We start from the raw sequence: 56,915 nt of genomic DNA on the forward strand, positions 1-56,915 counted from the left end.
CTGAAAAATGCTGCCGGCATCGAGGTGGGCGAGCTGCGCGCGGTGCTGGAGTTGCCGTTTTCCTAGGCCGTTTCAGTGGGAGACTCAAGCCCGATATTTGCTGGTGATCGGGTAGCGCCAGTCCTTGCCGAAACTGCGGTGGGTCACGCGAATGCCCACCGGCGCCTGACGGCGCTTGTACTCGTTGATGCGGATCAGGCGCACCACCTTGTCCACGTCGGCGCGCGCATAGCCCGCCGCCTCGATGCTGTCGGGGCTCTGGTCGTTTTCCATGTAGCGCTCGATGATGGCGTCGAGCACGGCGTATTCGGGCAGGCTGTCCTGGTCTTTCTGGTCGGGCCGCAGCTCGGCGCTGGGCGGACGGGTGATGATGCGCTCGGGGATCGGGTTGGCACCGGTGCCATAGGGGTCGTGCGCGTTGCGCCAGCGCGCCAGACGGAACACCAGGGTCTTGGCCACGTCCTTGATCACGGCAAAACCGCCCGCCATGTCGCCGTACAGCGTGCAGTAGCCGGTGGCCATTTCGCTCTTGTTGCCGGTGGTCAGCACGATGCTGCCGAACTTGTTGGACAAGGCCATCAGCAGCGTGCCGCGGATGCGCGCCTGCAGGTTTTCTTCCGTCGTGTCTTCGGGCAGGCCGGCGAACTCGGTGGCCAGGCTGGCCTTGAATGCGTCGAACTGCGGCGCAATGGCGATCTCGTCGTAGCGCACACCCAGGCGCTCGGCCATGTCGCGCGCGTCGATCCAGGAGATATCGGCCGTGTAGGGCGAGGGCATCATCACCGTGCGCACCCGGTCCTTGCCGAGCGCATCCACCGCAATGGCCAGCACCAGGGCCGAGTCGATCCCGCCCGACAAGCCCAGGATCGCGCCGGGAAATCCGTTTTTGCCGATGTAGTCGCGCACACCGAGCACCAGCGCGTGCCACAGGTCGGCCTCCTGGCTGTGGGCGCGGTCGGTGGTGGCGTCGATCCGCCAGCCCGACCCCTGCCGAGTGAAGGCCACGTCAAACAGCGCTTCCTCAAAACTCACCGCCCGGCCCGCCAGCGCACCGTCGTCGCCGAGCACGAAGCTGCGCCCCTCGAACACGATCTCGTCCTGGCCGCCCACCAGGTGGGCATAGACCAGCGGCAGGCCGGTGGCACGCACGCGCTCGCGCATGGTGGCTTCGCGCTCGCCGCCCTTGCCGGTGTGAAAGGGCGACGCATTGATGACCGCCAGCACGTCGGCCCCAGCGGCCTGGGCATCGGCCGCCGGCTCGTCGAACCAGGCGTCCTCGCAGATCAGCAAACCGACCCGCACCACGTCACCCGCCATGCGCACGTCGAACACGCAGGCCTCGTGGCCCGGCACAAAGTAGCGCCGTTCGTCGAACACCTGGTAGTTGGGCAGCTCGCGCTTGGCGTAGGTCTGTTGCACCCGGCCTTCCAGCAACACACTCGCGGCGTTGTGCAGGCGGGCCACCGACACGCTGCGTTCCCGCCGGTCCACGTTGCTCGCGCCCGCCGCCCTGGCCGGATGACCCACCACGATGTGCAGGCCATTGAGGCCGGCGGTCTCGGCGGCCACGGTTTTCAGGGCATCATCACAGGCGTCGATGAAGGCCGGGCGCAGGAACAGGTCTTCGGCGGCGTAACCGCACAAGGCGAGTTCGGGTGTGAGCAACACCCGTGCGCCGCGGCCATGCGCCTGGCGCGCCGCATCGATGATCTTGCGGGCGTTGCCGGCCATGTCGCCCACCACGAAATTGAGCTGAGCCACGCAAATGGGAAGTGTCATGGAATCTGGAAAAGTTGCTGCGGGGGCCACCGCCACGGGGTCAAAGATACCCCGTCCGTCCACCCGGGAAATGCCCCCTTCAGGCATGGCATGAAGGGGCAGAAAGTGTCTGCGCACCAGCGCGCCAACGATTATGTCACCCGGGTCCTGGCCTCGCCCACGGCCGTCCCGGCCGCTGCCTGGAGCCACTTGCTGGCGCTGGAAACCGATCCCAGCCCCTTCATGCGCCACGAGTACCTGGCGGCGCTGCACGACAGCGGCTGTGCACGGGAGAAGGCCGGCTGGCAGGCGCAGTTCATCACCCTCTGGCGTGGCGACGAACTGCACGCGGCCTGCCCGATGTACCTGAAGAACCATTCGTACGGCGAGTACGTGTTCGACTGGGCCTGGGCCAACGCCTATGCCCAGCACGGGCTCGACTACTACCCCAAGGCGCTGGTGGCGGTGCCCTTCACCCCGGTGCCGGGCGCGCGGCTGCTGGCCCGCGACCCCGAGGCCCGCGCCGCGCTGGTGCGCGCCCTGCTCCAGCACGCACGCGAGGAAGACCTGTCCTCGCTGCACCTGCTGTTCGCCCAACCGCAGGACATCGCGGCCTGCGAGCAGAACGGCATGCTGCTGCGCCACACCGTGCAGTTCCACTGGACGAACGGGGCCTCCGCACTTTTCACACCGTTCACCGACTTCGAACATTTCCTCGCAAGCCTGCAGCAGGAAAAACGCAAAAAGATTCGCCAGGAACGCCGCAAGGTGGCCGATGCCGGGGTGACTTTCCGATGGGCCAGGGGACAGGACATCACGCCCGCGGACTGGGATTTTTTCTACCGCTGCTACGAGCGCACCTACCTCGAACACGGCAACGCGCCCTATCTGAATCGCGACTTTTTCCAGCGCATGGCCCACACCATGGCCGACCACTGGCTGCTGTTCGTGGCCGAACGCGCTGGCCACCCCATCGCCTGCAGTCTGATCGCCCTCGATGCCGACGCGCGGGTCGCGTATGGGCGCTACTGGGGTGCGCAGGAACGGGTGGACTGCCTGCACTTCGAGGCCTGCTACTACCAGCCACTGGCCTGGTGCATTGAGCACGGCTTCCTGCGCTTTGAAGGCGGCGCGCAAGGCGAGCACAAGATGGCGCGAGCCCTGCTGCCGGTCAAAACCACCAGCGCCCACTGGCTGGCCCACCCCTCCTTTGCCGACGCGGTCGAGCGTTTCCTGGAGCGCGAGGGCGCGGGCATCGGGCAGTACCTGGACCACCTGGCCCAACGCAGCCCGCTGCGTGCGCCGCCACACGGTTCATCGGCGCACATACCCCACAATAGCGACTGAACGCCGCCACGCCAGGACACGCCACCCCACAAGCCCGCCGGGGTCCGCGCGATGGCCGTGTCTGGTTACATACTGACTACACTCAGCCGACATGGACGACACCGACGCTTTTTTCACCCAGACCATCGTGGGCGCTCCGTTCACGGTCTCGTTGGGCAAGCGCCGTGTGGTGCCCAGCGGCCCTGCCCAGGGGCTGGACGTCGACCCGAGCAGCGGGGAGAGCCGCCTGACACAGCTCTGGCGCGACTGGGTGGTGCTCAGCCATGCCAGCGATCCGGTGGGGCGCCCCCGCCTTCGCCCGGGGCCCGTGCGGGGTTTCCTCGAACGGCACGCGCTGTGGATCGCCCTGCTGGGGCTGCTGAGCCTGCTGGTTTCGGTGGTTTTCTGGGGAGTCACCCGGTGGAACTGAAGACCCCTCAGGACACGCTCACGCTCGACCCGGTGGCCATGAACGTGGTCAACCGCGTGGCGGCGGGCAGCCGGCTCAGCGGCGAGCTGCAGTTTGAAGGTGGCCTGCTCGTGCAGGGCGAAATCTCCGGCCGCATCCGCGTCAACGGCCGCCTCATCGTCTGGACAGGTGGCGTGGTTCGTGGCAGGGTTCGCGTGATGGGCGACTTCTATCTGTTTGGGCAACTGGGCGCGACGGACGCCGACCCGAGCGACACCAGCCTCGAATGCCAGGGCATGGCCTACGTGTCCAAAACGGGTGTCTCCACCGGCACGCTCATGGCCCGACGCCTGCAGCTGTACGAGGGCGCCGATCTGCAGGGGCCATTCAAGACGCTCAAACCCGGCAGCAAGCTGCCGGTGCTGCAGGACGTGCACATCGACCAGCCCTGACACCCTCGATCCGACCCACTGCCATGAAAGCCGATCGTTATCTGCACCCCGACCGCCATCTGGAACAGGATTTAGGAACCGACGACATGAACGACTACGACAACCCGCCCCCACCACCGCAGGACTTCCAGGACAACAACGGCATGCAGCCGGTCGAAGGCAATACGCTGGAAATCGATGTGGGACGGGCCATGCCGCCGAGCCAGCCGGGACATCTGCCGCTGCTGCAGCCCCAGGTGCATGCGGCCGTGCCGGTTGACGTCCTCGAAGGAGGTCAGGCCCGAAGCATGGTGGCCGAAGGCATGCATTTCGTGGGCAACGCCGAACTGCGTGGCCCCTGCAGCATCGCTGGTCAGGTGGATGGCAATCTGACGCAGGCCCCCGGCGTCGCAGTGGCCGTGGTGGTGACCGAAACCGGTCGCGTCAAGGGCGACATCACCGCCCAGAAGATCTCCGTCATGGGCCACACCGACGGGATTCTGGATTCCGGCCAGGGCGAAGTCTCGTTGCACGACACCGCCAGCGTGCACGGCCTGGTGCGTTATGGACGCATCCAGGTCAATGGCGCCGACCTCAACGCCACGCTGGAGCGTGTGCCCGTCCAGAAGCCGGGCACCTGACGGTCCTCCATGCTGTGGCACGGATCGGCACGACCACCCCACCGTATGGCGAAAGCGCCGGTGCCCGACACCGAGGCTGTGCGCCAGGCCGCGCTGCGGGCCAGTTGGCGACGCGACCGCTGGGTCGCCCGGCGCCGGCTGCTGGGGCGCTGGCTGCTGTGGTGCCTGAGGCGCTATGTGCTGCCCATCGTGCTGATCATCGGCCTGGGCCTCCTGTTGTGGCTCGGTGTCTGGCCCAGCCTGCGCAAGCCCTTCGAAACAGCCCGTCCGGCAGTGGCATCCAGCGCTCCGTTGCCGCCAACACCGCCAAACCCGCCAATGGGGTCCGCTCCTGGGCCTCAGGGCCCTGTCCTGCCGCCACCCGCGAACGACCCACCCCCCAGTACCACCCTCGCCTCGGGCATCGACCCGGTCGATGCAGCGCACAACGCGGGCCTGCGGCTCGACACCCATTGGCCCACCGCGACGACCGCGCAGGCCGCGGTACAGACCGCACCACCGGCACCGCCCCCTTCCACCCCTCATCTGAAACCCGAAAACTGGTTGCACAGCAAGGAGCCCTGACCCCATGAGCCACAACCCCGCATCGACCCGCCTCGTCCCCGCCGAGCGCCTCTCGGCCATCACCAGCCTGATCGCCGAAGGTGCTGTCTTCGACGGCAACTTCCACACCACGCGCGACCAGGGCATCAAGGTCGACGGCCAGCTCAAGGGCAACATCACCTTCGAAACCGGCGGCACGCTGCACGTGGGCGCCACCGGCGTGATCGAGAACACCCGGCTGGAAGCGGACTATGTGTTCATTGAAGGCAAAGTGATCGGCACCGTGATCGCGCGCAAGGCGCTGGAAATCACCGGTTCGGCCACGCTGATCGGCGACGCCAGCTACGACGAGCTGATCGACATGCACCCACGCGCCCGGGTGCGCGGCAAGATCGAGTACCGCGGAGACATCGACGCGGCCCCGAACTGAAGCCTCGCGGCGCCCAGCGCACCGCCCGAAAACAAAAGGCCTGTACGGTTCGCCGTACAGGCCTTTTGGCCTTTTGTTTTCTTGGCCGCACGCACACGGCGCGCCGCCGAGGGCCCAGCGTTTGATCAGCCCTGCTTCTTTTTGTAGGCGGCGACGCCGTCCATGATCTCCTTGTGCGCGGAAGCCTTGTCTTCCCAGCCCTGCACCTTGACCCACTTGCCGGGTTCGAGGTCCTTGTAGTGCTCGAAGAAGTGTTCAATGGCTTTCAGGCGCATCGGGTTGAGGTCTTCCGGCTTTTGCCAGCGGCTGTAGAGCGACAGGATCTTGTCGGTCGGTACGGCCAGCACCTTGCCGTCTTCACCGGCTTCGTCCGTCATCTTCAGGATGCCGATGGCGCGGCAAGGCACCACCACACCGGGAATCAGGGGCACGGGGGTGATCACCAGCACATCCACCGGGTCGCCGTCGCCCGACAGGGTCTTGGGCACGTAACCGTAGTTGGTCGGGTAGTGCATGGCGGTGCTCATGAAGCGGTCCACGAAGATCGCCCCGGTTTCCTTGTCCACTTCGTACTTGATCGGATCGGCGTTCATCGGAATTTCGATGATCACGTTGAACGCTTCGGGAATGTTCTTGCCAGGGGTGACGTTGTCGAGAGACATGGGGATTTTCTGAGAGTTGAGGAATCGGAGGCGGTCACAAGCGCATAGGCATGGCGCAGGGAACCCGAACAGGTGGCGCAAACCGGTGCGCCCGCAGGCGGGATTTACCCTGATTTTACTGATGCCAGCCTTACTTTCTGATCCAGATCATTTCCCAAGCGGCTCAAATCCCGCTAAATTCCGGGCGTTGGCCAATCGCCCTGCCCAGCATGCTCTCAGGCATGCCGTTCAAGGACGCGAGGAAGCAACGCAGCGGGGGTACCCCGGAGGCGTTGCCCCCTCCAAGTCAAAAACGAGCAGGAGTTACTTTATGGTTGGACAATCTGCGCTGGTGTTTGCGCTGGTGTGTGGACTCGTGGCCGTGGCTTACGGCTTCTGGTCCCGCAGCTGGATTCTTTCTCAGGACGCGGGCAACGCCCGCATGCAGGAAATTGCCGGGGCCATCCAGACCGGCGCCGCGGCCTATCTGGCCCGGCAGTACAAGACCATCGCCCTCGTCGGCGTGGTGTTGACCATTCTCATCGCTGTTTTTCTCGACGGGCAGACCGCCATCGGCTTCGTGCTGGGCGCGGTGCTGTCGGGCGCCTGTGGCTTCATCGGCATGAACGTGTCGGTGCGCGCCAATGTGCGCACCGCGCAGGCCGCCACCAAAGGCATCGGCCCGGCGCTGGACGTGGCCTTCCGCGGCGGCGCCATCACCGGCATGCTGGTGGTGGGGCTGGGCCTGCTGGGTGTGGCCGGATTCTTCTGGTTCCTGGTGGGCAACGGCAACCTGACGCCCGACAAAGACCTGGCCAAGCTGCTGAACCCGTTGATCGGCTTCGCCTTCGGCTCCTCGCTGATCTCCATCTTCGCGCGGCTGGGCGGTGGCATCTTCACCAAGGGCGCTGACGTCGGCGCCGATCTGGTGGGCAAGGTCGAAGCCGGCATCCCCGAAGACGACCCGCGCAACCCGGCCGTGATCGCCGACAACGTGGGAGACAACGTGGGCGACTGCGCCGGTATGGCCGCCGACCTGTTCGAGACCTACGCGGTCACGCTCATCGCCACCATGGTGCTCGGCGCCCTAATGATCACCGCCGCACCGATGCAGGCCGTGATGTACCCGCTGGTGCTGGGCGGCGTGTCCATCATCGCCTCCATCATCGGCTGCTTCTTCGTCAAGGCCAGCCCGGGCATGAAGAACGTGATGCCCGCGCTCTACAAGGGCCTGGCGATCGCCGGTGTGTTGTCGCTGATCGCGTTCTACTTCGTGACCGCCTGGATCATGCCGGACAACGCCATCACCACCAGCGGCAGCCAGCTGCGTTTGTGGGGCGCCTGCGCCGTGGGCCTGGCGCTCACCGCCGCGCTGGTCTGGATCACCGAGTTCTACACCGGCACCCAGTATTCACCGGTCAAGCACATCGCACAGGCCTCCACCACCGGGCACGGCACCAACATCATTGCCGGCCTGGGCGTGTCCATGCGCTCCACCGCCTGGCCCGTGCTGTTCGTGTGCGTCGGCATCCTGGCGTCCTACACGCTCGCCGGCCTCTACGGCATCGCCATCGCGGCCACCGCCATGCTCAGCATGGCCGGCATCGTGGTCGCTCTGGACGCCTACGGCCCCATCACCGACAACGCCGGCGGCATTGCCGAAATGGCCGAGCTGCCCAGCAGCGTGCGCGACGTGACCGATCCGCTGGACGCGGTGGGCAACACCACCAAGGCCGTGACCAAGGGCTACGCCATCGGCTCGGCCGGTCTGGCCGCGCTGGTGCTGTTTGCCGACTACACCCACAAGCTGGAGTCCTACGGCCACCAGATCAGCTTCGACCTCTCCGACCCGATGGTGATCGTGGGCCTGTTCATCGGCGGCATGATCCCCTACCTGTTCGGCGCCATGGCCATGGAGGCCGTGGGCCGCGCGGCCGGTGCGGTGGTGGTGGAAGTGCGCCGCCAGTTCAGCGAGATCAAGGGCATCATGGAAGGCACGGCCAAGCCCGAGTACGGCCGCGCGGTGGACATGCTGACCACCGCGGCCATCAAGGAGATGGTGATTCCCTCGCTGCTCCCGGTGGTCGTTCCCATCCTGGTCGGTCTGTTCCTGGGGCCCAAGGCGCTCGGCGGCCTGCTCATGGGCACCATCGTGACCGGCCTGTTCGTGGCGATCTCCATGTGCACCGGCGGCGGTGCCTGGGACAACGCCAAGAAGTACATCGAGGACGGCCACCACGGCGGCAAGGGCAGCGAGGCCCACAAGGCGGCCGTCACCGGTGACACCGTGGGCGACCCCTACAAGGACACCGCTGGCCCGGCTGTGAACCCGCTGATCAAGATCATCAACATCGTGGCCCTGCTGATCGTGCCGCTGCTGCCCATGGCCGCCTGAGACCGGCCTTCTCGAAGCAAAACGGCCCGCCACAGCGGGCCGTTTTTCATGGGGCGCCGGTTCCGTCCGCCAACGCTCAGAGACCGGCGAGCTGCGTGCGGGTCAGCACCCGCACGATTTCACTGGCGCGAGGCGCCAGGCTGGCCAACTGGTCGGCTGCACCGCGCTCGATGATGTCGAGCACCAGTTCGTTGATGCCACCCACCGCGGCCATGGCCATGGTGGGGGTGAGTGCCGGATAACCGGAGGCGGGCCCGCGGTCATCGGCACCGTTCACCGTGCGCATCAGGAAATCGGCCATCTGCTGCATCACGGTGCGGCGCACGGCCATGCCAGCGGGGCCAACGTGGTGAATCTCAACGAACAGGCTGCGCAACAGGCTGGGGCCGGCCGCGAGATGCGAGAAATAGGCCCCCAGCGCGTGCTCCAGTTGGGCCTGCCACGGTCGATCGGGCTGCACCGCCTCGCTCAGCGTGCGCAGGGCCGAGGCACTGGCCGCCCGGTACAAGGCCAGGAAACACGCCTCCTTGCTGTCGAAGTGCTCGTAGAAACTGCGTTTGGACACGCCGGCTTCGCGTACGATGTCGGCGATGGTCGCGGCCGACAGACCTTTGTCTGCCGCCACGGCAGCCATGGCGCGCATCATGCGCTGACGGTGCTCGTGCTGTTCGGCCTCGGGGGCGCTGGCTTCCTGGACATTCATGAACGGGCATCTTAGTTCGCTCACCGGGTAGAAAACTGACAGGTGGGTACCCGTTTCCCCGCTTGACAGGGCCCACCGTGGCGATCAGCATGACCGCCACGGTACTCATCAGTACCAACACGGACACCCCACCGCACAAGCCATGACCGAGTTGATGGTCCGCCGCCTCTTGATCGACCTGGAGCAACCCGTGCAACGCCACTGGTGCAACGGCGACGCCTTCCTGAGCGCCTGGTTCAATGCCCTGTCGATGAGCTTTCCGGTCGGCGAGCAGTTCTTCATCGACTCGGTGCGCAACGGCTTCAAGGCGTTGCCCGCTGAACAGCAGGACCAGTGCAGAGACGAGGTGCAGGGGTTCATCGGGCAGGAAGCCACGCATCGCCGCATCCACGCGCTGTTCAATGCGCAGATTGAGAAGCACGGTCTGGTCAACGAATGGGAACCGCGGGCCCGTGAACGGCTGCGGCTGCTCGAAGGAACGGACCTGCGCCACGGTCTGGCCATCACCGCGGCGAACGAGCATTTCACCGCCCTGTTCGCCGAATGGATGCTGTCTCACGCGCGCTTGCTCGACGGCTGCGAGCCCCGGCTCCAGGCCCTCTGGCTGTGGCACAGCGCCGAAGAAGCCGAGCACAAATGCACCGCGTTCGATCTGTACCAGGCCCTCGGCGGCGGCCATGCCTGGCGCGTGAAGTGGATGCGCCGGGTGACCTGGATCTTTCTCTCCGACACCTTGCGCCAGACGGTCAACAACCTGCGGCACGACGGCACGCTCTGGCGCTGGAGCACCTGGCGCAGCGCCGCGCACCACCTGCTCGGTCGCGAGGGACTTCTGCGCCTGAGCTACCGCCCCTGGCGCGCGTACTTCCGGCCGGACTTCCACCCGGCACAACAATCGAGCGATCTGTCGGCCCGCTGGCTGCGCGAGAACGCCCGCCTGTTCACCCCGGTGAGCGCGCCGTGATCCGGCCACGCCGGGCACCTGCGCTGGCCCAGGGAGATCGGAAACCCATTTTTAGACCCCTGTGGCACCGGGTCCGTCCGTGCGGACAGATGGGTCCTCGCCCATAATCAAGGGCATGTCCGAACGCGTCATTCCCCTGGTCGATCAGCGCAGCGCCACGCGGCTGGCGGCCGTCCCCTTGGCACCCATCGCCGCCACCGGCCTGCTGGGCGATGCGCTGGGCCGTCCGCTGCGCGACCTGCGCATCAGCGTGACCGACCGCTGCAACTTCCGCTGCAGCTACTGCATGCCCAAGGACGTGTTCGACAAGGACTACCCCTATCTGCCGCACAGCGCGCTGCTGAGTTTCGAGGAAATCACGCGCGTCGCGCGCCAGTTCGTGGCCCACGGCGTGCAGAAGATCCGGCTCACGGGCGGCGAACCGCTGCTGCGCAAGAACATCGAAGTCCTGATCGAACAGCTCGCCGCGTTGCGCACGGTGGAGGGCCGGCCGCTGGACATCACGCTGACCACCAACGGCTCCCTGCTGGAGCGCAAGGCCGCTTCGCTCAAGGCCGCCGGCCTGCAGCGGGTCACGGTCAGCCTCGATGGCCTGGACGACGCCATCTTCCGCGCCATGAACGACGTCGACTTTCCCGTGGCCGACGTGCTGCGTGGCATCGACGCCGCGCAGGCCGCGGGTCTGGGCCCGATCAAGGTCAACATGGTGGTCAAGCGCGGCACCAATCACCACCAGATCCTGCCCATGGCGCGCCATTTCAAGGGCACAGGCATCGTGCTGCGGTTCATCGAATACATGGACGTGGGGGCCACCAACGGCTGGCGCATGGACGAGGTGCTGCCCAGCGCCGATGTGGTGCGGCTGATCCAGAGCGAACTGCCCCTGGTGCAGCTCGATCCCTCGGCGCCCGGTGAAACCGCCGAGCGCTGGGGCTATGCCGACGCCAACGGCCAGCACGACGTGCAGGCGGGGGAGATTGGCGTCATCAGCAGCGTCACCCAGGCGTTCTGCCACGACTGCAACCGTGCCCGCCTGTCCACCGAGGGCAAGCTCTACCTGTGCCTGTTCGCCAGCCAGGGCCACGACCTGCGCCCGCTGGTGCGCGGCAACGCCAGCGACGAAGAGCTCGCCAGCGCCATCGCCGCCATCTGGCAGGGCCGCAGCGACCGCTATTCCGAGCTGCGCGCCAGCCTGCCGCCGGACGCGTCCACGGGAACCCGACGCGTGGAGATGAGCTACATCGGTGGGTAGATGGCTCGCCCCCGGGCCGCCTTCGGCGTCACCCCCTCAAACGGGCGATGCGAGTGGCCCGGCAAAGCCGGTTCCACCGCATCCCTGGTTTCAGTCACATCGCCCCGGAAACATCCTTCGCGCGACCCACTCGCACATGCTTCTACTTCGCAAGGTCCATCTTGATCCAAGCTTCTGAAATCACCGCCCTTGTGCTCGCCGGCGGCCGCGGCTCCCGCATGGGCGGCGTGGACAAGGGCCTGCAGAACTTCAACGGCACGCCTCTGGCGTTGCAGGCCTTGCTGCGGCTGCAGATGCAGCAGGGTGGGCTGATCGGTGATCTGATGGTCAACGCCAACCGCAATCTCTCGGCCTATGAGGCCTTCGGCTCGCCGGTCTGGCCCGACACGCTGAGCGACTACGCCGGGCCGCTGGCCGGTTTCCTGACGGGGCTGGAGCGCTGTGAAACACCGTACCTGCTGACCGTGCCTTGCGACTCGCCGCTGTTCCCGCTTGATCTGGCGCAGCGCCTGGCCCAGGCCTTCGACGACGACAGCACTGAGATCGCCATGGCCGCGGCGCGCGAAGACGACGGGCAGCTCCGCACCCAGCCGGTGTTCTGCCTGATGCGGGTGCAACTGCTCGAAAGCCTGGTGGCCTTCACGCAGGCGGGCGGCCGCAAGATCGACCGCTGGACCGACCAGCACCGCACGGTGGTGGTGCCGTTCGACCGGCCCGGCGACGACCCCAAGGCCTTCTTCAACACCAACACGCTGGCCGAGCTGCACGCGCTGGAAAAACCCTGATTCCGACGGGCCATGAAAACCATTGAACAGATCGCCGCCGAGCTGCAGGGCTACGACCCGCAGGCCCTGAGCGCGGCCGACGTCAACCAGTTCCTGGCGCGCCTGGTCGAGCCGGTGACCGAAACCGAAGACGTGGGCGTGTTCGACGCCCTGGGTCGGGTGCTGGCGCAAGACGTGGTCTCGCCCATCAGCGTGCCGCCGCACGACAACTCGGCCATGGATGGCTTCGCGTTCGACGGCACCCAGCTGGGAGCCGGGCAGGCCCTGAGCCTGCGCGTGGCCGGCACGGCCTTCGCCGGCAAGGGCTGGAGCGGCACGGTTGCCGCGGGCGAGTGCCTGAAGATCATGACCGGCGCCATCATGCCCGCCGGGCTGGACACGGTGGTGCCGCTGGAGTTCGTGACGCTCGACGGCGACTGCGTGCACATCCCGGCCGGTGTGGTGAAGGCCGGCGACAACCGCCGCTTCGCGGGCGAAGACCTGATGGCGGGCCAGCCCGCGCTGCGCCGTGGCCAGACCCTGGGCCCGGCCGCGCTGGGCCTGATCGCCAGCCTGGGCCTGCCCGCCGTGCCGGTGTTTCGCCGCGTCAAGGTGGCCTATTTCTCCACCGGCGACGAAATCCTGAGCCTGGGCGAAGCGCCGCGTGAGGGCGCGGTGTACGACAGCAACCGCTACACGGTGTTCGGCCTGCTCACGCGCCTGGGGGTCGAGGTGATCGACATGGGTGTCGTGGGCGATCAGCCGGCGCTGCTCGAAGCCGCGTTCCGCCAGGCGGCGACCCAGGCCGACGCCATCATCACCAGCGGCGGCGTGAGCATGGGCGAAGCCGACCACACCAAGGCCATGATGAAGCAGTTGGGTGACGTGGCTTTCTGGCGCATCGCGATGCGCCCGGGCCGACCGATGGCGGTGGGCCGCATTGTTGTCCCCCACGCTCCACCGCTGCGCGGGTCGCTGCCCCCCGAGGGGGCTGAGCCCGGCTTGGGACGGCCCGGCGCCGAGCTCTCTGAGAACGGAAAGTCTGCTGTCCTGTTCGGTCTGCCCGGCAACCCGGTGGCCGTGATGGTCACCTACCTGGCCTTCGTGCGCCCTGCCCTGCAGCGCATGATGGGCAGCACCGGGGCCGAACCCGTGTTGCTCAAGGCCCACAGCCTGGAGCCCCTGCGCAAGAAACCCGGCCGCACCGAATACCAGCGTGGCATCGTCGCGCGCTCGGCCGACGGCCGCCTGACCGTGCGCACCACCGGCAACCAGGGTTCGGGCGTGCTGCGCTCCATGGTGGAAGCCAATGGCCTGATCGTGCTGCACCACGGCCAGGGCAACGTGGCCGTGGGCGACGAGGTCGATGTGATGATGTTCGACGGCGTGGTCTGAGCCAGCGCCTTCCAAACAAGAAAGCCACCGTCTCCGGTGGCTTTCTTGTTGGTGTTTCGGGGCGCGCTATTTGGCGCTGAGCAGATCCGTGCCCTGCGCCGCGGCCGTCGGCAGCACACGCGAACCGTGCTTCTTGCGCGCCAGCAGCGTGTACATGGTCGGCACCACGAAGATGGTGAGCAGGGTGCCCAGGCTCATGCCGCCCACGATCACCCAGCCGATCTGCTGGCGGCTCTCGGCCCCGGCCCCGGTGGCCAGCGCCAGCGGCAGGGCACCGAGCACCATGGCGCCGGTGGTCATGAGGATGGGGCGCAGGCGCAACGCGGCCGACTGCTTCACGGCGTCGAGGATGCCCAGGCCCTGTTCACGCAGCTGATTGGCGAACTCCACGATCAGGATGCCGTGTTTCGTGATCAGCCCCACCAGGGTGATGAGCCCGATCTGGCTGAACACGTTGAGCGTGCCGCCGCTGAGCTTGAGCGCCAGCAGCGCGCCCAACATGGACAGGGGCACGCTGAGCATGATGATCAGCGGGTCGATGAAGCTCTCGAACTGCGCGGCCAGCACCAGGTAGATGAACAGCAGCGAGAGCACGAACACGATGGCCAGCGAGCCCGATGAGTTGCGGAACTCGCGGCTCTGGCCGTTGAGGTTGGTGGTGTAGCCCGGCGGCAGGATCTCGCGCGCCGTGGCATCCATGAACTGGAGCGCATCGCCCAGCGCGAGATCGGGCGAGAGGTTGGCCGTGATGGAGGCGCTGCGGCGCTGGCCGAAGTGGTTGAGTTCGCGCGGCACCACCACCTCGCGGATCTTCACCAGCGAGGCCAGCGGAATCATGGCGTTGTCCCGGCCGCGCACGAACAGGCGGTCGATGTCGTCGGGCGTGCTGCGCTGCGCGCTGTCGGTCTGCACCACCACGTCGTACTGTTCGCCCTCACGTTTGTAGCGCGTCACGGTGCGCCCGCCGAGCAGGGTCTCCACGGTGCGCGCGATGGCATCCACGCTCACGCCCATGTCGGCCGCGCGCTCGCGGTCCACGTCCATGCGGATTTCGGGTTTGTTGAGCCGCAGGTCGGTGTCCACCTGCACGAAGCCGGGATTCTTGGCCAGCGCGTCCTGGAACTCGCGCACCACGCGGGCGAGGTTGTCGTAGCTGTCGGAGGTAACGATCACGTAGTTGATCGGCCGCTCGCGAAAACCCTGGCCCAGAGAAGGCGGCGTGATCGGGAAGGCGCTGATGCCGGGCAGGGCCGCCAGGCGCGGCGCGATCTCGCGCGCGATCTCCTGCGTGGTGCGGCTGCGCTCTTCCCAGGGCTTGGCGCGCAGGAACACGCTGCCCTGCGCGACCGTGGGACTGCCGATGTTGCTGAAGATGCGGTCGAACTCGGGATAGTCCTGGCCGATCCGTTCGATCGCTTCGGCGTAGCGGCGCGTGTAGGCCAGGGTGGCGCCGTCCGGCCCGTTGATGTTGGCCAGGATCACGCCCCGGTCTTCCAGCGGAGCGAGCTCCTGCTTGGTGGTCTGCAGCAGGGCCCAGCTGCCCAGGGCGCTGGCGACCATCACGCCCACCACCAGCCAGCGCGCCCGCAGCGCCAGCGCCAGCGCCGAGCTGTAGGCCCGGGTGGCGGCCACCAGCACGCGCTCCATGAAACCGTCAAAACGCGTGGGTCTGGGGTTGTGCCGCAACAGCTTGGAGCACAGCATGGGCGAGAGCGTGAGCGCCACGAAGCCCGAAACCACCACGGCCCCGGCCAGCGCCAGCGCGAACTCGGCGAACAAGCGCCCGGTGCGCCCGGGGGTGAAGGCCAGCGGCGCGTACACCGCGGCCAGCGTGAGCGTCATGGCGACCACCGCGAAGCCGATTTCCCGTGCACCCTTGATGGCGGCGTCGAACGGTTTCAAGCCCTCTTCGATGTGCCGGAAGATGTTCTCCAGCATCACGATGGAGTCGTCCACCACCAACCCGATGGCCAGCACCAGGGCCAGCAGCGTGAGGGTGTTGATGGAGAAGCCGAACAGCGCCATCAGGGCGAACGAGCCGATCAGGCTGACCGGAATGGTGATGAGCGGGATGATGGACGCGCGCAAGGTGCGCAGGAACACGAAGATCACCAGCGCCACCAGCACCACCGCCTCGGCGATGGTGAGGTAGACCGCCTTGATGGAACGGTCGATGAACACCGAGTTGTCGTTGGCGATGTCCACGTTCACGCCCGGTGGCAGGTCCTTCTTGACCTTTTCCAGCAGCTCGCGCACGCCGGCCGAGAGCTCCAGCGGGTTGGCGGTGGCCTGCCGGATCACGCCCAGCGAAATCGAGTCGCGGCCGTTCAGGCGCACCGAGGTGCGCTCGTCCTGCGGGCCTTGCAGGACACGCGCCACGTCGCCCAGCCGGATGGTCTGCCCGCTGACGTTGCGCAGGGCCACGTCGCGGAACTGCGCCGGGGTCTGCAGGTCGGTGGCCGCGGTCACGTTGAATTCGCGCAGCGTGCTTTCGATGCGCCCGGCCGGCACCTCCAGGTTGGAGCGCCGCAGCGCATCTTCCACGTCCTGCACGGTCAGGCTGTAGGCGGCCAGACGGTCCGGGTCGATCCAGACGCGCATCGCGTACTTGCGCTCGCCGTACACCCGCACGTCGGCAGCGCCGGGCGCGGTCTGCAGCACCGGCTTGGCCAGGCGGTTGGCGAAGTCGGAGAGCTGCAGCGAGTCGTGGGTGTCCGAACTCAGGGCCAGCCAGATCACCGGAAAGGCGTCGGCCTCGACCTTGGCGATCACCGGCTCGTCGATGCCCTGGGGCAGGCGCTGGCGCACACGGCTGACCTTGTCGCGCACGTCGGCCGCGGCCGAATCGGGGTCGCGCTCGAGCTTGAAGCGCACCGTGATCTGGCTGCGCTCCTGCCGGCTGATGGAAGTGATGATGTCCACCCCCTCGATGCCGGCGAGCGAGTCTTCCAGCGTCTTGCTGACCTGCGACTCCACCACCTCGCTGGAGGCCCCGGTGAACGTGGTGCTGACGGTGACGGTGGGCTCGTCGATCTTGGGGTACTCGCGCACCGTCAGGCCGTTGAACGCCACCCAGCCCACCAGCAGGATGAGCATGGACAGCACGGAGGCGAACACCGGCCGGCGGATGGATATTTCAGGCAATTGCATGCGGGCTGTTCCTGTGCAAAGGCGCCTGGCGCGTCAACTGGCGGCCGGCACCGGGCGGACGCCGGCGGGCGCGGGCGCCGGTGTGGCCGGTGCGGCATCCGGGCCGGCGGCCGGAGCCGTCTCACGGGGCCTCGCTTCAGGCGAACCCATCTCCACCACCCGCACGGCCGTGCCATCGCGCTGCAGCCGCTGCTGACCGGCCACGACCACCGTGTCACCCTCGCTCAGCCCGGTAACCACCTGCACCTGCGAGCCCTGGCGCACGCCCACCTGGACCTCGGTGCGGCGCGACACCAGCTTGAGCGCATCGCCCTCGCCTTCTTTCTCCAGGCGGAACACGAACTGTTTGCCGGCCTGCGGCACGATCGCCTCTTCGGGCACCACCAGCGCCTTGTCGTTCACCGAAAAAATCGTCAGCACGCGGGCAAACATGCCGGGGCGCAGATTGGCGTCGGGCGAAGGCGGCAGCAGCGCGCGCACGGCCACCGAGCGGCCGTTGGCGTCCAGCAGCGGGTCCACCGCTTGCACCCGGGCGGCGAAGGCCTTGCCAGGCAACGCGTCCAGCGTCACCTGCACGGTCTGGCCCGCAGCGATGCGGGTCTGGTAACGCTCGGGCAGGCGGAAATCCACCGTCAGGGCCGAGGTGTCTTCCAGGTTGACGAGGTCCGCGCCGTCCTTGACGTAGTCGCCCAGATCGATGCTGCGCAGACCCACCGTGCCATCGAACGGCGCGGTGATGCGCATGCGCTGCAGACGCGCCTGCGCCAGCGCCACCTGGGCCTCGGCCACCTGCAGGCTGGCCTGGCTCTCGTCCAGCACACGCTGCGCCACGAAGTTCTCGGCCACCAGTTCCTGGTTGCGTTTGAAATTGGCGCGCGCCATCGACAGCTGGGCCTGGGCCTGGCTGAGTTCGGCGCGCTGCAGCACGTCGTCGAGCTGCACCAGCAACTGACCGCGCCGCACGCGGGCGCCGTCGGCGAAGGCGATCTGGGCGACGCGCCCGCTGACCTCCGGACGCAGCGTCACGCTCTGGCGCGAACGCAGCGTGCCCACGGCCTGGGCGTCGTCCTGGATGCGCAGGGTCTTGACCTGCGCCACCTCGACCCCCGGCATGCCGGTGGCTCCCCCGGCACGGCCCGCGGGCGCGCCGGTCGATCCCTGGCGGGCACCGGTCGATGCCTGGTCCGCGCTTGTGGCGTTGGCCGAAGCCGGCGCCGCCCGGTGCTGGAACCACCAAGCGCCAGCGGACGCCAGCCCCAGGCCGGCAGCGGCCACCACCACATAAAGCGTCTTGTTTGCCATGGTTTGAAGCGTCTGGATCGGGGATTCGGCGCCAGCCTTGGCGCTGTTGCCAACAAAAAGTTGCAATGTATCAGTCAAGAGCGGCCATGGCCTGGGGAAGTTCAATCGCCCTGACCGACCGCAGGACACCGCGGGTTTCAGCCCGGCACGCCCCGGTTGGCCAGGGCGTCGGCACGCTCGTTGCCCGGGTCGCCCGCGTGGCCTTTGACCCAGTGCCACTCGATGTGGTGCACGCCGTCGTGCACCAGCGCATCGAGCTTTTGCCACAGGTCGGCGTTCTTCACCGGCTCTTTGGCTGCGGTCTTCCAGCCCTTGGCCTTCCAGCCGTGAATCCACTCGGTGATGCCTTTGCGCACGTACTGGCTGTCGAGGTACACCGACACCTTGCACGGCCGCTTGAGCGCGGCCAGGCCCTCGATCACGGCGGTGAGTTCCATGCGGTTGTTGGTGGTCACGCGCTCACCGCCCCAGAGTTCCTTTTCGTGTCCGCCAGCCTTGAGAAAAACGCCCCAGCCGCCTGGGCCGGGGTTGCCCTTGCAGGCGCCGTCGGTGTAGATCACCACATGGTTCAATCGATATGCTCCAGAGAAAAAACAGGACACCTCCCCGGCTGCGGCCCGTCCTGAGCCAGTCGAGGGGCGGTTGCGCGCCGGCCTTGGCCTGTGCGTCGTTTCACGCGTTGCGGGCCGAGCGGCCCTGCGCTCAGTGTCGGTGGGCCACCGACACCGGGGCCGCCGAACTGGCGCGCCGCGGTTTCCAGGCCGGCCCCAGCAGGCGCACGCCGCGCACCCGCTTGACCGCGACCACGAAATACACCGCGCCGAAAATGGGCCACCAGCGTGCGCCAGCGCGGTCCATCCAGGCCGTTCGCTGCAACCACTTTTCGGTTCGCACCGCGGGCCGGTAGCAGCCAAAGCGGTCCGACTCTACTTCAAAACTGAGCAGGCGCAGCCAGTCGCGCAGACGCCAGGGGCCGATGAACTCGCCCGCCTCGGGCAGGTACAGGCTCTCGGCGCCGAGCGCCGTCAGGCCCAGGCGGGACCCGAGCCGGCCGCGCCCCTGCCGCAGGCCCCACAGGCTGGCCGGATTCAGGCCCGAGATCACCACCCGGCCCTCGGGCACCAGCACCCGCTCAACCTCGCGCAGCACGTGGTGCGGGTCGGCACTGAGTTCCAGCGTGTGCGGAAGCACCACCAGGTCCAAGCAGGCGGCGGGAAACGGCAGCGCCGCGGCGTCGGTGATCAGGGCCACGCGCGACGGCCCCGGTGGCTGCGCAGCACCCCGATTCGGGGTCGATCCCCCCGTTCGGGAGGCGTCTTGCCCGCCGTTGAAGCTTCCTCCCGCCAGCAGCGCATCGGGCGCCACCAGTTCCTCGGGCAGCGCCAGCCAGCGGTGTGGCATGCGGTTGGCCCGCAGGGTGGCGAGCTCGGGCAGGCCCAATTGCAAGGCGTTGTATCCGAACAGGTCGGCCACGGCCAGATCGAACTGGGCCTGTTCCCAGCCCAGCACGTACTGTCCAGGTGCGGTGCGCAGCCAGTCGGTCATGCCATCGGTCGGCAGGCCCGGGGTGGTGTCGGGGTTCAATGCAAACGGTCTCCGGGTGGCACAGCGGGCAAGGGCAGCCCGCCGTCAAGCGGAGGCCATCGTAATCGGTCGCCCGGCCCACCGCCACCGGGCCCTTGGAGAGCTCCGCCCCGGGGGCTCATCCGCCGCGGTTGGCCGGCCTTCCTGACGGGCGGGCCAGGGCCGTCTGTCGGTTCGTTTTTGAAACACGGACAGACCAGCTCCTCTGCGATACTCTCGGGCCGCCAGCTGCCGTGGCCCGCAAGGGTGGCGCGGCCGGGCCGAAGGCCCGCGCATTGCGCTGGCGAACCGAACGATTTCCATGCAGTTACACCCCATTCCGGTCTTCACCGACAACTACATCTGGGTCTTGCACGATCAAGGTCGCGCACTGGTGGTCGACCCCGGAGAGGCCAGCCATGTGCGCCAGTGGCTGGAACATGAGGGTCTGGCGCTCGACACCATCCTGATCACCCACCACCACGCGGACCACACCGGTGGCGTGGCCGAGCTGCGGCAGGCCACCGGCGCACGGGTGATCGGCCCGGCCCGCGAACCCATGCCCGAACCTCTGCGGCGCGTGTCCGCGCACGATCGGGTCGAAGCCCTGGGTCTGGTGTTCGAGGTGCTGGAGGTCCCCGGCCACACCGCCGGGCACATCGCGTACCACTGCGCCGACGTGGACGGTGCGCCCCTGCTGTTCTGTGGCGACACGCTGTTTTCGGGTGGCTGCGGCCGCTTGTTCGAAGGCACGCCCGCGCAGATGCTGGACTCGCTGACCCGTCTGAGCGCCCTGCCCAACGACACCCGCGTCTGCTGCACCCACGAGTACACCCTGTCCAACCTGAAATTCGCGCAGGCGGTGGAACCGGGCAACGCCGCGCTGGCCGAGTACGCCGCGCATTGCCAGCAACAGCGCGCGCTGAACTTTCCCACGCTGCCCAGCTCCATCGGACTCGAGAAACGGATCAATCCGTTTCTGCGCACCCGCGAGACGGCCGTGCGGCGGGCCGCCATCGCCCACGCTCCCCACACACCCGACGACGACGTGAGCCTCTTCGCCACGCTTCGTGAATGGAAAAACGACTTCAGATGACCCTTGCCATGCCCACCGCTCCCGCTCACCTTCTTTCCGCAGCGTCGCTGAATGGCTCCGCTCGCATCGGTTCGCCGCGCCCGTCAGCGCAACCGGCGCGCCTCGGGTTCTTCACACTGGTGGCCTCTGTGTTGCTGTTCGCGGGTTGCGCTTCGGTTCCACCGGGCACCACATCCCCGGCCACCACGACTCCGGGCTCCACGGCCAGCACGGCCCCGCCGGCCCCCAGCGTGTTCCCCAACGCGCCCTTGAGCGAAATCGGCATCGCCAGCACCAACCTGCCCACCGTGGTCACCCTCGCGGCCCCCACCGACCTGTGGGACCGCATACGGCGCGGCTTCGCCATGAACGACCTGGACAACGAGCTGGTGCGCGACCGCGAGCAGTGGTACGCCACCCGGCCCGACTACATCCAGCGCATGACCGAGCGTTCCAGCCGCTACCTGTTCCACATCGTCGAAGAGATCGAGCGCCGCAACATGCCGATGGAGCTGGCGCTGTTGCCCTTCATTGAAAGCGCCTTCAACCCCCAAGCAGTTTCCAGTGCGCGCGCGGCCGGCATGTGGCAGTTCATGCCCGCCACCGGTGAATCGTTCGATCTCAAGCAGAACATCTTTCGCGACGACCGGCGCGACGTGCTGGCCTCCACCCGCGCCGCGCTCGACTACCTGCAGCAGCTGCACGGTCGCTTCGGCGACTGGCACCTGGCCCTGGCCGCCTACAACTGGGGTCAGGGCAATGTGAACCGCGCCATCACGCGCAACCAGCGCCTGGGCCAGCCGACCGGCTACCTCGACCTGAGCATGCCGATGGAAACCCGCATGTACGTGCCCAAGCTGCAGGCCGTGAAGAACATCCTGAGCCGGCCGGAGGCCTTCAACACCACCCTGCCCCTGATCGGCAACCACCCATTCTTTGACACCGTCACGCTGGAGCGCGACATGGACGTGGCCGTCATCGCCCAGCTCGCCGGGGTCAGCGAAAGGGATTTCCGCGCGCTCAACCCCTCGCTCAGCCGCCCGGTGGTGATGGCCGCGGGCACGCCCAACATCCTGCTGCCCTGGGACAACGCGGTGGTGTTCCTGCAGAACCTGCAGACCTTTGCGGGCCCGCTGGCCAGCTGGACCGCCTGGGTCGTGCCCACGACCATGACGGCCGCGCAGGCGGCCGCCCGGGTGGGCATGAGCGAATCCGAGCTGCGCGAAGTCAACAACATCCCGCCGCGCATGAAGGTGCGTGCCGGCTCCAGCCTGCTGGTGCCCCGCACCCAGGCGCGCAACGGCGACGTGCCCCTGCACGTGGCCGACAACGGGCACCTGAGCCTGCAACCCGAGGTGATGCTGCGACGCAGCACGGTGCGCGCGCGCAAAGGCGACACCCTGAGCCGGCTGGCCAGCCGCTACGGCGTGAGCGCGGTCAGCGTGGCCGGCTGGAACAGCCTGGCGATCAACGCGCGGCTCAAATCGGGCCAGCGCGTCACGCTGATGTTGCCGCAGCGCCCGGCGGTGGCCAGTTCGCGGAGCGCGAAAAAATCCGTCAAGGTCGCCACGCGGAAGAAAGCGGTCCAGAAAACCGGCACCCGCACCGCCAAGGCCCGCACATCGTCCAAACGCGCGGTCACCAAAGTGGCGGCCAGCAAGAAGAACTGAAACGACGGATGGGTGTGCGGCTCAGGCCTTGAACCGGGCCTTGGCCTTGCGCGCGAAATCGTTGGTGAAAGTGCGCGCGAGGTCCACCCGCTGCAACGGCGCCGAGGGGTCGAAATACGCCAGCATGCGCGCTGCGGTGGCTGGCCCATCCTCCGGCATCACACCGTCGGGCGCCCAGGCTTCACGCGCCCGGCTGAACGCGGCCAGATACAACGCCCGGTCACCCAGGAAATAGTGCTCCGGCACCGCCTTGATGATGTCGGACGGGCCTGCCGTCTGCAGCCACTTCAGGGCGTGCACCATCGCATTGGCCAGGGCCTGGCACTGGCGTGCGTTGCCAGCGAGAAAAGCACCCGGCGCGCTCAGACAGGCCGCCGGCAAGGTCCCGCCAAACACCTCGGCGCTGCCACGCACGGTGCGCGTGTCGGCCACCACCCGCAACTCGCCCCCCTGCTCCAGCTGCGTGATGACCGGGTCGGTGTAGCAGATCGCATCGATCGTTCCGGCACGAAACGCCGCCACCGCGGAAGTCGCACTGGGCAAGGGTGTGTACTGAACATCCTGCACGCCCAGCCCGGCGCGCGCCAGCACCAGACGCGCCACCCGGTGCGTGCCCGATCCGTGCGCCATGATGCCCAGCTTCTTGCCACGCAGGTCCCGCAACCCGCTGTAATGCCCCAGCGTCTGAAGAGAGACACCCAACACGATCTGGGGCGCACGCCCCTGCAGCACGAACGACTGGAACATCTGGCCACGGGCCTGCATGTTGATGATGCTGCTGTAAGGCCCTGAGAACACCTGCGCCGAGCCCAACAGCACCGCCTGCAGGGCCTGCCCGCGATCGGTGAACTCGCGCACCTGCACGTCCAGCCCTTCGCTGGCAAAGTAGCCCATGCGCTCGGCCACGGTCAGCGGCAGGTAGCAGAAAGCCGATTTGTCTTCCACCGCCACCACCACCCGGGCGCCGCCCGCGCGAGGCAAGGGAGCCGGTCCGGGCGCCTGAGCCCAGGTTGCGGGCGGCACCGTGCCCAGCAGCGCCGACGCGCACACCCGACACCACCCACGACGAGTCCACATGAAACATCCCTTCCTGCACTTGTACTCAAGCGACAGGCAAGGCTAAGCGAGGCCGGCCCCGACCGCATCGGGATCAATCCCGAGCGGGTTTCCACCGAGGGAAAACGCAAGCAAAAGTAACCGGTTGCCCCGCGGTTGCACGGACCCGGGGACGGTCAGAAAGACCCGGTGTTCAGACGAACAGAATGGCGATGTTCACCAGCAGCGCCAAGGTCCAGGTCATGCTGCGCGCCAGGGCCAGATCGGCCACGTACATCATGATGTAGATCAGCCGCAGCACCACGAACACGAAGGCCAGCAGGTCCAGGCGCACCTGCGGCGCCCCCATCTGGTGGGCAATGATCACCGCCCCCATGAACAACGGCAGTGCTTCGAAGCTGTTGGACTGCGCGGCGTTGGCCCGTGCGCGCCAGTCGGTCTGGCGCGCCAGCCAGGCGCGCGGGTTGTGGTTGTCATAGCCCCCTTCGCGCCGGGACTTGCCCAGCTTGCCCCACTTGGCCAGGTAGCCACACAGGAAAGGCAACAACGCCGTCACCAGGACAGCCCAATAAGCCAGGGTCAGGCCCGCAAATTTCATGAATGAAAGGTCTTTCTGTCACCCGGCGCGTGGTTCAGCGCCGGTCCACCAGGGCATGGGCGATGGTGCCCAGGTCCACATATTCGAGTTCACTGCCCACCGGCACGCCACGCGCCAACCGCGTGACGTTGACGCCCCGGGCCTTGAGCCCCTGCGCGATCACGTGCGCCGTGGTTTCCCCCTCGGCCGTGAAGTTGGTCGCCAGGATCACTTCGCGCACCTCGCGCTCAGCGCCGGCTTCGCCACCGGCGGGCGCGTCGACGCGGTCAAAGAGCTTCTGCAGGCCGATGTCGCGCGGGCCCACATCGTCCAGCGGGCTGAGCTTGCCCATGAGCACGAAGTACAAGCCTTTGTAGGCACCGGTGCGCTCCATGGCCGCCAGATCGGCCGGGTTCTCCACCACACACAGCTGGCTGTGGTCCCGCCGCGGGTCGCGGCAGGTGGCGCACACCTCGTCTTCGGTGAAGGTGTGGCAGAGCGCGCAATGGCGCACCTCGGCACAAGCGTTCTGCAGGGCCTGCGCCAGGTGCAGGGCGCCCCCGCGGTCGTGTTGCAGCAGGTGGTAGGCCATGCGCTGGGCGGACTTCACACCCACCCCCGGCAGGCGGCGCAACGCCTGAACGAGCAGTTCAAGGGGGTGGTTTTCGGCCATGGGAATTTTGTTTTTTGAATACCGGCCCGCGGCCGGTTCGACTGCGCTCAGAAGGGGAACTTCATCCCGCCGGGCAGGCCCGGCATGCCGGCCGTGAGCTTGCCCATCTTCTCGTTGGTGGTTTCTTCGGCCTTGCGCACCGCCGCATTGAAAGCCGCGGCCACGAGGTCTTCGAGCATGTCCTTGTCGTCGGCCAGCAGGCTGGGGTCGATGGTGACGCGCTTCACATCGTGCTTGCAGGTCATGAGCACCTTCACCAGCCCGGCGCCGGACTCGCCGGTGACTTCGATGAAGGCCAGTTCGTCCTGCGCCTTTTTCAGGTTGTCCTGCATGGCCTGGGCCTGCTTCATGAGGCCCGCGAGTTGTCCTTTGTTGAACATGGCTTTTTCCTTGGTTGGGGGGTCGATTGCGAAAGAAATGAGGGGTTCAGCGATCCGCCGCCAGGCCGCCGTTGGAGGGGTGGGCCCGGTCGGGAGACGGCGATCCGCGCAGCGGCGCGGTGTGGGTTTGCATGGCCGCCGTGGCCTTGAGTGTGCCGGGCACGATTCTGCCGCCAAAGTCGCGCATCATGCTCTGCACGAACGGGTCGTCCATGATGCGCTGTTCGGCCTCGCGCTGGCGGCGTGCGGCCTCGGCGGCCAGGCGCAACGAGGGAGAGTCCTGCACCGGCCCGATTTCCACCGCCAGCCGGACCTCGTGCCCCACGGTGCCCAGCGCCGTGGCCAGCCGCTCGCGGATGTTGCCCTGGTTGAGCGACTCGCGCTCCACCCGCAACACCCACTGGCCGCTGTCGCGTGCCACCAGCTGGGACTGCAAGCCGAGCTCGCGCACCAGCGCGGTCACCGCTTCGGCGCGCACCAGTTGCATCACGGTGTCGAACCAGAAATCGCCCTCGGGGCTGGGCACCACCTCGGGCACGGGGCGGGCCTCGCCCGGGTCGCGCCGCTGGTCCAGCCGCGGCGAGGGCCCCGGGTCGCGCACCGGAATCGCCACCACGCGGCGCGAGGTCTGCACGCCCTCTTCGGGTGGCGCGGGTTCCTCGTCAACCCAGGGTGGCAGATCTTCGTCTTCGGGCGCAGGGTCGGGCTCCGGCATCGGTGCACGCACGGAGGCAGCAGGTGCGGACGGCGGCACCGGCGCATCGGTTCGCGCGGCGGCGGTGGGCGCCGCCGCTGTCGGGGTTTGTGGTGGGTGGGCGGGCGCGGCCACCGGGGCCGCTGGCGCCTGCGGGGCTCGTGCGAGAGGCGCGGGAGCCGCCGGGGACGGGGTGTTTGGGGCCTCAACCCCTGTTTTCAGTGTTTTTTTTTCCGCCGGTGCGCGGGTTTCGGCGCTGGCGGGTTTGAACGCCAGCAGGCGCAGCAGCACCATGGTGAGCGCCGCGTACTCGTCCGGCGCCAGGCCCAGCTCGCCGCGGCCGTGCAGGCACAGGCTGTACAGCAGCTGGGTTTCGTCGGCGGGCAGATCGTCCGCCAGGCGCACGATCTCGGCCGCGTCCGGGTCGTCCAGATCCTGCGAGCCGGCACGTTCGGGCACCGCCTGCAGCACCGCCATGCGCTGCAGCACGCCGGTCATCTCTTCCAGCGTGGAGGCCGCGTTCAGGCCATCCACACGCAGGGTCTCAATGGTGTTCACCACGGTGGCGCCATCGCCCCGCGCCAGCGCATCGATCAGGCGCAACACATGCGAGCGGTCCACCGCGCCCAGCATCTGGCGCACCGTGGCCTCCTGCAACTGGCCGCCGCCAAAGGCGATGGCCTGGTCGGTCAGCGAGAGCGCGTCGCGCATGGAGCCGCGCGCGGCGCGCGAGATCAGGCGCAAAGCCTGCGCCTCGGCCGGCACGCTCTCGGACTGCAGCACCTGCCGCAGGTGTTCCAGCACCGTTTCAGGCGCCATGGGGCGCAGGTTGAACTGCAGGCAACGCGACAGCACCGTCACCGGCACCTTCTGGGGGTCGGTCGTGGCCAGCACGAACTTCAGGTACTCGGGCGGCTCCTCCAGCGTCTTGAGCATGGCGTTGAACGCGTGCCCGGTGAGCATGTGAACCTCGTCGATCATGAAGACCTTGAAGCGGCCCTGCACCGGCTTGTAGACCGCCTGCTCCAGCAGCGCCTGCACCTCGTCCACGCCCCGGTTGGACGCGGCATCGAGTTCGGTGTAGTCCACAAAACGGCCGGCGTCGATGTCGGTGCAGGCCTGGCACACGCCACAGGGTTCGGCGGTGATGCCGCCCTGCCCGTCGGCACCCAGGCAGTTGAGCGACTTGGCCAGGATGCGCGAGACGGTGGTCTTGCCCACGCCCCGGGTGCCGGTGAACAGGTAGGCGTGGTGCAGCCGCTGGGTGGTCAGTGCGTTGGACAGCGCCCGGACCACGTGCTCCTGCCCCACCATTTCGGTGAAATTGCGCGGGCGGTATTTGCGGGCCAGGACGACATAGGACATGGCTTCGATTCTAAGCGGCGCCCCCACCCCGGCAGACCCGCTCGCCATCGCCTACAATCGACCCCGACGGGCCTTCCCGCATGGTGAAGCGGCCAACCGGGTCAGGTGGGGAACCAAGCAGCCCTAACTGTGAATCCAGTGCCGGGGTCAAGGCTCGTCACCTTCCATTTTCGATTCAGCCCCCCTGCCGACCGTCCTCAGAACGCGTCGATCTTCAGGTTCTGGCGCTGAACCACGTTTTTCCAGCCTTCAAAATCTTTCCGCAGGAAGCTCGCCAGCGCGGCGGGTGTGCCTGTGGCGGGCTCCAGCGCGTCCAGCGCCAGGCGGGCTTTCACCTCCGGCATGTCCACCAGTTGCGCGAGCGCCGTGTTGAGCCGCTCCACCACCGACGCGGGGGTGTCGCGTGGCGCCATCAGGGCGAAATAGTTCAGCACGTCAAAACCGGACAAGCCGGCCTCGGCCATGCTGGGCACCTGCGGCAGGGCCGGGCTGCGGCGCTCGCTGGTGACCGCCAGGGCCTTGAGCCGGCCGTCGCGGATGTAGGGCGCGAGGGCGGGAATGGTGCCGGTCAACAGCTGGATCTCGCCCGACAGCGCGTCGATGGTGGCGGGCGCGATGCCGCGGTAGGGGATGTGCGTGATGAAGGTGCCGGTGCGCGCCTTGAGCGACTCCAGCACCAGGTGGTTGATGCCGCCGACACCGGCCGAGCCGTAGTTGAGCGCGCCGGGGCGCTGGCGGGCCAGGGCCACGAGTTCCTGCAGTGTGTTGGCCGGCAACCGGTTGTTGGCCGCCCAGACCAGCGGGCCCTGGGCGATCATGCCCACCGGCGCGAAGTCGGCCAGGGGGTCGTAACCGGCGCCGGGCAAGGCCGCAGGCACGGTGGTGAAGGGCGCGGCCGCCAGCAGCAGGGTGTGTCCGTCGGGTGCGCTTTGCGCCACCGCCTGGGCGCCCAGCGCGCCTGACGCGCCCACCCGGTTTTCCACCACCACCGCGACCTTGAGCAACTCGGCCAGCTTGGCCGCCACCAGGCGCCCCATGGCATCGGTGCCGGCGCCGGGCGCGAAGGGCACGATGATCTTGATGGGCTGCTCGGAAATGCCAGCGGCCTGGCTGGCGAGCCCGCTCAGCCCCAGGGAAGCGACGGCCAGGTGGCGGAGGAATGTGCGGCGGTGGGGTGCGTGGAAAGACATGGTTTCAACTCCTGATCCGGGTCCGGTGACCGGGTTGTGACCACTGTACGCAGCCCGTGTGAAAACGGAATGACGTCCGTCTCAGGTCGCGGCCGCGTTCAACCAGGCGACGGCGCCCTGGCCGGCGGCCACGCCGCTGGCCAGGCAGGCGGTGAGCAGGTAGCCCCCGGTGGGCGCTTCCCAGTCGAGCATTTCACCCGCGCAGAACAGGCCCGGCGCGGTTTTCACCATCAGGTGTTCGTCCAGCGCCTCCCAGCGCACACCGCCCGCGCTGCTGATGGCCTCATCGATCGGGCGTGGCGCGACCAGCGTGATGGGCAGCGCCTTGATGGCCGCGGCCAACCGTGCGGTGTCGTGAAGCGTGTCTTTGTCGAGGCATTCGTTCAGCAGCGCCATCTTGATGCCGTCCAGACCCAGGCGGCTCTTGAGATGACCCGAGAGGCTGCGCGAGCCGCGGGGGTGCGCCACCTGGGTCAGCACGTGTTCCGCACCGCGGTCGGGCAGCAGATCGAGCTCGAACGTGGCGCGGCCGTTGCGGGCGATCTCGTCGCGCAGCAGGCCGGAGGCGGCATAGACCAGGCTGCCCTCCACACCGGTGGCGGTGGCGACGAATTCCCCCTTGCGCTGAAAATGCCGACCCTGGCTGTCGGTGAACCGGATGGCCACGGATTTGAACGGCTGCCCCGCAAAGCGGCTGGCGAAATGGGGGCTCCAACCTGCGGCGATGCCGTGCACGGCCGACCCCGCCACGTCAAAACCGCAATTGGCGGGCTGCAGGGGCGCCACGTCGATGCCGGCCTGCCGCAACCACGGCACCCAGGCGCCATCGGAGCCCAGACGGGCCCAGCTCGCGCCGCCGAGCGCGAGCACGGTGGCGCGGGCATGCACCCGCAGCGCACCGTGTGGAGTCGCCAGGCACAGGGCCGGGGCTGCGGTCCCGTTGGCGGCCCAACCCTGCCAGCGGTGCCGCATGTGGAACACCACCGGCGGCCCGCCGGCTTCGGGACGGCGCAGGCGCTGCAGCCAGGCGCGCAACAGCGGCGCGGCTTTCATGTCGGTCGGGAAAATCCGCTGCGAGGTGCCGACGAAGGTCTCGATGCCCAGTCCCGCCGCCCAGTCGCGCACCGCCTGCGGGCCGAAAGCCTGCAGCAGGGGGCGCAGCGCTTCGGCGCGCTCGCCGTAGCGGCCGATGAAGGCCTCCAGCGGTTCGGCATGGGTCAGGTTCATGCCGCCCTTGCCCGCCAGCAGGAACTTGCGGCCCACCGAGGGCATGGCGTCGAACAGGTGCACCTGCCGACCCGCCCGGCTCAGCACCTCGGCCGCCATCAGCCCGGCGGGGCCGCCACCGATGACGGCCACGTCGACGCTCAGCGCCGGCAAGCCGGCGCCGGCCGTGGTCGGGGTGGCATGGGGCTGGGTGTCTGCGTCTGAATCGGTCATGGGGTCTGGGGTTCGGCCGGCAGTGCGATCAGCCGGCCCATGGGGTTGATGAAGGCCAGGCGCAGTGGCGCACCGGGGCGTGCCTGGGCCATGGCCTGCTGGTAATGGCGCATCTGCGCGACCAGTTCGGGTTGGCGCTCGGGGTGTTCGGCGCTTTTGAAATCGAGCACCCACCAGATGCCGCTGGCGCGCTCGCGCACCAGCCGGTCCAGCCGCAGCAGCGCGCCCTGGTGAAACAGTTCGACTTCGTTGCCCCAGTGGTCGAGCCACTCGGCGTCCCAGGCCCAGGCCGCTTCGCCGGCCACGATGCGCTGCGCCATGGCCAGCGCCTCGCGCGCCTGGGCCGGGTCCAGCGCAAATTCGCGCGCGACGGCCTGGAGGTGCTCGCCGGTCCAGTCAAAGCCCTGGGCCGGCGTGGGCCGCCATTGCAGCAGGCGGTGCAGCGCCAGCCCGAGGCGGGTCGCTGCGTCGTCCACCGGCGGCGCGGGGCTGACCGCTGCGCCTGCGGCCTCGCGCGGCACGCTCACCGGGGGCAAACCGGGCAAATTGAAGGCGCCGTTATGGGCCGTGTGGGGTGTCCCGTCAGCGGCTGGTGGCGGCGCGTCCACCATGTTGGCCAGCGGCTGCAGGCGCTGGTACCAGCTGGTGGCGCTGCCGCGCTGATGGGGCTCGAAGCTGGAGATCACCAGCCGCTCTTCGGCCCGCGTCAGGGCCACGTACAGCGCATTGAGCTCTTCCAGCGCGCGCGCCTGCTGCTCCAGTTCCAGCGCACTGGCGGCGCAGGCGGGGGGCGACTTTTCGCTGGCGAGAAACACGAAACGGCGCGGCGCGGCATCTTCGCCGGGCCAGTCCACCAGCACCCCCATGTTCTCGGGCCGCGAGGGGCCGGCGTCGGTGTCGAGCATGAGCACGGTGTGGGCTTCCAGGCCCTTGGCGCCGTGGATGGTGAGCAGCCGCACGGCGCCCGGGGTCTGGCTCGGCGTGGCCTTGATGCCACCGGCCTTGAGCGCGCGCACCAGGCGGTAGGGCGAGAGAAAACGCCCGCCGTCCTGCGCCAGCGACTGCGCCAGCAGATCGCGCAACTGGGCCAGGGTCGCACCGCGCTGGCTGGGCGGCACGGCCTGGGCGAACCGTGCGAGCACGTCGCCGTGGTCGTACAGGGCCGAGAGCGCGTCGTGCGGCGGCAGGCTGTGGACCCAGGCGCGGTACCGCGCCAGCCGCTCGGCCGTGGCGCAGAAGTCGCGCGCCTGCTCGTGGGCTTGTTGCGGATCGCCACCCGGCCGCAGCAACAGACCGGGCTGCTCGTCCGACGGCGTGCCGGCGAAGCGCTGCAGCACATCCCACCACGACGGCTTCGCAGGGGCCGGCGTGGCACCGCCGTCGGCCCGCACCGTCCAGCGCTGGCGCAGCCGCGCCAGCTGGGCCAGCGCGTCGTCGCTCCAGCCAAACAGGGGCGACTTGAGCGCGCGCGCCAGGCTCAGGTCGTGCCGCGGCGAGACCAGCGCATCGAGCAGGGCCACCACGTCCTGCACGGCGGGCGCTTCGCAGAGGTCGAGCTTCTCGGGCTGCTCGCTGGCGATACCGCGTTCGAGCAAGGCGTCGTGCATCCAGGCCAGGCGCTCGCGCCGGCGCGAGAGCACCATCACGTCGTCGGCCTGGATGCGGCCCGAGGCGATCTCGGCCGCCACCCAGTCGGCCGCCTGGCGCGCTTCCAGCGCAGACATGGTGTCTTCGGGCAGCAGACGCGGCGTGGTCAGGCTGTCGCGCCAGAGTGGCTCATCGCCTTCCCCGCCCGCAGCCCGTTCGCGCAGGCTGCGCGCGAGCTGGGGCAAGGCGATCACCTCGCCGGGCCGCGTGCTTTCGGTGGTGTGGGCGCGGTAGCCACTGCTGTAGTCACCCGCCTCCACCGCGGCCAGCATGGCGCTGTTGAGCGTGGCGACCACGCCCTGCGCGCAGCGGCGGGTGTGGTCGCAGCTGAGCAGCGCCCCCGACAGTCCCTGCACCACAAAGGCCTGCGCGGCCTTGAACACCTGGGGCTCGGCGCGCCGGAAGCGGTAGATGGATTGTTTGGGGTCGCCCACCAGGAACACACACGGCGCCTCGCCCGAACCCGCTCCGGCGTAGGCCGAGAGCCAGCCGTACAGCGCCTGCCATTGCAGCGGGTTGGTGTCCTGGAATTCGTCGATCAGCACGTGGCGCACACGCGCGTCCAGCCGTTGCTGCATCCAGCCGGAGAGTTCGGCGTCGCCCAACAGGCGCAGGGCCGCGCCTTCGACGTCGTTCATGTCCACCCAGCCGCGCTCGCGCTTGAGTTCGGCGTAGGCCACGAGCAGCACGCGGGTCAGGCGGGCCATGCGCTGGTGGTGCTGCCACGCGGCCTGCTGCAGGGTGGCGCCGTGCAGGCGCAGCGCGAACTCCTGCGCGGCCCGCACCGTTTCGATGCCCGCGATCTTTTCGCCGAACTTGCGCGCCTTGTTGTCCTTGGTGAGCAGCGCGTCCAGCACGCCCTGGAAGCGGCGCGCCGTCAGGGCCTGTTCAAGCTCCACACCCTTGGCCGAAAACGTGGGCGCGCTGGCCGCGCCGAGCGCGCGCGCGGCCGCCCACAGCGTATCGTGCGGTGCGTCGCCGGCTTCGATGGCCTGAGCGGGGGTGTCGAACGCGGCCAGCTCGGGGTACACGGCGCCGAAGGGCTCCACCGAGCTGTCCACCACCCCGGCGGCATCGGCCAGTGCGAACTCCACCCGCTTCTGCAGCGCGTTGCCCAGCGCCTTGAGGGTCTGGTGGCGGCCGTGTTCGGCCACGCTGTCCATGAAATCCTGTTTGTCGTCGGCACTGGCCGAGAGCGCGGCGTAAAAACGCGGCCAGACCAGGGCCACGGCCTGGGCATCGTCTTCCAGCAGCTCGTATTGGGCCGGCAGTTGCAGCTCCTGCAACACCGACAGCGGCGCCCCACGCAGCAACGCGGCGAACCAGCTGTGAAAGGTGCGCACCTGCACCGTGCGGCCCAGCGCGGTGACGCGCGCGTGCAGGCCACGCGCCTGCGGCAGGCGCCGCGCGGCATCGGCCTCGGACAGGCCACGGGCGCGCAGTTCAGCGGCCAGCGCGTCGTCCGGCAAATGGGCCCAGCGGCGCAGCTCGCTGTTGAGCCGGTCGCGCATTTCGCCCGCGGCCTTCTTGGTGAAGGTGATGGCCAGGATGTCTTGCGGCGCGCAACCATCGAGCAGGGCGCGCAGGATGCGCGAGACCAGCATCCAGGTCTTGCCCGCGCCAGCACAGGCTTCCACCGCGATGCTGCGCGCCGGATCGCAGGCCAGCGCGTAGAACGCTTCGCGTGGCACCTGGGCGCCGTTGATGCGGTAGGCGGCGGGGGTCATGTCCAGAAGTCCTTGCGGCACAGACCGCGCGCGGCGCAGAAGTCGCACACCCGGCCCTCGCCCAACGCGGGCATGGGCTGGCCGGCGGCGACACGCGCCATGTCGTGCGCCAGGCCCTCGCGCAGCTGCTCGCGCGCCATCAGCACGTCGGGCTGTTCCACCAGCAGGGTCGGCGCCTCCCGGGCGTCGCCACGTTTGTCGGTGATGCTGAGGTAGGCGGCGCGCAGGTTTTCGTCCGGCAGCAGCGCGGCGTAAAAAGCCAGTTGGGTGTCTTCCAGCGGCTCCTTCACGCGCTCCAGGGTGCCGGGGCGGCCCTCGGTCTTGTAGTCGATCACGAATGGAATGGCGCCCTCGGGGCTGTCCTGCCGGTCGATGCGGTCGAGCTTGCCGTAGAGCTTCCAGGGTCCCGCCTGGGCGGTCAGCGCGGCTTCGGCCCGCTCGAAGCGAGGGCCCGCCCGCCCTTCGGCCGCTTCGAAACCGGCGAGCCAGTCCAGGTAGCCGTCGCGCAGCGCGGGCCAGACCGCCTGGTACGGCAGGAAGCCGGCCCCGCCCTCCCCGGCGTTGAGCCCCATGGCCTCGGCCGTGCTGTCGGCCAGCCGGTCCAGCGCATCGCGGTCGGCCGCCGTGCCGGGCCGGGCGTCGCCACGCTGTTCGTGAAAAGCGCGCAACACGGCGTGCAGCCAGTTGCCCATGTCGCGTTGGTCGGGCTCTGCCTCGAGCTCGGGCGCCTCGGCCAAGCGCAGCTGGCGCAAGGCAAAAAACCGGTAGGGGCAGTCGCGCAGGTCCTGGTAGGCACTGGCGGAAAGTGACTCGGGCAACACGTCGCCGGCCGACGGCTGGGGGCGCGGCTGGGGCAACGGATCGAGCAGTCGGGCCACACGTGGATCGGCGGCAGATTCGATTGCCGACAAGGCCTGCACCCAGGCACTGGGCAGCACCGTCTCGCCGCGCTCCTGCGTGCGCCACAACACATCGAGCCGTGGCATCGCCAACACGGCCTGCCAGGCCTGGGCCGCGGCCTCGGCCAGCGCTTCGCGCGTGGGCAGGCCCAGGGCCTCGCGCTGTGCCGTGGTCCACAGGCCCGGTGGCTCCGGGCTGGGGTTGAGGTGCGCCTCGTCGCAACCGGGCACCACCGTGGCGGCGAAACCGCGGCCCAGCAATTGCGCCATGGGCAGGATCACCACCGCGGCCTCGCCTTCGCTGCGGGGCATGAAGCTCGCGCCTTCAAGCACGTCGCGCACCCAGGCGGTGAAGGCCGCGAGCGACAGGCGAGCGCCCGAGCGCCCCGGCGCTCGCGCGGCCGGGGCATCCGTCGCGGCGCCCGAAAGCGCCTCGCTCACCAGCCCGAGTTCCTGCGCCGCGCCATCGCCCAGCCGCAAGGCCTGGAGCATTTGCTGGCCCGCCGGGTCGCTCTGCAGCCGCTCCCACAGCCCGCAGGCCTGGAGCGCCGCGGCCAGGTCCGTCAGCCAGGGCACCAGGGCGCGCGCCGGCTGCAGCCCTTCCAGCAGGGTCGGCAGCCCCTCGGGCAACGCGGGGGCCAGGCGGGGCGACCGCAGAGCGGCGCGCCAGAGCGACACCCCGGCGTCGCGGGCGAGCTGCTCCAGCAACTGCACCTGCGCTTCGGGCCAGGCCGAGGCCTGCTTGAGCAGGTCCAGCACGTCGTCCATGCGGGCCCGGGCATCGGCCGCTCGCAGCAGGCTCATCAGCTCGGCCGCCGCGTGTGTGGTCGAGAGCTTCCAGCCGGTCTCGTCGCGCACGGTCAGGCCCGCGCCGTGCAGCATGGCGCTGACGCGGCGCGTGAGCAGGCGGTCGTTCGCCACCAGGGCCACCGGCACCTGCCCGGCGTTGATGCGCTCGATCACGCAGGCGGCGGCGCGCTGGGCCTCGTCTTCCGCATCGCCGCAGGCGTGCAGGCGCGGCGGCGGGCCGAAGGCCACGGCGTCGCTTGCGGCCTCGTGCAGCGACAGCGCCGTCGCGCGAACGCCCCAGTGGCTGGCCAGCGCGCTGGCCAGCGGGTCGTGCTGGAAGCCCTGCAACACGACCAGGGCATCGGCACCCGTCCCCGGCACGGCCAGCGGACCCCACAACACGTCGGTGGCGTAGGCGGAGGTGCTCGCCCAGGCCAAAGCCAGCGTGGCCAACAGGGCCTCCCAATGCAGGGCTTGCTGGGCGGGCTCGATCGTTTCGCGCAGACGCTCGGCCCAGGCCAGGCGCTGTTCGGGTGGCACGGCGGCGGCCAGCGGAGCGAGTTGACGTGCGGCCTCCACCAGGCGGGCCACCATGACCGAGCGCAACGACGGATCGGTGCGACCCTGGGCCACGCGGTCAATGAAAGCGGCCGCCACCAGGCTGTCGCGCGCCATGTCCATGCAGAGATCGGTCGGACCCGGCAGGAACGGCTGCAGCGACGCGGCCCAGTTGCGGCTGGACTCGAACCGGGGAGGGAAACCGCTGGGGTGGGCCTGCGCCCAGGCGCGCCGCCCGGCGTCCATGAGCTGGGCGTACGGCACCAGCACAAGGGTGCGACCGGCGTCGGCCTGGCACCGGTCCATGGACGTTTCGATGCGTGCGATCACCGCGTCCCAACGCAACGACACAGGGTGTGGCGTGGGCCCGGCACCGGACAGGCCCGCAGTGGCGTCACCGGGTTCTGGGAACAGGCTGGCAGGCGTCATGGATCGGGGGTTTCTGTCACAATGGAGCGAATCACGCCCCTGGGGGTATGTGCGGTACATACCGGCCTGTGATGCGCGTGCCCAAACTTTAACCTCCCTGTTCAACGTTCTTAGGATGAATCATGGCCAGCGACCTGATCAAACACGTTTCTGATGCAAGCTTCCAGGCCGATGTGCTCGACGCACAGGCTCCCGTGCTGGTCGACTTCTGGGCCGAGTGGTGCGGCCCCTGCAAGATGATTGCCCCGATCCTGGACGAAGTGGCCGGCTCGTACGACGGCAAACTCAAGGTCACCAAGATGAACGTGGACGACAACCGCGATGTGCCCGCCAAGTTCGGCATCCGCGGCATCCCCACGCTGATGCTGTTCAAGGATGGCCAGTTGGCCGCCACCAAAGTGGGCGCCATGAGCAAGGCCCAGCTCACCGCCTTCATCGACCAGCAACTCGCCTGATCGTCGGCCCGCAGCCCGCAAGACCCGCCCAGGTGCAATGCCCGGGCCTTGATTTCCGGGCTGCACTTTTCCTGTCATAATTTGCGGCATCGCTGGCCAGACAAAGACCAGCCCTCTCATTGCGTACCGTCCGACAACCGGACGCCAGCGCCCCCTCCCCCGATTTTTTGACTCAACTCCCTCACGGAGTGAATTCCATGCACCTCAACGAACTCAAGGCACTGCACGTGTCTGAAGTCCTCAAGCAGGCTGAAGCACTTGAGATCGAGAACACTGGCCGCATGCGCAAACAGGAACTCATGTTTGCCATCATCAAGAAGCGCGCCAAGGGCGGCGAACTGGTGAACGCCGACGGTGTGCTCGAGGTTCTGCCCGATGGTTTTGGTTTCCTGCGCGCGCCGGACACCAGCTACACCGCCAGCACCGACGACATCTACATTTCGCCCAGCCAGATCCGCCGATTCAATCTGCACACCGGCGACATGATCGAGGGCGAGGTGCGCATCCCCAAGGACGGCGAGCGCTATTTCGCGCTGAACAAGCTCGACAAGATCAACGGCCTGCCCCCCGAGGACAACAAGCACAAGATCATGTTCGAGAACCTGACGCCGCTGTTCCCCAAGGAACAGATGCGCCTGGAACGCGACATCAAAAGCGACGAGAACATCACCGGTCGCGTCATCGACATCATCGCCCCCATCGGCCGCGGCCAGCGCGCCCTGATCGTGGCACCGCCCAAGAGCGGCAAGACGGTCATGATGCAGCACATCTGCCACGCCATCACCGCCAACCACCCCGAGGTGGAACTGATGGTGCTGCTGGTGGACGAACGCCCGGAAGAAGTGACCGAAATGCAGCGCACCGTGCGCGGCGAGGTCATTGCATCCACCTTCGACGAGCCCGCCGCGCGCCACGTGCACGTGGCCGAGATGGTGATCGAGCGCGCCAAGCGCCTGGTCGAACTGAAAAAAGACGTGGTGATCATGCTCGACTCGATCACCCGCCTGGCCCGCGCCTACAACAACGTGCTGCCCTCGTCCGGCAAGGTGCTGACCGGTGGCGTCGACGCCAACGCCCTGCAGCGCCCCAAGCGCTTCTTTGGCGCCGCCCGCAAGATCGAGGAAGGCGGCTCGCTCACCATCATCGCCACCGCGCTGGTCGACACCGGTAGCCGCATGGACGAAGTGATCTTTGAAGAATTCAAGGGCACCGGCAACTGCGAAATCCACCTCGACCGCCGCCTGTACGAAAAGCGCGTCTTCCCCTCGATCCAGCTCAACCGCAGCGGCACCCGCCGTGAAGAACTGCTGCTGCAGCCCGAGATCCTGCAGAAGACCCGCATCCTGCGGCAGTTCATGTACAACATGGACGAAATCGAGGCCATGGAGATGGTCTTGAAGAGCATGAAGTCGACCAAGAACAACTCCGAGTTCTTCGACATGATGCGACGGGGTGGATAAAGCTCCCCCCGCGCCGCCTTCGGCGTCACCCCCCAGGGGGCAACACCTGCGGCCCGGCAAAGCCGGTTCCGCGGTGTTCTGGGTTTCAGGCATCTCGCTCTGGCCAGGTCCATTCTCCAGGCTATAATCAGCGGCTTTATTAATTTGCGACAAGTACAGCGGAATGGTTCCGTTGCGGCTGCCGCACCTGACCTCAAGGAAACGTCATGAAAGACGGCATTCACCCCAACTACCGCGAAGTCTGTTTCGTGGACCTGTCGAACAACTTCCAGTTCGTGACGCGCTCCTGCGCCAACACGAAGGAAATGATCAAGCTGGAAGACGGCCGCGAACTGCCGCTGTACAAGCTCGATACTTCCAGCGAGTCGCATCCCTTCTACACCGGTACGCAGAAGAGCGTGGACAACATGGGTGGTCGCGTGGAACGTTTCCGCAACCGCTACGGCAAGGGAACCCCGGCCGCCAAATAAGCTGGCCGCAGTCTGGAACCTCTGGGTTCCTGCAGTCTCCTGCAAAAGCAGCCGGTCACCCCGGCTGCTTTTTTTTGCACTGTCTCTCTGACATCTCTCTGAAAAAGGCCAGGCGACACCCGCTACCAGGACACCCGGCCAAGCCTTGTCCGCCCTCTTGAGCCCTGTATATTCCCCGCAGTGAACCCGACCACCCCCGCCATCGTCAGTCAGACGGCCGTGCGCCGCCTGCCCCGGCTTGCACTCATCCTGTTCTGCGTCGCCTACGTGCTGCCCGGTTTCCTGGGGCGCGAGCCTTGGAAGAACGCCGACGTGACGGCATTCGGCGTGATGCTGGAGATGGCGGCCGGCCACAGCGGCTGGTGGCAGCCTCAGGTCCTGGGCTGGGCGGTGGAAGAGGCCGGCCCCCTGCCCTACTGGCTGGGCGCCATCTTCATCCAGTGGTTGCCGCTGCTGCCCGCCGACCTCGCTGCGCGCGTTCCTTTTGCGCTGTTGCTGGCCCTGACCCTGATCTGCACCTGGTACAGCGTCTACCACCTGGCCCGCCAGCCGGCGGCTCAGCCGGTGAGCTTCGCGTTCGGCGGTGAGGCCAACCCGCTGGACTACGCGCGCGCCCTGGCCGACGCCGGACTGCTGGCCCTGGTGGCCTGCCTGGGCTTGGCCCAGCTTTCACACGAAACCACACCCGATCTGGCCCGCCTGGCCATGGTTTCGGCCATGCTCTATGCAGCGGCCAGCCTAGCGCATGTGACATCGCGCCACCCGTGGCGCGCGGTGCTGGTGTGGGGACTGGCCGCACTGGGCCTGGTGTTCAGTGGTGCGCCCTGGACCATGATCCTGCTGGGGAGCGGCCTTCTGGTGATTGTGTTGGTGGCCCGCCAGACGCAGGCCAGAGCGGAGTCCGACGGCGGCTCCTTGGGCGCCGCCGCTCCCCCTTGGGCGGACCCATGGCTGTGGTCCGTCGCACTGCTCGTGATCGTGTTGGCCGTGTCGTCACTGGCGGGGCAGATGCCCATGCCCAGCCTGCCGACCCTGCCCGATCCGATGAACTGGCCCAGCTGGGGGCGCCTGCTGGTGTGGTTCACCTGGCCCGCCTGGCCTCTGGTGCTCTGGACGCTGTGGCGCTGGCGCCGCCAGCTTTTCCGGCCCCACGTGGCCCTGCCCTTGTGGGCCACACTGGTGGGCGTGGCCGCCAGCGCCCTGTCCGAACGGCACGACCGCACGCTGCTGTTGGCCCTGCCTGCGCTGGCCGCACTGGCCGCGTTTGCGCTGCCCACGCTGCGACGCAGCATGTCGGCGCTGATCGACTGGTTCACATTGATCTTCTTCACCGGTTGCGCCCTGATCATCTGGGTGATCTGGTTCGCCATGCAGACCGGCATGCCCGCCAAACCGGCGGCCAACGTGGCACGGCTGGCCCCGGGTTTTGTGCCCGAGTTTTCCTGGCTGCTGTTCGGGCTGGCCCTGCTGGCCTCCGCCGCCTGGGTCTGGCTGGTGGCCTGGCGTGTCGGCCAGCACCGCGAGGCCATCTGGAAAAGCCTGGTGTTGCCTGCCGCGGGCAGCACGCTGTGCTGGCTGCTGCTCATGACCTTGTGGCTGCCGCTGCTCGACTTCGGACGCAGCTACGGCCCGATTTCGCGCCGCATCGCCAGCATGGTGCCCGCGGGCAGCTGCGTGATCGCCGATGGGCTCACACAGGCCCAGATCGCGGCGCTGCAATACCACGGCCGCCTGCGGCTGGTGCGGAGCACCAGCGGGCCGGCCCCGGCCTGTCGCATGCTGGTGGTGGCACCCGCGAGCCAACCCACGCTGGACGAGCGGATCACCCTCACACAATGGGCCTACCGGGCCAAGGTGCGCCGACTCACCGACAACAAGGAAAGTCTTTTGATCTACCGACGGGTTGGCGGCTGAGCGCGGATGCTTGCCTCAGCCGGTGACCCGCTCGCGCACACGCGAAGCGGGTAGCACCACCTGGAAGGTCGAGCCCTGCCCCGGCGTGCTCTGCACCTCCACCTGACCGCCATGGCGCTGGGTCACGTGTTTGACGATGGCCAGGCCCAGGCCGGTGCCGCCGGTTTCGCGTGAACGGCTGCGGTCCACACGGTAAAAGCGCTCGGTCAGGCGCGGCAGGTGTTCGGCCGCGATGCCCGGGCCCGTGTCGGTGACGAAAAACTCGCCCCCGCCATCGGGCCGCAAACGCCAGCCAGCCTCAATCTGGCCGCCACCGGGTGTGTAGCGCACCGCGTTGCTGAGCAGATTGGACATGGCGCTGAGCAGCTCGGTCTTGGCGCCCGAGACCCAGAACGGGGTCGAAGCAACGGCGCGGATCTCGTGTGGCGGCTGTGCAATCGCCTGCGTCAGGCCCTGCGCCTCCTGAATCACGTGCGTGAGCAGTTCCCCGCTGTCAATCCACTCGCCCGGCCCCGGCGCCGGACTGCCTTCCAGGCGTGAGAGCGTGAGCAGATCGCTCACCAGCGTCTGCATGCGCTGCGCCTGCTGGCTCATCAGGCCCAGGTAGCGCGCGCGATCGTCCTCTTCGAGCGGAATGCTCTGCATGGTTTCCACGAAGCCGCTGAGCACCGTGAGCGGCGTGCGGATCTCGTGCGACACGTTGGCCACGAAATCGCGGCGCATGGCTTCGGCCAACTGCACGGCGGTGACATCGCGCGTGAGCACAAGCTTGCGCTTCTTGCCGTATGGGTGGATCTGCAGCGATATCTTCGCCGGCTGCGAGGGGCGCACACCCGGGCCATCGATCTGTATCTCGTGGCTGAAATCGCCACCGGCCATGTAGGCCGTGAACGCCGGCGCGCGCACCATGTTGCGCACGTACTGGCCCAGATCGCGCTGGGGGTCGAAGCCCAGATGGGCCGCCGCGGTGAGGTTGGACCACTCGATGCGCCCTGCGGAATCCAGCAGCACGACGCCGTTGGGCGAGGCCTGGATGGCGGCGAGGAAATCCTCCAGCCGGGCGTCGCTGTTCTGCGCCTTCTTCTCCAGTTTCTTGATCAGCTTGCGGCAGCGTTCGACCAGTTCGCCCCAAGTGCCCGACACATGGGGGGAACGTGAGGCATCGGCCTTGTTGAGCCAGCGCAGCACGCTGCGTGCACGCAGGCCGTCGAAAATGCTCCAGACCAGCGCACCCACCAGGGCACCGGCAAACGTCCAGGCCGCTGCGTCGTGGGCCCAGCCCCACACCGCTCCCAGCGCCACCAGGAGCAGCAGCTCGATCGCACGCCGCGTCATGCGGTGGCGGTGTCTGTGCCCTGGGCCGGACGTCCCGTGGAGTTCAACGCCGTGAGGCGGTAGCCAGCGCCGCGCACGGTCTCCACCATGCCCGCGGCTTCGCCCAGTGATTCCCTCAAACGTTTGACATGCACGTCCACGGTTCGCTCCTCGATGAAGACATGATCTCCCCAGATCTTGTCAAGCAGCGTACCACGGGTGTGCACCCGCTCAGCGTGCTTCATGAGGTAGTGCAGGAGCTTGAATTCGGTCGGACCGACCTTGAGTTCGGCCCCGCGAAACGTGATGCGGTAGGTGCCCGCGTCCAGGGACAGATCGCCCACCTGCACCGAGTCTTTCACGATCTCGGGCGCGCGGCGGCGCAGCACGGCGCGGATGCGCGCGAGCAGTTCCTGGGTGGAGAACGGTTTGGTGATGTAGTCGTCCGCCCCGGCATCGAGTCCCTGCACCTTGTCGGACTCGTCGCTGCGCGCGGTCAGCATGAGAATCGGCACGGTCTTGGTGCGCTCCTGCTTGCGCCACTGGCGCGCCAGTGTGGCTCCGCTCTCGCCGGGCAGCATCCAGTCGAGCAGGATCACGTCGGGCAGCACCGCATCGACCTCGCGCTGAGCCGCCGCGCCGTCGAACACCACGGTGGGTGCAAACCCGTTGTGCCGCAGGTTGACGGCGATCAACTCGGCGATCGCCGGCTCGTCCTCCACGACCAGCACGCGTGGCAGTTTTCTCACGACAGAAACCCCTGATTCAGGACGGGCTGCGGCTGGCGCCCTCCACCCAGGGGGGAGACGCGGAGCGGCGCGGGGGGTGTTCTCTTGCTCATCCGACCACCGACTCCACCTTGTCCATGGACGTGTGGCGCACGTCCTCGCCCATCACGATGAAGATGATCTGCTCGGCGATGTTCTTCGCGTGGTCGCCCACGCGCTCGATCGACTTGGCCAGGAACAGCAGGTCCAGGCTGGGCGAGATCGTCCGGGGATCTTCCATGATGTAGGTGATCAGCTTGCGCATGAAGCCGTTGTACTCGTCGTCGATCTGGTGATCTTCCTTGATGATGGACACGGCCATGGCGGTGTCGAGCCGGGCGAACGAATCCAGCGTCTTGCGCAGCAGAGCCGCGGCCAGATCGGCCGCCACGCGCAGCTCCTTGCTCGGCAGATTGCGCGGCGAGCCGCTCTGGATGATCGATTTGACCATGCGCGCGATGCGCGCCACCTCGTCACCGGCGCGCTCCAGGTTCTGCGTGGTGCGCGAAATGGCCATCAGAAAGCGCAGATCGCGCGCCGTGGGTTGCCTCCGGCCGATGGTGGAGATGATCTCGTGATCGATCTGCATTTCCATCTGGTTGATTTTTGCCTCATTGGCCAGCACCTGGTCGGCCGACTCGGTGCTCAGGTTGACCAGCGCGTACACCGCCTGGTGCAGCTGCGATTCGACCAGCCCGCCCATTTCCAGGACGTGGGTGGAGATGGAGTTCAGTTCCGCGTCGAACTGGCTGGAGATGTGTTTGTCGCTCATGAAAGCACTCCCGTTACACGAATGGATGAACGTTGGGCCATGTCAGCCGAACCGTCCGGTGATGTAGTCCTCGGTCTCTGTCTTGGTGGGCTTGAAGAAGATCTGTTCGGTGGCACCGAATTCGATCAGCTCACCCAGGTACATGTAGGCGGTGTAGTCGCTGCAGCGCGCGGCCTGCTGCATGTTGTGCGTGACGATGGCGATGGTGTAGTCCTGCTTGAGCTCGTGCACCAGTTCTTCCACCTTGCCGGTGGAGATCGGGTCCAGCGCCGAGGTCGGCTCATCGAGCAACAGCACCGAGGGCTTGACCGCCACGCTGCGCGCGATGCACAGGCGCTGCTGCTGGCCGCCGGAGAGCGACAGGCCGCTCTGGTTGAGCTTGTCCTTCACCTCGTTCCACAGGGCCGCCTTCGTCAGCGCCCACTCGACCCGGTCGTCCATGTCGTCGCTGCTCAGATTCTCGTAGAGCTTCACGCCGAAGGCGATGTTGTCGTAGATCGACATCGGGAACGGTGTGGGCTTCTGGAACACCATGCCGATGCGGGCGCGCAGCAGGTTGATGTCCTGCTTGTCGTCCAGGATGTTCTGGCCGTAGAAGTTGATCTGGCCTTCGGCGCGCTGGCCCGGGTACAGGCTGTACATGCGGTTGAGCGTGCGCAGCAGTGTGGACTTGCCACAGCCCGACGGGCCGATGAAGGCCGTGACCTTGCGTTCCTCGATGTTCATGTTGACCTGCTTGAGGCCCTGGAACTTGCCGTAGAAAAAATTCAGGTTGCGCAGTTCCAGCGCGTTCCTGGCGGGCGTGGCGGTGTTGGTCATGGGTCAGATCCAGAAGAAATGGAATATGGCGGTAGCGGTGGCCAGGTGGACGGGCCTCAGGCGGTGTTCTTCTCGCGCAGGAACACACGGGCCACGATGTTGAGCACCAGCACCGACAGGGTGATGAGCAGCGCGCCGCCCCAGGCCAGGCGGATCCAGTTGTCGTACGGGCTCATCGCGAACTGGAAGATCACCACCGGCAGGTTGGCCATGGGGCGACTCATGTCGGTGCTGAAGAACTGGTTGTTCAGCGCGGTGAAGAGCAGCGGCGCGGTTTCGCCGCTGATGCGGGCCACGGCCAGCAACAGGCCGGTCATGACGCCGCTGCGGGCCGCGCGCAAGGTCACCATGGTGGCGACCTTCCAGCGCGGCGCGCCCAGCGCGAAGGCCGCTTCGCGCAGGCTGCCGGGCACCAGGCGCAGCATGTTTTCGGTGGTGCGCACGACCACCGGGACGGCGATCAGCGACAGCGCCAGCGTGCCGGCCCAGCCCGAGAAGGTGCCCACCGTGGCCACCGCGATGGCATACACGAACAGACCCAGCACGATGGAAGGTGCCGACAGCATGATGTCGGTGACGAAGCGGGTCAGCTCGGCGGTCTTGCTCTGGTCGCCGTATTCGGCCAGGTACACCCCGGCCAAGATGCCGATCGGGGTGGACACCAGCACCGAAAAACCGACCATCAGCAGGCTGCCGACGATGGCGTTGGCCAGGCCACCGCCTTCGGTGCCCGGCGCGGGGGTGGACTGGGTGAACATGTTCCAGTCGAGCGCGGCAACGCCGTTGCTGAACAGCACGACCAGAATCCACAACAGCACCGCGAGGCCCAGCGCCATGGACGCCATTGACAGGGTCAGACCGATGGCGTTGGTCCAGCGGCGCTGGCGGTAGAGCGATTGATTGAGTTCCATGTTCTTGTGTGGGTATGGGAGTGTCAGAGACCCTTGGCCTTTTCGGCCCGCAACAGCATCCACTTGGCCAGGCCGAGCACGATGAAGGTGATGACGAACAGCAGGAAACCCAGCGCGAACAGCGCGGAGATGTGGAAGTCGGCCGCCTCACCAAACTCGTTGGCCAGCGTGGACGCGATCGAGGTGCCGGGTGAAAACAGCGAGGTGGGCATGCGGTTGGCGTTGCCGATCACGAAGGTGACCGCCATGGTCTCGCCCAGCGCACGGCCCAACCCCAGCATGACCCCGCCGATCACGCCCTTTTGCGTGTAAGGCAGCACCACCTTGCGCACCACTTCCCAGGTCGTGCAGCCCAGGCCGTAGGCCGATTCGCGCAGGATGGGTGGCACGATCTCGAACACGTCGCGCATCACCGCCGCCACGAAAGGCAGCACCATGAACGCCAGCACGATGCCCGCGGCCAGAATGCCGAAACCGTTGGTGCTGCCGCCGAACAGGAAACCGATCAGCGGCATGCCACCCAGCACGTTCTGCATCGGCACCTGGGCGTAGTCGGCGAACAGCGGCGCGAACACGAACAGACCGAACATGCCGTAGATGATGGACGGCACGGCCGCCAGCAGCTCGATGGCGGTGCCCAGCGGGCGGCGCAGCCAGGTGGGGCAGGTTTCGGTCAGGAACAGCGCGATGCCGAAGGCCAGCGGCACGGCGATCAGCAGCGCGATGGTGGCGCTGGCCAGGGTGCCCACGATGGCGATCGCGGCACCGAACTCTTCGTTGATGATGTCCCACTCAACGTACCAGATGAACTTCAGGCCGAATTTCTGGAACGCCGGCCAGGCGTTGATGAACAGCGAAACGATGATGCCCAGCAGGGCCATCAGCACCAGCAGCGAAAAGCCCTGGGTCAAACGGTGAAAGACGATGTCCTGGAGTCGTTGCCTTCTGGCGATCGACACCATGTTGGGGTTGCCCGTTTCAAGGGGCATGCTTGGCGCATTCATGGTAGTTCCCATGCTCATGTTGACTCCCGTCGGTTGGCTTCGAACCCACCACAAAACAGCATCCGCCGGCGAGCTCAGCGCCGGCCGGCGGATGTCTTCTTACCCGGTCCGGTTTATTTCTGGACCTGGTTCCAGACCTTGGCGCGGATCTGATCGGTCAGGGAGTCGGGCAGCGGCACGTAATCGAGGTCGGAAGCCAGCTGCTTGCCGTTCTTGAAGGCCCAGTCGAAGAACTTGAGCGCTTCGGCGGACGCCACCTTGTCGGCAGGCTGCTTGTACATCAGGATAAACGAAGCGGTGCTGACGGGCCAGCTCTCGGCGCCCTTGGCGTTCACCATGGACACGCCCATGCCCGGCACGCTGAACCAGTCAGCGCCGGCCGCGGCGGAGGCGAAGGTCTTGTCGTCAGGACTGACGTACTTGCCTTCGGCATTCTGCAGCTGCATGAAGTTCATCTTGTTCTTCTTCACGTAGGCGTATTCCACGTAACCCAGCGCACCCTTGACGCGGTTCACGTTGGCGGCCACGCCTTCGTTGCCCTTGCCACCCACCGACGAAGCGGCGGGCCACTTGACGGCGGCGCCCTTGCCGACCTTGTCCGCCCAATCCTTGCTGATGGTCGTCAGGTAGTCGGTCCAGTTGTAGGTGGTGCCCGAACCATCGGCGCGGTGCACGATGGTGATGGCCTGGTCGGGCAGCTTCTTGCCCGGGTTCAGTGCGGCCAGCTTGGGGTCGTTCCAGTTGCTGATGTTGCCCAGGAACATGTCGGCCAGCACGGGGCCGGTCACGCGCAACTCGCCCGGCTTGAAGCCTTCCAGGTTCACCACGGGCACGGTGCCACCGATGATGGCCGGGAACTGGACCATGCCGTCCTTGTCCAGCTCTTCACCCTTGACCGGGGCGTCCGAGGCACCGAAGGTCACGGTCTTGGCGCGGATCTGCTTGAGACCACCCGAAGAGCCGATGGACTGGTAGTTCAGACCCGTGCCGGTGGCTGCCTTGTAGGCTTCGGCCCACTTGGCGTAGACCGGGAACGGGAAGGTGGCGCCGGCACCGGTGATGTCGGCGGCCAGGGCCGAGCCCATGGCCATGGAGGCGAATGCCGCAGCGGCGATGGTTTTCAGCAGGGTGCGTTTGGTGTTCATGGAAGTCCTCGCGTTGGTTGAAGCAGATTCACAACCCGGACTCTAGGGAGTCAATGTGACATCTCTGTGACATTCACAAGACCGTTTCCCGAATCGACGTGGCCGCCCCTCCCCGCCGAAAAAAACGGACCCTGCAACACGGGCCGCGGGCCGATACACTGCGCAACCCATCTGGAGCCCCCATGAGCAAAGTCACGATTTACCACAATCCGAAATGCGGAACCTCCCGCAACACGCTGGCCATGATCCGCAACAGCGGCACCGAACCCGAGGTGATCGAGTACCTGAAAACCCCGCCCGACCGCGCGACCCTGTTGCGGCTGATCGCCGACAGCGGCCTGGGCGTTCGCGACCTCATGCGCAGCAAGGAAGCCCTGTGCAAAGAGCTGGGGCTGGACGATCCCCGGCGCAGCGACGAAGAGCTGATCGCCGCCATGCTGGCCCACCCGATCCTGATCAACCGGCCCATCGTGGTCACGCCGCTCGGCACCCGCCTGTGCCGCCCGTCCGAACAGGTGTTGGACATCCTGCCCCAGCCGCAGCGCGGCGCATTTGCCAAGGAAGACGGCGAGCCGGTGGTGGACACGGCGGGGCGGCCGGTCAAGGCCGCTCGCTGACCCGCTCGTTGACGCGGGGTACCCAATCGTGCCGGCCGGGCGCGCCGGCTGGATGCGTCACAGGGGGCGCACGTCGCCGCACAGCGGCATGAAGGGCTCGCGCACGGCCTGCAGCGTCACGTGGGTGATCTCGAAGCGCTCGTGCAGCAGATCGGTGGCGGCGCGGTAGAACGCATCGTCCGGGTGGCCCTTGGGGGTCACCAGATGCGCCGTCATGGCGATCTGCGAGGTGCCCATGGCCCAGACGTGCAGGTCGTGCACCTGCGTCACCCCGGGCAGGTCCAGCAGGCTCTGGCGCACGGCCATCAGGTCCACGCTGTCGGGCACACCGTCAAACAGCAGGTGCAGCGACTGACGAAACAGCGTCCAGGTGCCGAACAGGATCACCGCCGCAATCACCAGGCTCACCACCGGGTCCAGCCAGGCCCAGCCCATCCACAAGGTGAGCGCGCCCGCCACCACCACACCGACGGACACCAGCGCGTCCGCCGCCATGTGCAGAAAGGCGCCGCGGATGTTCAGGTCCCTTTCGCCGCCTCGCATGAACAGCAGCGCGGTGACCGTGTTCACCACAATGCCCACCCCCGCCACCGCCATGATGGTCACCCCTTCGGCGCCCGCCAGCGGGTCGGGGGACATCAGGCGCCCCACCGCTTCCCAGGCCAGCGCACCAATGGCCACCAGCAGCAGCAACGCGTTGGCAAGGGCGGCCATGATGCCGCCGCGCTTCCAGCCGTAGGTATGGCGGGCGTTGGGGCGCAGCCTGCCCGCCAGCGCCCCACCCCAGGCCAGCACCAGCCCGGCCACATCGCTCAGGTTGTGCCCGGCATCGGCCAGCAGCGCCAACGAATTGATCTTCCAGCCATAAAACGCTTCGATCACCACGAAGACGGTGTTGAGCCCGATGCCGATGGCAAAGGCCCGGCTGAAGTTGGCGGGCGCGTGGTCGTGGTGATGGTCGTGGCCGGTGTTCATGCGGATGTTCAGGTGGCGCGATGCACCGAGCATCGCACGCCCGCGCGCTGCGTCAAGCCGGGTCACCACGGCTTGGGCCGGGGTGCAAGGTTCGTCGCAGCCGGCAGCCCGCTGCGACCGTCCGGGGCCGCGACGCAGACAAACGGTTTCAATTTTCCGCACGCCCGCGCGGGCGACCGTGGGCGCTGGGGGTGCACTCCATGCGTCACAATCCGGGCTCCTCATCCGACTTCCCGGACCACCGGCCCCCACGGGAGCCGCCGTGGTCATCTCTCCCTATGCAAAACGGAACCCTCCTGGCCGCGATCGACCTCGGCTCCAACAGCTTCCGGCTCGAAATCGGCCGCTTCCACTCGGGCCACATCGAACGCATCGAATACCTGAAAGAGACCGTCCGCCAGGGCAGCGGCCTGGACGAAAACAAGGTGCTGAACCAGGCCTCCATGCAGCGCGGCTGGGAGTGCCTGGCCCGCTTTGCCGAGCGTCTGCACGGTTTCAAGAAACAGCAGGTGCGCGCCGTGGCCACGCAGACCCTGCGCGAAGCCAAGAACCGCGACGAATTCCTGCGCAACGCACAAGCCATCCTGGGCTTTGCCATCGAAGTCATCTCGGGCCACGAAGAAGCCCGGCTGATCTACCAGGGCGTATCGCGCCTGCTGCCGCAATCCGACGAAAAGCGCATGGTGGTGGACATCGGCGGGCGCTCCACCGAAATGATCCTGGGCGAAGGCTACGAAGCCCGCCGCATGGAGTCGTACCGGCTGGGCAGCGTGGCCTGGTCCACGCGCTACTTCCCCAAGGGCCAGTTCACCGCCCCCACCTTCAAGACCGCCGAAGTCGCGGCCAAGGCGGTGCTCGACGAGGCGCTGGACACCTTCCCTCCTTCGGAATGGAACGTGGCCTACGGCTCCTCGGGCACGGTGGGCGCGGTGGCCGACATCCTGGCCGCCAACGGCTGGGCCTCCGGCGTGATCACCCGTTCCGGGCTGGACTGGCTGGTGGAGCGGCTGATCAAGGCCGGCAACCTGGAACAGGTCCGGCTCGACGGGCTCAAGGACGACCGCCGGGCCGTGCTGGGCGGCGGCGTGAGCGTGTTGCGCGCCATCTTTGACCTGTTCGACATCCAGCAGATGCTGCCCGCGCAGGGCGCGCTGCGCCAGGGCGCCCTGTACGACCTGATCGACCGCGACACCCACGGCGGCGACGTGCGCGAGCGCACCGTGCGCTGGCTTGCCGAGCGCTTTTCCGTTGACGAAGCCCAGGCGCAGCGGGTCAGCACGGTGAGCACCGCCCTGTTCTCCCAGATCGCCGCGGTGGACGCGCAGAACGAACGTTATTCGCAGAAGCTGGCCTGGGCCGCGCGCCTGCACGAGATCGGCACCCACATCTCGCACGATCGCTCGTACCACCACGGCGCCTACATCCTGGACAACGTGGACGCACCCGGCTTTTCCTTCCCCGAACTGCACCGCATGAGCCAGCTGGTGCTGGGCCAGCGCGGCAAGCTGCGCAAGCTGGAGCAGGCGCTGGGCGACGAGCTGTTCGCCAAACAGCTCATGAGCCTGCGGCTGGCGGTGCTGCTGTGCCATGCGCGCCAGATGCCCGAACACGAGTCGGTGAAGCTCAGCTTCAAGCCCGGCGCGTTCAGACTCGCCACCAACCCGGGCTGGGCCAAGCGCTACCCACAGTCGGCCTGGCTGCTGGGAGAAGAGGTGCTGGCCTGGCAAAAAACGGCCTGGAAGTTCACCGCGGACATCCGGTGATGCCGTGAGGCGGTGATGCCGGGGCCTGCGCCAGCGGCATGGCCGCCCTGCCCGCCCGGACCGCGCCGAGAGGCGGTTCCGATATTGTTATAAACTGTATATACCGTTTATACCTTTATGGAGCTTCCCCATGGCCAGCAAGAACACCGCCAAGACCCCCAAACTCGTGCGCGACAGTTTCACCATCCCCAAGGCCGAATACGCCGTCATCGACCTGCTCAAGACCCGCGCCATCGCGCTGGGCACCTCGGTGAAGAAAAGTGAATTGCTGCGCGCCGGCCTCACCGTGCTCAAGGGCCTGAACGACGGCGCCTTCAAGTCCGCCCTGGCCGCCGTGCCCACCCTCAAGACGGGCCGCCCCAGCGCCAAGGGCAAGGGCCCCGCCAAGGCATCCGCCAAAGCCGCACCGCCCGCTCCGACGACCGCGATCCCTTCGGTGCCCGCGGCGGCCAAACCCGCAACCCCCAAGGCAACGGCAACGCCGGTGGTGAAAAAAACCGCTGTGAAGGCCGCAGCGCCCAAAGCCGCACCCAAAGCTGCCACGAAGACCGCAACAAAACCCGCCGCAAAAGCCGCTCCCCGCAAGCCGGCCCAACCCGCCTTGAAGACCCCGGCAAAAGCGGCCACCAGGAAGGTCGCCGCCCAACCGGCGCCTTGAACCACCCTTTTCAGGCCCCGGGGCCGAAGAACAGCTCAATGTCCATTTCGGTCGCCACATCGACCGCGTCCCGGCGCGCGGGAACAAACGCTGTGTGTGAAAGCACCCGGCTGATAGCCTCCATCACCTCGGGCGCTTCCGACGAAGAGAGCACGATCACGTCACGGACCTGACCAAGGTCGTCGATGACCAGCCGCAGGCGGATCGGCAGTCCAGAGAACGTCAGGCCTTGAAGCTGCTCCAGGTCTGGGGCCGACCGTGGCATGGGGGCTCGCAGTCCCTCCCCGGCAACTTCCTGGGTCACATTGTCGGCCTTGGGCAATGAAGAAGCCACTGAAACGGTGGCCTGCCCTCCTGCCAATGCCTCGCTCTTGGGGTTGGATCTGGGTGAGGCCATGGCCGGAGCTGGAACCGCAGCCGACCGACCACCCCCCTCCGGCAACATACGGGCCTGCACGAACAGGGGCCCGTTCGGAGCCAATGGCCGGACGACGCGCTGCCCCCCCCACCAGGCGATGGCGGCAACGTGAAGCGCCAATACCATGGCCGTGATGCAAATGCGGGCACCGAGACCCATGTCACTTCGACGAAGTCACACCGCGCCAGTTCATTTGTTTCAGGCCAGATGCGGTCGTCAGCTTGGCAGGAGCCTTCGCAACGGTCGGGTCCCCATTGGCATCGTTGCCGCCGACGATGAGCCGCAGGTTATCGTCCACACGCTGAATCGCGACATCCGTCAGCACCCCATTGGTGGGCGACAACCAGGCAACGGCCTTGCCATCCGTGCCCGTCAGCACGGTCTTGCCATCCGCAAAGGCCGTGGCGTAGAGGGCACCGACGCCGCCTGGCGAGCATGCCTGCCCATTGGGAAGGTTCGCCACGAACGCGACCACGCCCTGGTTGGCGGTCGGATTCACGTTCACGCGCTGCGCAATGCCTTTGGTGACTGGCAAGTCAAAGTACCACCCCATGCTGGAGGTCGGCTTACTGCCAATGCCCACCAGCAAGTCTTTGTTCTCTTCCAGTTTCGAGCGCGTGACGGGAAAAATGACACCAGTGGGCAAGGTCGATCCGGTGTAGAAGTCCCCATGTTTGCCGGTGCCGTCGACGATGGCGTAGAGGCTCTGCACGTCGCCGTTGGCGATATCACTGTCGGCCAGCAACTTGCCGGTACCCAGGAGAACATAGCGCTTGCCGGAGTTGGGCTCCACCTCGATCAATGGGCGGGTACTGACCGGCTGCGCGACGTCCTTGGCATTGGCCAAGGTGGCGATCAGTTTCGGTGCATCGTAGGTTCCAATCTTGCCTGTGAGATCCAGCCGCCAGACATTGCCCGCCAGGTCGCCAGCGTACACAGCGTCCGCCGTCATGTCGTTGTAGTTGGACACGTAGGCGGTGTGCTCGCCGATGTTCAGAGGATCGGAGCTTGATCCCCCTGGGGCTTCCACTGCCTCGAGCAGCTCTCCGTTGGCGGGATTGACGATGAAGAAATAGCCCTTCCCGTCGCTGTTGTTGTAGCCCGAGGTGAACAGCACCACCCAACCGTATTTGGCGGTCTTGACCACGCTGGGTCGCCCGTAGGTGTAACCCATGCGCTCGTCGGTGAATTCCCAGAGAACCTTGCTCGCCACCTTCGACTCATCGGTCCATTCCGAGGGATCGGTCACATCGATCGCAAAGTAGCCTTTGCCCCCCTTTCCCAAGCCGCCGATAAGCACTGTGCGCCAGTCGCGCGTTTTTGCGTCGGCCGCACCGTGCGTTTTTGAGAAGTCGAGATCAAAGTGGGCCGCGGTCGCGTCCACATAGTAGCGGTGGCTGTAGCTGGGGTTGCCCAGGGCCGCCAGGCCGGACGTGGCGGCGGTGTTCTTGTCGCCATAGACAAAGCTGGGCACGTAGGCAAACAGCTCCTTCCCGGAATCGGTTTTGTCGATGCTTCCGTCAAAGGCATGCAGCATGCCGTCATTGGCGCCGACATACACCACGGTCGAACGCTTGGCATGGGTCGTCTTGAACGCGCTGTAACCCGGGTTGTAGACGTCGAAATAAGGGAAATCGGGCTTGCCCACGGCATTGGGCTTGGCGTTGACGATGTCGCCAAGCCGGTACGACCGCGTGCGGTAGGCACCACCGTTGGCCACTTCCTGTTTCGTGTCGCCACGCAGGTACTTGATGTAGTTCTCGGTCGACTGTGCGTCCCCAGAAACGCCCGGTACCTTGGCAAAGCTTGAGAGATCGGTCCTGCTGATCAGTGACGCATCTTTCATGGCGTCGTACGTGAAAGGCAATGCGGCCCCGCTCTTCTTGCAACACGTCACGATCTTGCGCTTCGATTCGGTCATCGTGGACGCGCTCAGCAAGGCCCTCGCATTCCATTTTTCGGCACTGGTCGGATTCCCCTTGCTGTCGTAGGTGAGCTGATAAGCGACCAGTTCTCCCGTCCAGTTGGTGGGGTCGTAGGATGCGGCATAGCTCGCGGTCCCGGCACTGGACACATTGGGCGACACCGTGGACAACGCCGTGCCGGTGGCCGATTCGGTCTCATTGACAATCTTGGCGAACGCCGCCGTCAGACCCGACTTCATCAGCTCTGGGCGATTGCCGGGGAAATAATTGTCCGGCCGCTTGTCCGTTTCGTCCTCGCTGATCACCATCGTGTCGGAAGACGTGTACCAGTCCTTTTCGGCAATGGTGCTGGTCCCGTTGCTGGAGGCGTAGGGAGAGAAATCGGATGGAACGTTGAAGCCCCCGTACTTGGCAGCCAGCCAGTACTGGTTCTTGGAAGCGTATTTCTGCTTCTCAAGGACATCCATGAAGTAGCTGTTGACCGTCTGCGACCCGATCAGGTCGGGCCGTATGTCTTTGGTATGGGCGTCATAGGCCAAGCCAGCCAGGTAATAGCTGTTGCACCGATTCAAACTGCGATCGTCGTCTTTCGATTCAGTCGTAAGGCAGCTACGTCCGCCGAGGTCAACGAATCTGTCCCCGAGCTTGTCGAGCCCCTCGAGTTGCCCCACCATGTTGGTGGCCGCCGCCACGTCGACAGGATCGTCCGTGACGGCCGGGTTGGTGCTATCCAACGTGCTTTTGCTGCGCAGTGTGCTGCCGGGGAGGTTGGCGTCCCGGTGTGTGTTGACATCACCGATGCCCAGGACAAAGTTCTTCTGACAGGTATAGGCAATCGGGTCTTTCCAATCGGTGATGGCAGGAAACCCATCCAGCCAAGTGTTGGCCGTTGCCGCGGAATCTGCCCCCTTCAAGTCGGTGTACTGATTCAGGTTCCCCTGCTTCTTGAAGTAACGCAACGCGGCATAGTAAAGCTCGCTGACCGGATCGTGCGACTTGTACGATTTGGCCGAATAGCCGAACTTGTTGAGGTAATTCATGACCCCGCTGTTGGGGATGGAGACGGTGTAATTCGCCTTCTTGGCATCAGCCTCGGTTTGAGTGGCAGCGCTGCTGTCCGGGTTGGTGAGCATGACGCCGGTCTGTGCGTCCCACTCCGTCGCATCGTTGGTGATGGCAGGCTTGCCAGGAACCGGTGCCTTCGGGCCGATGAATTTCATCCCCGCCCGCATCACCCCTCCATCGCGCTGATGGCTTGCTGAACCATTGTGGTTGTAGTAACCAAAGGCGGAGTAGCGCAGCTTTGATGCGTATTGCTGCATCAGCCCTTCCGGTTTCGCATATTTCGAAGGGTAACTGGTGCAATTGCTCTCCAGCCCAAGGCCCGCATCACACACCTTGACATTGATGTAGACGCGGTAGACGGTGCTATCACTCACCTTCTCCGGGTTGGTGTAGTCGACCGGAACCGTCGTTTCGCCGTCGATGCTCCCGCTCTTGGTGATGTGCATTGCCGTTCCCAGGGCGCGCAGCCGGGTGGTAGCCGCGTCCCAAGCCAATGGTGTCGCACCAGAAACCGAAGACAATCCAGAAATGGTCTTGTTCGGAATCGTCGAACTGCTGTTCTGCGCAGCGTAGGTCTTGGTGAGAATCGTGGTGTCTTTCGTGTCGGTGCTGCGGTAGCCCCCGGTCATGACCCATCGAAACGCGTCCAGGGTCTGCATCGCCGCCCAGTTGAGGTAGTTGCCGCTCCACTTGCCACTGCAGCTGTGTTTCGACGCGAACGAGCTCGGAGAGAAATAGCTGGTCGAATAGTCTGGCGAGTCCTTCCCCCCCGTGTTGACGGCTTCGTACACGTAGCATTTTTCCGGGTCGAAGTACCCCAGGTAGGTGTTGGAAGCGTTGTAGGGAATGATCTTTTTACCGTCGATGCTGTTATAGGCAGGCGTTGTCGCCGTCGGCCATTCCACCGACAGGGCCAGAATCAGGTTGCCCGGCACGTTGACGGTGGACAGCATGGGCTGGTCGGCCAGGTCCACGGCCTGGCTCGTGCCCGGCCCGAGCAATGACAGAACGCTCAGGCTGGCACACAGCAGTGCCTTGGCGTGTCGGCCGATACGAAAGGAAAAAAGGCGTGGCTGTTCCATGGCAGAGATGCTGTGCTGAACGTTCAAAGCGCGAACGTCGATTGAAAGAAGGCTTGGGTGTTGCGCGGCCCCGTCACACGGACACTGACGCGGTACAAAGGTCGCCTCTCGCTCCCGGGCTTGCGCAACCAGCTGGAGCCGGAAGCGTCTGATGAACCGGCGGAGGTCTCGCAATTGGCCTCGTTGAACGCGCCCGCGGCGAGGCACTGACGATCGATAACGAAGCGCACGGTCACGCCGTTTTCGCTGATGTCGGCGACGGAATATTTCGCATCCTTGTAGGTGCTCTCGCTGGTGAGGACCTTGGGTATTCCGCTGGCATTGGTGGTCAGTCTCGCGGCCGCGTAATTGCCCGAGGCCAGGCTCGACTCCCGTGCCGACTCGGTCGCCAATGCGCCAGAACCCATGAGTTTTCGTGCCGCGGCGAAGCCTCGCTCGGCCTGGTTGGTGAGGTCGCGCTGGAACGACAGGTTGCCCGCCAACATGGCCGAGATGTCCGACGACCTCAGCATCGCGGCGGCGGCCAGCATCAACAAGACCAGGGCAAACAAGGTACCGATGAGTACAACGCCTTGCTCCTGGCGACGAAAGAACACGGTTTTCATCACAGGAAGTTGTTGCGCAAAGGGATGGTGGATTCCAGCGTTCTGTAGCGGTAGTGCCGCTCGCTGGACGTCAAGTCACGCGTGTGGGTCAGGCCATTGATGTCGTTGAACAACGTCACCGTTGCGGAGGACACTTCGTCGCGCTCTGGCAGAGCCGTTCGCAGAATCAAACCGACCCGGATCGCCTTGATGTTTCGCAGCTTGCCCGCCGCCGCCAGGCTGCCGTCCGACAGATCGGACAGCCCGTACCCCGACTTGCTGTCTGTGGGCGAAACCCACAGGTCAACCTTCTTGTCGGTATTGGTATCGATGCCATAGAGCGCGTGCAGCTCGAACACGCCTTCGGCCGTGGCCTGCAGGGGCGTGTCCGTCGTCTGGAGCAGGTCGTGCGTATAGAGCGTGTTGTTGTCACCCACGCCCATGAGCACGAATTCGGGCAGTCGACCCAACCCGGCGTTGCCCAGCACGGTCGCCGTCCCGGTTTCCGAATAACCGGTCACAGCCGTTTTGTCCACCGTTGCGGAATACCAGGTGCCGGCCAACGCCAGGGCGTTGGTGGCCGAGCCCGTCGTGGCCGACGAGCTGACCTGCGTCACCAGGCAAGGCGCCACGCCACCGGCTTCGGCGGGCTGCTCATCACTGAGCAACATCAGATCGTTGCGAGAGAACGGCAAGGTGTTGGCCAGTGTCAATGCAGCGGCTTGCGCGGCCTCGGTGAACGGCGCGGGAACACCGCCCCAGGCCGCCGCCGATGCCATGATCACCAGCACGTCGGACGCTTTGCCGCTGGCTCCGGGCGTGGTCTGCCCGGGAAGGATCAGTGCCGGCGCCAGCCGAAAAACGCCTAAGGTTCCGGGGTCCACGCTGGCAAACGGTGCAGCGAGGGCATCTTTGGCCGGAAGAATCTGTTGGTCAGACTTCGACGCGTGCAGCGCACAAC

49 protein-coding genes and 1 other RNA gene (2 of these 50 cut by a window edge) are annotated in these 56,915 nt (G+C 66.9%); 22 read left to right on the plus strand and 28 right to left on the minus strand.

Going from position 1 to position 56,915, the window contains the following annotated elements; translation table 11 throughout:
- On the plus strand, positions 1-66 hold the end of the coding sequence (locus KIH07_RS17985) for an asparaginase (RefSeq protein ID WP_226493277.1). It extends 981 nt beyond the left edge of the window; the window shows 66 of its 1,047 coding nt (coding positions 982-1,047); the start codon falls outside the window, past its left edge; its stop codon occupies positions 64-66.
- Between the two features lie 18 nt (positions 67-84).
- On the opposite strand, the gene KIH07_RS17990 is transcribed toward KIH07_RS17985, so the two are convergent.
- On the minus strand, positions 85-1,779 hold the full coding sequence (locus KIH07_RS17990) for an NAD+ synthase (RefSeq protein WP_226493278.1): 1,695 nt from the start codon (positions 1,777-1,779) through the stop codon (positions 85-87).
- A 90-nt stretch (positions 1,780-1,869) separates the two neighbouring features.
- Here KIH07_RS17990 and KIH07_RS17995 point away from each other — a divergent pair, with 90 nt between their 5' ends.
- From KIH07_RS17995 to KIH07_RS18020, 6 genes are all read left to right on the plus strand, one after another.
- Complete coding sequence (locus KIH07_RS17995; protein WP_226493279.1) at positions 1,870-3,105, plus strand: GNAT family N-acetyltransferase; 1,236 nt, start codon at positions 1,870-1,872, stop codon at positions 3,103-3,105.
- Positions 3,106-3,196: 91 nt separating this feature from the next.
- Complete coding sequence (locus KIH07_RS18000) at positions 3,197-3,514, plus strand: hypothetical protein (RefSeq protein WP_226493280.1); 318 nt, start codon at positions 3,197-3,199, stop codon at positions 3,512-3,514.
- Positions 3,505-3,945, plus strand: a complete 441-nt coding sequence (locus tag KIH07_RS18005) for a polymer-forming cytoskeletal protein (protein ID WP_226493281.1) — start codon at positions 3,505-3,507, stop codon at positions 3,943-3,945. The genes KIH07_RS18000 and KIH07_RS18005 overlap by 10 nt, the downstream gene beginning before the upstream one ends.
- A 23-nt stretch (positions 3,946-3,968) precedes the next feature.
- Complete coding sequence (locus KIH07_RS18010; protein ID WP_226493282.1) at positions 3,969-4,565, plus strand: bactofilin family protein; 597 nt, start codon at positions 3,969-3,971, stop codon at positions 4,563-4,565.
- A 45-nt stretch (positions 4,566-4,610) separates the two neighbouring features.
- The gene (locus tag KIH07_RS18015; protein WP_226493283.1) at positions 4,611-5,129 is read left to right on the plus strand and encodes a hypothetical protein; all 519 of its coding nucleotides are present in this window, start codon (positions 4,611-4,613) and stop codon (positions 5,127-5,129) included.
- 4 nt (positions 5,130-5,133) lie between these two features.
- Complete coding sequence (locus KIH07_RS18020; protein ID WP_068168598.1) at positions 5,134-5,538, plus strand: bactofilin family protein; 405 nt, start codon at positions 5,134-5,136, stop codon at positions 5,536-5,538.
- Between the two features lie 125 nt (positions 5,539-5,663).
- Here KIH07_RS18020 and ppa read toward each other — a convergent pair whose 3' ends face one another.
- On the minus strand, positions 5,664-6,200 hold the full coding sequence (ppa, locus tag KIH07_RS18025) for an inorganic diphosphatase (protein ID WP_226493284.1): 537 nt from the start codon (positions 6,198-6,200) through the stop codon (positions 5,664-5,666).
- Positions 6,201-6,510: 310 nt separating this feature from the next.
- Between ppa and KIH07_RS18030 the strand changes: the two genes are divergently transcribed.
- The gene (locus KIH07_RS18030) at positions 6,511-8,574 is read left to right on the plus strand and encodes a sodium-translocating pyrophosphatase (RefSeq protein WP_226493285.1); all 2,064 of its coding nucleotides are present in this window, start codon (positions 6,511-6,513) and stop codon (positions 8,572-8,574) included.
- A 76-nt stretch (positions 8,575-8,650) separates the two neighbouring features.
- Here KIH07_RS18030 and KIH07_RS18035 read toward each other — a convergent pair whose 3' ends face one another.
- Entirely contained in the window at positions 8,651-9,277 is a 627-nt protein-coding gene (locus KIH07_RS18035; protein ID WP_226493286.1) for a TetR/AcrR family transcriptional regulator, read from the minus strand.
- Between the two features lie 142 nt (positions 9,278-9,419).
- Between KIH07_RS18035 and KIH07_RS18040 the strand changes: the two genes are divergently transcribed.
- The 4 genes from KIH07_RS18040 (at position 9,420) to KIH07_RS18055 (ending at position 13,652) form a co-directional block, all read left to right on the plus strand.
- Positions 9,420-10,241 (plus strand): metal-dependent hydrolase, encoded by an 822-nt coding sequence (locus KIH07_RS18040; RefSeq protein ID WP_226493287.1) that lies wholly within the window; start codon positions 9,420-9,422, stop codon positions 10,239-10,241.
- Positions 10,242-10,356: 115 nt separating this feature from the next.
- Positions 10,357-11,493, plus strand: a complete 1,137-nt coding sequence (moaA, locus tag KIH07_RS18045; RefSeq protein WP_226493288.1) for a GTP 3',8-cyclase MoaA — start codon at positions 10,357-10,359, stop codon at positions 11,491-11,493.
- 161 nt (positions 11,494-11,654) lie between these two features.
- Positions 11,655-12,278, plus strand: coding sequence for a molybdenum cofactor guanylyltransferase MobA (gene mobA, locus KIH07_RS18050; RefSeq protein WP_226493289.1), 624 nt, complete (start codon positions 11,655-11,657; stop codon positions 12,276-12,278).
- A 12-nt stretch (positions 12,279-12,290) separates the two neighbouring features.
- Positions 12,291-13,652, plus strand: coding sequence for a molybdopterin molybdotransferase MoeA (locus tag KIH07_RS18055; RefSeq protein ID WP_226493290.1), 1,362 nt, complete (start codon positions 12,291-12,293; stop codon positions 13,650-13,652).
- Positions 13,653-13,718: 66 nt separating this feature from the next.
- On the opposite strand, the gene KIH07_RS18060 is transcribed toward KIH07_RS18055, so the two are convergent.
- The 4 genes from KIH07_RS18060 to KIH07_RS18075 all read right to left on the minus strand — a co-directional run bounded on the left by KIH07_RS18060 (position 13,719) and on the right by KIH07_RS18075 (position 19,649).
- Complete coding sequence (locus KIH07_RS18060; RefSeq protein ID WP_226493291.1) at positions 13,719-16,802, minus strand: efflux RND transporter permease subunit; 3,084 nt, start codon at positions 16,800-16,802, stop codon at positions 13,719-13,721.
- 33 nt (positions 16,803-16,835) lie between these two features.
- Positions 16,836-18,104 carry an efflux RND transporter periplasmic adaptor subunit gene (locus tag KIH07_RS18065; protein WP_226493292.1) on the minus strand — a complete coding sequence of 423 codons (1,269 nt, stop codon included), beginning with the start codon at positions 18,102-18,104 and terminating at the stop codon, positions 16,836-16,838.
- A gap of 137 nt (positions 18,105-18,241) precedes the next feature.
- The gene (rnhA, locus tag KIH07_RS18070) at positions 18,242-18,676 is read right to left on the minus strand and encodes a ribonuclease HI (RefSeq protein ID WP_226493293.1); all 435 of its coding nucleotides are present in this window, start codon (positions 18,674-18,676) and stop codon (positions 18,242-18,244) included.
- A 130-nt stretch (positions 18,677-18,806) separates the two neighbouring features.
- Complete coding sequence (locus KIH07_RS18075; RefSeq protein ID WP_226494746.1) at positions 18,807-19,649, minus strand: class I SAM-dependent methyltransferase; 843 nt, start codon at positions 19,647-19,649, stop codon at positions 18,807-18,809.
- A 340-nt stretch (positions 19,650-19,989) separates the two neighbouring features.
- On the opposite strand from KIH07_RS18075, the gene gloB reads away from it, so the two are divergent.
- Together gloB and KIH07_RS18085 are read left to right on the plus strand one after the other, a co-directional pair.
- Positions 19,990-20,763, plus strand: coding sequence for a hydroxyacylglutathione hydrolase (gene gloB / locus KIH07_RS18080; protein WP_226493294.1), 774 nt, complete (start codon positions 19,990-19,992; stop codon positions 20,761-20,763).
- 8 nt (positions 20,764-20,771) lie between these two features.
- Positions 20,772-22,412, plus strand: coding sequence for a transglycosylase SLT domain-containing protein (locus tag KIH07_RS18085; RefSeq protein WP_413465765.1), 1,641 nt, complete (start codon positions 20,772-20,774; stop codon positions 22,410-22,412).
- 21 nt (positions 22,413-22,433) lie between these two features.
- On the opposite strand, the gene KIH07_RS18090 is transcribed toward KIH07_RS18085, so the two are convergent.
- The 5 genes from KIH07_RS18090 to dnaX all read right to left on the minus strand — a co-directional run bounded on the left by KIH07_RS18090 (position 22,434) and on the right by dnaX (position 27,157).
- Positions 22,434-23,489, minus strand: a complete 1,056-nt coding sequence (locus tag KIH07_RS18090; RefSeq protein WP_413465766.1) for an ABC transporter substrate-binding protein — start codon at positions 23,487-23,489, stop codon at positions 22,434-22,436.
- 172 nt (positions 23,490-23,661) lie between these two features.
- On the minus strand, positions 23,662-24,066 hold the full coding sequence (locus KIH07_RS18095) for an MAPEG family protein (protein WP_226493296.1): 405 nt from the start codon (positions 24,064-24,066) through the stop codon (positions 23,662-23,664).
- 34 nt (positions 24,067-24,100) lie between these two features.
- Positions 24,101-24,718, minus strand: coding sequence for a recombination mediator RecR (gene recR, locus KIH07_RS18100; RefSeq protein ID WP_226493297.1), 618 nt, complete (start codon positions 24,716-24,718; stop codon positions 24,101-24,103).
- Between the two features lie 47 nt (positions 24,719-24,765).
- Positions 24,766-25,098, minus strand: coding sequence for a YbaB/EbfC family nucleoid-associated protein (locus KIH07_RS18105; RefSeq protein WP_068168561.1), 333 nt, complete (start codon positions 25,096-25,098; stop codon positions 24,766-24,768).
- 46 nt (positions 25,099-25,144) lie between these two features.
- A complete protein-coding gene (dnaX, locus tag KIH07_RS18110; RefSeq protein WP_226493298.1) occupies positions 25,145-27,157 on the minus strand; it encodes a DNA polymerase III subunit gamma/tau in 2,013 nt (670 codons plus the stop codon).
- Positions 27,158-27,222: 65 nt separating this feature from the next.
- On the opposite strand from dnaX, the gene ffs reads away from it, so the two are divergent.
- Positions 27,223-27,319, plus strand: an RNA gene (gene ffs / locus KIH07_RS18115) — signal recognition particle sRNA small type.
- 35 nt (positions 27,320-27,354) lie between these two features.
- Here the strand turns inward: ffs and KIH07_RS18120 are convergent.
- From KIH07_RS18120 to KIH07_RS18135, 4 genes are all read right to left on the minus strand, one after another.
- Positions 27,355-28,347 carry a Bug family tripartite tricarboxylate transporter substrate binding protein gene (locus tag KIH07_RS18120; RefSeq protein WP_226493299.1) on the minus strand — a complete coding sequence of 331 codons (993 nt, stop codon included), beginning with the start codon at positions 28,345-28,347 and terminating at the stop codon, positions 27,355-27,357.
- 81 nt (positions 28,348-28,428) lie between these two features.
- The gene (locus KIH07_RS18125) at positions 28,429-29,787 is read right to left on the minus strand and encodes a TIGR03862 family flavoprotein (protein ID WP_226493300.1); all 1,359 of its coding nucleotides are present in this window, start codon (positions 29,785-29,787) and stop codon (positions 28,429-28,431) included.
- Complete coding sequence (locus tag KIH07_RS18130; protein ID WP_226493301.1) at positions 29,784-33,161, minus strand: UvrD-helicase domain-containing protein; 3,378 nt, start codon at positions 33,159-33,161, stop codon at positions 29,784-29,786. The genes KIH07_RS18125 and KIH07_RS18130 overlap by 4 nt, the downstream gene beginning before the upstream one ends.
- A complete protein-coding gene (locus tag KIH07_RS18135; RefSeq protein WP_226493302.1) occupies positions 33,158-35,836 on the minus strand; it encodes a PD-(D/E)XK nuclease family protein in 2,679 nt (892 codons plus the stop codon). The genes KIH07_RS18130 and KIH07_RS18135 overlap by 4 nt, the downstream gene beginning before the upstream one ends.
- Positions 35,837-35,958: 122 nt before the next feature.
- Here KIH07_RS18135 and trxA point away from each other — a divergent pair, with 122 nt between their 5' ends.
- The 4 genes from trxA (at position 35,959) to KIH07_RS18155 (ending at position 40,135) form a co-directional block, all read left to right on the plus strand.
- The gene (trxA, locus tag KIH07_RS18140) at positions 35,959-36,291 is read left to right on the plus strand and encodes a thioredoxin TrxA (protein ID WP_068168549.1); all 333 of its coding nucleotides are present in this window, start codon (positions 35,959-35,961) and stop codon (positions 36,289-36,291) included.
- A gap of 197 nt (positions 36,292-36,488) precedes the next feature.
- The gene (gene rho / locus KIH07_RS18145; RefSeq protein ID WP_068168546.1) at positions 36,489-37,751 is read left to right on the plus strand and encodes a transcription termination factor Rho; all 1,263 of its coding nucleotides are present in this window, start codon (positions 36,489-36,491) and stop codon (positions 37,749-37,751) included.
- Positions 37,752-37,957: 206 nt separating this feature from the next.
- Positions 37,958-38,221 carry a type B 50S ribosomal protein L31 gene (locus KIH07_RS18150; RefSeq protein ID WP_226493303.1) on the plus strand — a complete coding sequence of 88 codons (264 nt, stop codon included), beginning with the start codon at positions 37,958-37,960 and terminating at the stop codon, positions 38,219-38,221.
- Between the two features lie 180 nt (positions 38,222-38,401).
- Positions 38,402-40,135 carry a hypothetical protein gene (locus KIH07_RS18155; protein ID WP_226493304.1) on the plus strand — a complete coding sequence of 578 codons (1,734 nt, stop codon included), beginning with the start codon at positions 38,402-38,404 and terminating at the stop codon, positions 40,133-40,135.
- A 15-nt stretch (positions 40,136-40,150) separates the two neighbouring features.
- On the opposite strand, the gene phoR is transcribed toward KIH07_RS18155, so the two are convergent.
- From phoR to pstS, 7 genes are all read right to left on the minus strand, one after another.
- A complete protein-coding gene (gene phoR / locus KIH07_RS18160; protein ID WP_226493305.1) occupies positions 40,151-41,470 on the minus strand; it encodes a phosphate regulon sensor histidine kinase PhoR in 1,320 nt (439 codons plus the stop codon).
- Complete coding sequence (phoB, locus tag KIH07_RS18165; RefSeq protein ID WP_226493306.1) at positions 41,467-42,198, minus strand: phosphate regulon transcriptional regulator PhoB; 732 nt, start codon at positions 42,196-42,198, stop codon at positions 41,467-41,469. The genes phoR and phoB overlap by 4 nt, the downstream gene beginning before the upstream one ends.
- 88 nt (positions 42,199-42,286) lie before the next feature.
- Positions 42,287-42,988, minus strand: a complete 702-nt coding sequence (gene phoU / locus KIH07_RS18170) for a phosphate signaling complex protein PhoU (protein WP_226493307.1) — start codon at positions 42,986-42,988, stop codon at positions 42,287-42,289.
- Positions 42,989-43,030: 42 nt separating this feature from the next.
- Positions 43,031-43,807, minus strand: coding sequence for a phosphate ABC transporter ATP-binding protein PstB (gene pstB / locus KIH07_RS18175; RefSeq protein ID WP_226493308.1), 777 nt, complete (start codon positions 43,805-43,807; stop codon positions 43,031-43,033).
- Positions 43,808-43,863: 56 nt separating this feature from the next.
- Positions 43,864-44,718 carry a phosphate ABC transporter permease PstA gene (gene pstA / locus KIH07_RS18180; protein ID WP_226493309.1) on the minus strand — a complete coding sequence of 285 codons (855 nt, stop codon included), beginning with the start codon at positions 44,716-44,718 and terminating at the stop codon, positions 43,864-43,866.
- Between the two features lie 23 nt (positions 44,719-44,741).
- A complete protein-coding gene (gene pstC, locus KIH07_RS18185; protein ID WP_413465767.1) occupies positions 44,742-45,707 on the minus strand; it encodes a phosphate ABC transporter permease subunit PstC in 966 nt (321 codons plus the stop codon).
- A gap of 128 nt (positions 45,708-45,835) precedes the next feature.
- Positions 45,836-46,867, minus strand: coding sequence for a phosphate ABC transporter substrate-binding protein PstS (pstS, locus tag KIH07_RS18190; protein WP_226493311.1), 1,032 nt, complete (start codon positions 46,865-46,867; stop codon positions 45,836-45,838).
- Positions 46,868-47,049: 182 nt separating this feature from the next.
- Here pstS and arsC point away from each other — a divergent pair, with 182 nt between their 5' ends.
- Positions 47,050-47,484, plus strand: a complete 435-nt coding sequence (gene arsC, locus KIH07_RS18195) for an arsenate reductase (glutaredoxin) (RefSeq protein WP_226493312.1) — start codon at positions 47,050-47,052, stop codon at positions 47,482-47,484.
- A gap of 57 nt (positions 47,485-47,541) precedes the next feature.
- Here arsC and KIH07_RS18200 read toward each other — a convergent pair whose 3' ends face one another.
- Positions 47,542-48,459 carry a cation diffusion facilitator family transporter gene (locus KIH07_RS18200; protein ID WP_226493313.1) on the minus strand — a complete coding sequence of 306 codons (918 nt, stop codon included), beginning with the start codon at positions 48,457-48,459 and terminating at the stop codon, positions 47,542-47,544.
- Positions 48,460-48,737: 278 nt separating this feature from the next.
- Between KIH07_RS18200 and ppx the strand changes: the two genes are divergently transcribed.
- Complete coding sequence (gene ppx / locus KIH07_RS18205; RefSeq protein WP_226493314.1) at positions 48,738-50,222, plus strand: exopolyphosphatase; 1,485 nt, start codon at positions 48,738-48,740, stop codon at positions 50,220-50,222.
- Between the two features lie 130 nt (positions 50,223-50,352).
- Positions 50,353-50,880, plus strand: coding sequence for a hypothetical protein (locus tag KIH07_RS18210; protein ID WP_226493315.1), 528 nt, complete (start codon positions 50,353-50,355; stop codon positions 50,878-50,880).
- Positions 50,881-50,890: 10 nt separating this feature from the next.
- Here the strand turns inward: KIH07_RS18210 and KIH07_RS18215 are convergent, their stop codons facing one another.
- From KIH07_RS18215 to KIH07_RS18230, 4 genes are all read right to left on the minus strand, one after another.
- The gene (locus KIH07_RS18215) at positions 50,891-51,277 is read right to left on the minus strand and encodes an energy transducer TonB (RefSeq protein ID WP_226493316.1); all 387 of its coding nucleotides are present in this window, start codon (positions 51,275-51,277) and stop codon (positions 50,891-50,893) included.
- Between the two features lie 181 nt (positions 51,278-51,458).
- Entirely contained in the window at positions 51,459-55,370 is a 3,912-nt protein-coding gene (locus tag KIH07_RS18220) for a pilus assembly protein (RefSeq protein ID WP_226493317.1), read from the minus strand.
- 23 nt (positions 55,371-55,393) lie between these two features.
- Positions 55,394-55,975: a hypothetical protein gene (locus KIH07_RS18225; protein WP_226493318.1), complete on the minus strand. Its 582-nt coding sequence runs from the start codon at positions 55,973-55,975 to the stop codon at positions 55,394-55,396.
- On the minus strand, positions 55,975-56,915 hold the 3' portion of the coding sequence (locus KIH07_RS18230) for a PilW family protein (protein WP_226493319.1). 250 nt of this gene lie beyond the right edge of the window; 941 of the gene's 1,191 nt are visible here — the last part of the coding sequence; its start codon lies off the right edge, out of view; it ends in the stop codon at positions 55,975-55,977. Before KIH07_RS18230 ends, KIH07_RS18225 begins: the two co-directional genes overlap by 1 nt.

Source organism: Hydrogenophaga taeniospiralis, assembly GCF_020510445.1.
In the GTDB taxonomy this organism is placed as follows: Bacteria; Pseudomonadota; Gammaproteobacteria; order Burkholderiales; family Burkholderiaceae_C; genus Hydrogenophaga.

Excerpts from the sequence above, each read along its gene's own strand:
- KIH07_RS17990 (WP_226493278.1), bottom strand. The coding sequence starts at position 1,779 with ATGACACTTCCCATTTGCGTGGCTCAGCTCAATTTCGTGGTGGGCGAC.
- KIH07_RS17995 (WP_226493279.1), top strand. The coding sequence starts at position 1,870 with ATGAAGGGGCAGAAAGTGTCTGCGCACCAGCGCGCCAACGATTATGTC.
- KIH07_RS18000 (WP_226493280.1), top strand. The coding sequence starts at position 3,197 with ATGGACGACACCGACGCTTTTTTCACCCAGACCATCGTGGGCGCTCCG.
- KIH07_RS18010 (WP_226493282.1), top strand. The coding sequence starts at position 3,969 with ATGAAAGCCGATCGTTATCTGCACCCCGACCGCCATCTGGAACAGGAT.
- KIH07_RS18015 (WP_226493283.1), top strand. The coding sequence starts at position 4,611 with ATGGCGAAAGCGCCGGTGCCCGACACCGAGGCTGTGCGCCAGGCCGCG.
- KIH07_RS18020 (WP_068168598.1), top strand. The coding sequence starts at position 5,134 with ATGAGCCACAACCCCGCATCGACCCGCCTCGTCCCCGCCGAGCGCCTC.
- ppa (WP_226493284.1), bottom strand. The coding sequence starts at position 6,200 with ATGTCTCTCGACAACGTCACCCCTGGCAAGAACATTCCCGAAGCGTTC.
- KIH07_RS18030 (WP_226493285.1), top strand. The coding sequence starts at position 6,511 with ATGGTTGGACAATCTGCGCTGGTGTTTGCGCTGGTGTGTGGACTCGTG.
- KIH07_RS18035 (WP_226493286.1), bottom strand. The coding sequence starts at position 9,277 with ATGAATGTCCAGGAAGCCAGCGCCCCCGAGGCCGAACAGCACGAGCAC.
- KIH07_RS18040 (WP_226493287.1), top strand. The coding sequence starts at position 9,420 with ATGACCGAGTTGATGGTCCGCCGCCTCTTGATCGACCTGGAGCAACCC.
- moaA (WP_226493288.1), top strand. The coding sequence starts at position 10,357 with ATGTCCGAACGCGTCATTCCCCTGGTCGATCAGCGCAGCGCCACGCGG.
- KIH07_RS18055 (WP_226493290.1), top strand. The coding sequence starts at position 12,291 with ATGAAAACCATTGAACAGATCGCCGCCGAGCTGCAGGGCTACGACCCG.
- KIH07_RS18060 (WP_226493291.1), bottom strand. The coding sequence starts at position 16,802 with ATGCAATTGCCTGAAATATCCATCCGCCGGCCGGTGTTCGCCTCCGTG.
- KIH07_RS18065 (WP_226493292.1), bottom strand. The coding sequence starts at position 18,104 with ATGGCAAACAAGACGCTTTATGTGGTGGTGGCCGCTGCCGGCCTGGGG.
- KIH07_RS18075 (WP_226494746.1), bottom strand. The coding sequence starts at position 19,649 with ATGACCGACTGGCTGCGCACCGCACCTGGACAGTACGTGCTGGGCTGG.
- gloB (WP_226493294.1), top strand. The coding sequence starts at position 19,990 with ATGCAGTTACACCCCATTCCGGTCTTCACCGACAACTACATCTGGGTC.
- KIH07_RS18085 (WP_413465765.1), top strand. The coding sequence starts at position 20,772 with ATGCCCACCGCTCCCGCTCACCTTCTTTCCGCAGCGTCGCTGAATGGC.
- KIH07_RS18090 (WP_413465766.1), bottom strand. The coding sequence starts at position 23,489 with ATGTGGACTCGTCGTGGGTGGTGTCGGGTGTGCGCGTCGGCGCTGCTG.
- KIH07_RS18095 (WP_226493296.1), bottom strand. The coding sequence starts at position 24,066 with ATGAAATTTGCGGGCCTGACCCTGGCTTATTGGGCTGTCCTGGTGACG.
- recR (WP_226493297.1), bottom strand. The coding sequence starts at position 24,718 with ATGGCCGAAAACCACCCCCTTGAACTGCTCGTTCAGGCGTTGCGCCGC.
- KIH07_RS18105 (WP_068168561.1), bottom strand. The coding sequence starts at position 25,098 with ATGTTCAACAAAGGACAACTCGCGGGCCTCATGAAGCAGGCCCAGGCC.
- dnaX (WP_226493298.1), bottom strand. The coding sequence starts at position 27,157 with ATGTCCTATGTCGTCCTGGCCCGCAAATACCGCCCGCGCAATTTCACC.
- KIH07_RS18120 (WP_226493299.1), bottom strand. The coding sequence starts at position 28,347 with ATGTCTTTCCACGCACCCCACCGCCGCACATTCCTCCGCCACCTGGCC.
- KIH07_RS18125 (WP_226493300.1), bottom strand. The coding sequence starts at position 29,787 with ATGACCGATTCAGACGCAGACACCCAGCCCCATGCCACCCCGACCACG.
- KIH07_RS18130 (WP_226493301.1), bottom strand. The coding sequence starts at position 33,161 with ATGACCCCCGCCGCCTACCGCATCAACGGCGCCCAGGTGCCACGCGAA.
- KIH07_RS18135 (WP_226493302.1), bottom strand. The coding sequence starts at position 35,836 with ATGACGCCTGCCAGCCTGTTCCCAGAACCCGGTGACGCCACTGCGGGC.
- trxA (WP_068168549.1), top strand. The coding sequence starts at position 35,959 with ATGGCCAGCGACCTGATCAAACACGTTTCTGATGCAAGCTTCCAGGCC.
- rho (WP_068168546.1), top strand. The coding sequence starts at position 36,489 with ATGCACCTCAACGAACTCAAGGCACTGCACGTGTCTGAAGTCCTCAAG.
- KIH07_RS18150 (WP_226493303.1), top strand. The coding sequence starts at position 37,958 with ATGAAAGACGGCATTCACCCCAACTACCGCGAAGTCTGTTTCGTGGAC.
- phoR (WP_226493305.1), bottom strand. The coding sequence starts at position 41,470 with ATGACGCGGCGTGCGATCGAGCTGCTGCTCCTGGTGGCGCTGGGAGCG.
- phoU (WP_226493307.1), bottom strand. The coding sequence starts at position 42,988 with ATGAGCGACAAACACATCTCCAGCCAGTTCGACGCGGAACTGAACTCC.
- pstB (WP_226493308.1), bottom strand. The coding sequence starts at position 43,807 with ATGACCAACACCGCCACGCCCGCCAGGAACGCGCTGGAACTGCGCAAC.
- pstA (WP_226493309.1), bottom strand. The coding sequence starts at position 44,718 with ATGGAACTCAATCAATCGCTCTACCGCCAGCGCCGCTGGACCAACGCC.
- pstC (WP_413465767.1), bottom strand. The coding sequence starts at position 45,707 with ATGCCCCTTGAAACGGGCAACCCCAACATGGTGTCGATCGCCAGAAGG.
- pstS (WP_226493311.1), bottom strand. The coding sequence starts at position 46,867 with ATGAACACCAAACGCACCCTGCTGAAAACCATCGCCGCTGCGGCATTC.
- arsC (WP_226493312.1), top strand. The coding sequence starts at position 47,050 with ATGAGCAAAGTCACGATTTACCACAATCCGAAATGCGGAACCTCCCGC.
- KIH07_RS18200 (WP_226493313.1), bottom strand. The coding sequence starts at position 48,459 with ATGAACACCGGCCACGACCATCACCACGACCACGCGCCCGCCAACTTC.
- ppx (WP_226493314.1), top strand. The coding sequence starts at position 48,738 with ATGCAAAACGGAACCCTCCTGGCCGCGATCGACCTCGGCTCCAACAGC.
- KIH07_RS18210 (WP_226493315.1), top strand. The coding sequence starts at position 50,353 with ATGGCCAGCAAGAACACCGCCAAGACCCCCAAACTCGTGCGCGACAGT.
- KIH07_RS18215 (WP_226493316.1), bottom strand. The coding sequence starts at position 51,277 with ATGGCCTCACCCAGATCCAACCCCAAGAGCGAGGCATTGGCAGGAGGG.
- KIH07_RS18220 (WP_226493317.1), bottom strand. The coding sequence starts at position 55,370 with ATGGAACAGCCACGCCTTTTTTCCTTTCGTATCGGCCGACACGCCAAG.
- KIH07_RS18225 (WP_226493318.1), bottom strand. The coding sequence starts at position 55,975 with ATGAAAACCGTGTTCTTTCGTCGCCAGGAGCAAGGCGTTGTACTCATC.